Origin of the sequence: Sphingopyxis sp. (genome assembly GCF_035998965.1) — a bacterium.
GTDB lineage: Bacteria > Pseudomonadota > Alphaproteobacteria > Sphingomonadales > Sphingomonadaceae > Sphingopyxis.
In genome coordinates this window covers 56,520-99,523 of sequence record NZ_DASYHE010000042.1, presented here as the reverse complement: position 1 = coordinate 99,523, position 43,004 = coordinate 56,520, and the positions used below count along the sequence as shown (strand labels likewise).

The 43,004-nt window shown below is 64.6% G+C and carries 43 protein-coding genes (1 of these 43 only partly in view); 21 read left to right on the top strand and 22 right to left on the bottom strand.

Translation table 11 applies throughout. The features are described from left to right. From VGN68_RS07835 to VGN68_RS07795, 9 genes are all read right to left on the bottom strand, one after another. Positions 1 to 1,968: 3-hydroxyacyl-CoA dehydrogenase NAD-binding domain-containing protein (locus VGN68_RS07835; protein ID WP_327475467.1), on the bottom strand; the 1,968-nt coding region annotated here is incomplete at its 3' end. A gap of 111 nt (positions 1,969 to 2,079) precedes the next feature. Beyond that, positions 2,080 to 3,282 carry a serine hydrolase domain-containing protein gene (locus tag VGN68_RS07830; RefSeq protein WP_327475465.1) on the bottom strand — a complete coding sequence of 401 codons (1,203 nt, stop codon included), beginning with the start codon at positions 3,280 to 3,282 and terminating at the stop codon, positions 2,080 to 2,082. Between the two features lie 10 nt (positions 3,283 to 3,292). Then, positions 3,293 to 4,096 carry an SDR family NAD(P)-dependent oxidoreductase gene (locus tag VGN68_RS07825; protein ID WP_327475485.1) on the bottom strand — a complete coding sequence of 268 codons (804 nt, stop codon included), beginning with the start codon at positions 4,094 to 4,096 and terminating at the stop codon, positions 3,293 to 3,295. After that, positions 4,096 to 4,872, bottom strand: coding sequence for an SDR family oxidoreductase (locus VGN68_RS07820; RefSeq protein ID WP_327475463.1), 777 nt, complete (start codon positions 4,870 to 4,872; stop codon positions 4,096 to 4,098). The genes VGN68_RS07825 and VGN68_RS07820 overlap by 1 nt, the downstream gene beginning before the upstream one ends. Then, complete coding sequence (locus VGN68_RS07815; RefSeq protein ID WP_327475462.1) at positions 4,869 to 5,936, bottom strand: phosphotransferase family protein; 1,068 nt, start codon at positions 5,934 to 5,936, stop codon at positions 4,869 to 4,871. Before VGN68_RS07815 ends, VGN68_RS07820 begins: the two co-directional genes overlap by 4 nt. Positions 5,937 to 6,084: 148 nt before the next feature. Then, positions 6,085 to 7,176 carry a Zn-dependent alcohol dehydrogenase gene (locus VGN68_RS07810; protein WP_327475461.1) on the bottom strand — a complete coding sequence of 364 codons (1,092 nt, stop codon included), beginning with the start codon at positions 7,174 to 7,176 and terminating at the stop codon, positions 6,085 to 6,087. Positions 7,177 to 7,283: 107 nt separating this feature from the next. Next, the gene (locus VGN68_RS07805) at positions 7,284 to 8,573 is read right to left on the bottom strand and encodes an acyl-CoA dehydrogenase family protein (RefSeq protein WP_327475460.1); all 1,290 of its coding nucleotides are present in this window, start codon (positions 8,571 to 8,573) and stop codon (positions 7,284 to 7,286) included. A gap of 112 nt (positions 8,574 to 8,685) precedes the next feature. Next, positions 8,686 to 10,152 carry an MFS transporter gene (locus VGN68_RS07800; protein WP_327475459.1) on the bottom strand — a complete coding sequence of 489 codons (1,467 nt, stop codon included), beginning with the start codon at positions 10,150 to 10,152 and terminating at the stop codon, positions 8,686 to 8,688. Then, positions 10,149 to 11,006 (bottom strand): SDR family oxidoreductase, encoded by an 858-nt coding sequence (locus VGN68_RS07795; protein WP_327475483.1) that lies wholly within the window; start codon positions 11,004 to 11,006, stop codon positions 10,149 to 10,151. The genes VGN68_RS07800 and VGN68_RS07795 overlap by 4 nt, the downstream gene beginning before the upstream one ends. 171 nt (positions 11,007 to 11,177) lie before the next feature. Between VGN68_RS07795 and VGN68_RS07790 the strand changes: the two genes are divergently transcribed. From VGN68_RS07790 to VGN68_RS07775, 4 genes are all read left to right on the top strand, one after another. Next, on the top strand, positions 11,178 to 12,359 hold the full coding sequence (locus VGN68_RS07790; protein ID WP_327475457.1) for an acyl-CoA dehydrogenase family protein: 1,182 nt from the start codon (positions 11,178 to 11,180) through the stop codon (positions 12,357 to 12,359). Between the two features lie 140 nt (positions 12,360 to 12,499). Then, positions 12,500 to 13,618, top strand: a complete 1,119-nt coding sequence (locus VGN68_RS07785; RefSeq protein WP_327475455.1) for an acyl-CoA dehydrogenase family protein — start codon at positions 12,500 to 12,502, stop codon at positions 13,616 to 13,618. A 154-nt stretch (positions 13,619 to 13,772) separates the two neighbouring features. Further along, positions 13,773 to 14,576, top strand: a complete 804-nt coding sequence (locus VGN68_RS07780) for an SDR family oxidoreductase (RefSeq protein WP_327475453.1) — start codon at positions 13,773 to 13,775, stop codon at positions 14,574 to 14,576. 160 nt (positions 14,577 to 14,736) lie between these two features. After that, positions 14,737 to 15,252, top strand: a complete 516-nt coding sequence (locus VGN68_RS07775; RefSeq protein WP_327475451.1) for a hypothetical protein — start codon at positions 14,737 to 14,739, stop codon at positions 15,250 to 15,252. Positions 15,253 to 15,390: 138 nt separating this feature from the next. Here VGN68_RS07775 and ppc read toward each other — a convergent pair whose 3' ends face one another. From ppc to VGN68_RS07760, 3 genes are all read right to left on the bottom strand, one after another. Further along, positions 15,391 to 18,069, bottom strand: a complete 2,679-nt coding sequence (ppc, locus tag VGN68_RS07770; protein ID WP_327475449.1) for a phosphoenolpyruvate carboxylase — start codon at positions 18,067 to 18,069, stop codon at positions 15,391 to 15,393. 154 nt (positions 18,070 to 18,223) lie between these two features. Continuing rightward, positions 18,224 to 18,637 carry a YbaY family lipoprotein gene (locus VGN68_RS07765; RefSeq protein WP_327475445.1) on the bottom strand — a complete coding sequence of 138 codons (414 nt, stop codon included), beginning with the start codon at positions 18,635 to 18,637 and terminating at the stop codon, positions 18,224 to 18,226. Positions 18,638 to 18,823: 186 nt separating this feature from the next. Beyond that, the gene (locus VGN68_RS07760; protein WP_293701062.1) at positions 18,824 to 19,390 is read right to left on the bottom strand and encodes an HNH endonuclease; all 567 of its coding nucleotides are present in this window, start codon (positions 19,388 to 19,390) and stop codon (positions 18,824 to 18,826) included. Between the two features lie 169 nt (positions 19,391 to 19,559). On the opposite strand from VGN68_RS07760, the gene gluQRS reads away from it, so the two are divergent. The 8 genes from gluQRS to VGN68_RS07720 all read left to right on the top strand — a co-directional run bounded on the left by gluQRS (position 19,560) and on the right by VGN68_RS07720 (position 26,486). Beyond that, complete coding sequence (gene gluQRS, locus VGN68_RS07755) at positions 19,560 to 20,411, top strand: tRNA glutamyl-Q(34) synthetase GluQRS (protein WP_327475442.1); 852 nt, start codon at positions 19,560 to 19,562, stop codon at positions 20,409 to 20,411. 9 nt (positions 20,412 to 20,420) lie between these two features. Next, positions 20,421 to 20,645: an HIG1 domain-containing protein gene (locus tag VGN68_RS07750; protein ID WP_088443329.1), complete on the top strand. Its 225-nt coding sequence runs from the start codon at positions 20,421 to 20,423 to the stop codon at positions 20,643 to 20,645. 26 nt (positions 20,646 to 20,671) lie between these two features. Further along, positions 20,672 to 21,253, top strand: a complete 582-nt coding sequence (locus VGN68_RS07745) for a cob(I)yrinic acid a,c-diamide adenosyltransferase (protein WP_327475438.1) — start codon at positions 20,672 to 20,674, stop codon at positions 21,251 to 21,253. Between the two features lie 240 nt (positions 21,254 to 21,493). After that, positions 21,494 to 22,771 (top strand): ergothioneine biosynthesis protein EgtB, encoded by a 1,278-nt coding sequence (gene egtB, locus VGN68_RS07740; protein ID WP_327475436.1) that lies wholly within the window; start codon positions 21,494 to 21,496, stop codon positions 22,769 to 22,771. Between the two features lies 1 nt (position 22,772). Next, the gene (egtD, locus tag VGN68_RS07735; RefSeq protein ID WP_327475434.1) at positions 22,773 to 23,759 is read left to right on the top strand and encodes an L-histidine N(alpha)-methyltransferase; all 987 of its coding nucleotides are present in this window, start codon (positions 22,773 to 22,775) and stop codon (positions 23,757 to 23,759) included. Between the two features lie 149 nt (positions 23,760 to 23,908). Then, entirely contained in the window at positions 23,909 to 24,775 is an 867-nt protein-coding gene (locus VGN68_RS07730) for a 3-hydroxyacyl-CoA dehydrogenase NAD-binding domain-containing protein (RefSeq protein ID WP_327475432.1), read from the top strand. 38 nt (positions 24,776 to 24,813) lie between these two features. Further along, positions 24,814 to 25,314 carry a hypothetical protein gene (locus VGN68_RS07725; RefSeq protein WP_327475430.1) on the top strand — a complete coding sequence of 167 codons (501 nt, stop codon included), beginning with the start codon at positions 24,814 to 24,816 and terminating at the stop codon, positions 25,312 to 25,314. Between the two features lie 29 nt (positions 25,315 to 25,343). Further along, positions 25,344 to 26,486, top strand: coding sequence for an epoxide hydrolase family protein (locus tag VGN68_RS07720; RefSeq protein ID WP_327475428.1), 1,143 nt, complete (start codon positions 25,344 to 25,346; stop codon positions 26,484 to 26,486). 7 nt (positions 26,487 to 26,493) lie between these two features. Here VGN68_RS07720 and VGN68_RS07715 read toward each other — a convergent pair whose 3' ends face one another. The 3 genes from VGN68_RS07715 to VGN68_RS07705 all read right to left on the bottom strand — a co-directional run bounded on the left by VGN68_RS07715 (position 26,494) and on the right by VGN68_RS07705 (position 28,898). Continuing rightward, positions 26,494 to 26,814 (bottom strand): MliC family protein, encoded by a 321-nt coding sequence (locus tag VGN68_RS07715; RefSeq protein ID WP_327475426.1) that lies wholly within the window; start codon positions 26,812 to 26,814, stop codon positions 26,494 to 26,496. An 11-nt stretch (positions 26,815 to 26,825) separates the two neighbouring features. After that, entirely contained in the window at positions 26,826 to 27,440 is a 615-nt protein-coding gene (locus tag VGN68_RS07710; protein WP_327475424.1) for a beta/gamma crystallin-related protein, read from the bottom strand. Between the two features lie 105 nt (positions 27,441 to 27,545). Next, entirely contained in the window at positions 27,546 to 28,898 is a 1,353-nt protein-coding gene (locus tag VGN68_RS07705; protein ID WP_327475422.1) for a NupC/NupG family nucleoside CNT transporter, read from the bottom strand. Positions 28,899 to 29,013: 115 nt separating this feature from the next. On the opposite strand from VGN68_RS07705, the gene VGN68_RS07700 reads away from it, so the two are divergent. The 6 genes from VGN68_RS07700 to VGN68_RS07675 are packed head-to-tail and all read left to right on the top strand — an operon-like array spanning position 29,014 to position 33,139. Next, positions 29,014 to 29,685 carry a queuosine precursor transporter gene (locus tag VGN68_RS07700; protein ID WP_327475420.1) on the top strand — a complete coding sequence of 224 codons (672 nt, stop codon included), beginning with the start codon at positions 29,014 to 29,016 and terminating at the stop codon, positions 29,683 to 29,685. Between the two features lie 5 nt (positions 29,686 to 29,690). Continuing rightward, the gene (gene argB, locus VGN68_RS07695; protein ID WP_327475481.1) at positions 29,691 to 30,590 is read left to right on the top strand and encodes an acetylglutamate kinase; all 900 of its coding nucleotides are present in this window, start codon (positions 29,691 to 29,693) and stop codon (positions 30,588 to 30,590) included. Between the two features lie 44 nt (positions 30,591 to 30,634). Further along, positions 30,635 to 30,934 (top strand): YggT family protein, encoded by a 300-nt coding sequence (locus tag VGN68_RS07690; protein WP_088443299.1) that lies wholly within the window; start codon positions 30,635 to 30,637, stop codon positions 30,932 to 30,934. Continuing rightward, positions 30,934 to 31,839, top strand: a complete 906-nt coding sequence (folD, locus tag VGN68_RS07685) for a bifunctional methylenetetrahydrofolate dehydrogenase/methenyltetrahydrofolate cyclohydrolase FolD (RefSeq protein WP_327475418.1) — start codon at positions 30,934 to 30,936, stop codon at positions 31,837 to 31,839. The genes VGN68_RS07690 and folD overlap by 1 nt, the downstream gene beginning before the upstream one ends. Then, on the top strand, positions 31,839 to 32,513 hold the full coding sequence (locus tag VGN68_RS07680) for a hypothetical protein (RefSeq protein ID WP_327475416.1): 675 nt from the start codon (positions 31,839 to 31,841) through the stop codon (positions 32,511 to 32,513). The genes folD and VGN68_RS07680 overlap by 1 nt, the downstream gene beginning before the upstream one ends. Next, on the top strand, positions 32,510 to 33,139 hold the full coding sequence (locus VGN68_RS07675; RefSeq protein WP_327475414.1) for a MarC family protein: 630 nt from the start codon (positions 32,510 to 32,512) through the stop codon (positions 33,137 to 33,139). The genes VGN68_RS07680 and VGN68_RS07675 overlap by 4 nt, the downstream gene beginning before the upstream one ends. 52 nt (positions 33,140 to 33,191) lie before the next feature. On the opposite strand, the gene VGN68_RS07670 is transcribed toward VGN68_RS07675, so the two are convergent. Continuing rightward, positions 33,192 to 33,881 (bottom strand): OmpA family protein, encoded by a 690-nt coding sequence (locus tag VGN68_RS07670; RefSeq protein WP_327475412.1) that lies wholly within the window; start codon positions 33,879 to 33,881, stop codon positions 33,192 to 33,194. A gap of 212 nt (positions 33,882 to 34,093) precedes the next feature. Here VGN68_RS07670 and VGN68_RS07665 point away from each other — a divergent pair, with 212 nt between their 5' ends. Continuing rightward, the gene (locus VGN68_RS07665) at positions 34,094 to 35,416 is read left to right on the top strand and encodes a hemolysin family protein (RefSeq protein ID WP_327475410.1); all 1,323 of its coding nucleotides are present in this window, start codon (positions 34,094 to 34,096) and stop codon (positions 35,414 to 35,416) included. A gap of 254 nt (positions 35,417 to 35,670) precedes the next feature. Continuing rightward, entirely contained in the window at positions 35,671 to 36,585 is a 915-nt protein-coding gene (locus tag VGN68_RS07660; RefSeq protein WP_327475408.1) for a beta-1,6-N-acetylglucosaminyltransferase, read from the top strand. Between the two features lie 77 nt (positions 36,586 to 36,662). Here VGN68_RS07660 and VGN68_RS07655 read toward each other — a convergent pair whose 3' ends face one another. The 3 genes from VGN68_RS07655 to VGN68_RS07645 form a co-directional block, all read right to left on the bottom strand. Continuing rightward, complete coding sequence (locus VGN68_RS07655; RefSeq protein ID WP_088440085.1) at positions 36,663 to 36,938, bottom strand: HU family DNA-binding protein; 276 nt, start codon at positions 36,936 to 36,938, stop codon at positions 36,663 to 36,665. 136 nt (positions 36,939 to 37,074) lie between these two features. Beyond that, positions 37,075 to 38,529 (bottom strand): cobyric acid synthase, encoded by a 1,455-nt coding sequence (locus tag VGN68_RS07650; RefSeq protein WP_327475401.1) that lies wholly within the window; start codon positions 38,527 to 38,529, stop codon positions 37,075 to 37,077. A 28-nt stretch (positions 38,530 to 38,557) separates the two neighbouring features. Further along, positions 38,558 to 40,012: a S41 family peptidase gene (locus tag VGN68_RS07645; RefSeq protein WP_327475399.1), complete on the bottom strand. Its 1,455-nt coding sequence runs from the start codon at positions 40,010 to 40,012 to the stop codon at positions 38,558 to 38,560. A gap of 185 nt (positions 40,013 to 40,197) precedes the next feature. On the opposite strand from VGN68_RS07645, the gene VGN68_RS07640 reads away from it, so the two are divergent. Beyond that, entirely contained in the window at positions 40,198 to 40,566 is a 369-nt protein-coding gene (locus tag VGN68_RS07640) for a nuclear transport factor 2 family protein (RefSeq protein ID WP_327475477.1), read from the top strand. Between the two features lie 66 nt (positions 40,567 to 40,632). Here VGN68_RS07640 and VGN68_RS07635 read toward each other — a convergent pair whose 3' ends face one another. From VGN68_RS07635 to VGN68_RS07625, 3 genes are all read right to left on the bottom strand, one after another. After that, positions 40,633 to 41,346, bottom strand: coding sequence for an RlmE family RNA methyltransferase (locus VGN68_RS07635; RefSeq protein WP_327475397.1), 714 nt, complete (start codon positions 41,344 to 41,346; stop codon positions 40,633 to 40,635). Then, on the bottom strand, positions 41,343 to 42,446 hold the full coding sequence (locus tag VGN68_RS07630; RefSeq protein WP_327475395.1) for a Ppx/GppA phosphatase family protein: 1,104 nt from the start codon (positions 42,444 to 42,446) through the stop codon (positions 41,343 to 41,345). The genes VGN68_RS07635 and VGN68_RS07630 overlap by 4 nt, the downstream gene beginning before the upstream one ends. 190 nt (positions 42,447 to 42,636) lie before the next feature. Then, positions 42,637 to 43,004, bottom strand: partial view of a glycine zipper 2TM domain-containing protein gene (locus VGN68_RS07625; RefSeq protein WP_327475393.1) — the 3' portion only. 40 nt of this gene lie beyond the right edge of the window; 368 of the gene's 408 nt are visible here — the last part of the coding sequence; its start codon lies beyond the right edge, outside the window — the gene reads right to left on this strand; it ends in the stop codon at positions 42,637 to 42,639.

Here is a 43,004-nt window from a genome sequence, read left to right as displayed (position 1 = left end):
CAGCGCCGCGACGATCTTGTCGGTGCCTTCCAGCCCGGCCCAGAACATCGGGCCGCCGCGATAGACCGGCCAGCCATAGCCATAGATCCACACGACATCGATGTCCGACGCGCGCTGCGCCTTGCCTTCGGACAGGATCAGCGCGCCTTCGTTGACCATCGGGTACAGGGTGCGTTCGATGATCTCCTGATCGGTGATCTCGCGCTTCTGGGTTCCGGCCTTGGTGCGGAACTCCTCGATCAGCTCGGCGACGCGGGCGCTTTCCGACGGCTGACGCTTTTCGTCATAGTCGTAGAATCCCGCCTGCTTCTTCTGGCCCCAGCGCCCCTCGGCGCACAGCGCATCGCGGATGCTTTCGATCCGGTTGGGGTCGCGGTGCCAGCCGATGTCGACCCCGGCCAGGTCGCTCATCTGGAACGGCCCCATCGGCATGCCGAATTCGACATGCACCTTGTCGACCTGCGCCGGGGTGGCGCCCTCCATCAGCAGGTTCATCGCCTCGATCTGGCGCGGCTTGAGCATGCGGTTGCCGATAAAGCCGTCGCAGACGCCTGCGACCACCGCGACCTTGCCGATCTTCTTGCCGATCGCCATCGCCGTTGCCAGCGCGTCGGGCGCGGTCTTTTCGCCGCGCACGACCTCGAGCAGCTTCATCACATTGGCGGGCGAGAAGAAGTGCATGCCGAGCACGTCGCCGGGACGGCTCGTCGCGGTCGCGATTTCATCGACATCGAGGTAGCTGGTGTTCGACGCCAGGATCGCGCCGGGCTTGGCGATTGTGTCGAGCTTGCCGAAAATGTCCTTCTTGACGTCCATATTCTCATAGACCGCCTCGATGATCAGGTCGCAGTCGGCAAGATCGTCGAGGCTGAGCGTCGGGGTCAGGATGCCCATCATCTGGTCGACCTGCTCGGGCTTGAAGCGCCCCTTGGCGGCCGAGGCGTCGTAATTTTTGCGGATCACGCCGACGCCGCGGTCCAGCGCCTCCTGCTCCATCTCGACGATGGTGACGGGGATGCCTTTCTGCAGGAAGTTCATCGAAATCCCGCCGCCCATCGTACCGGCGCCGATCACGCCGACCTTCTTGATCTCGCGCAGCTGCGTATCCTTGGGCAGGCCGTCGATCTTCGCGGCCTGACGTTCGGCGAAAAAGATGTGGCGCTGCGCCGCGGACTGGCTGCCGAACATCAGCTTCATGAACTGCTCGCGCTCGAAGGCGAGCCCTTCCGCGAACGGCAGCCGCGTGGCCGCTTCGACGCAGGCGAGGTTGGCGTAAGGCGCCTCGAACCCGCGCCAGCGCTTGGCGTTGGCGGTCTTGAGCTGTTCGATCACCGCAACGTCGCCGAACACCGGGCGTTCGCGCGTCGGGCGCGGGCCGTCGGCGATCTTCGCGCGCGCAAAGGCGATTGCGTCGGCGGCAAGGCTGTCTTCGCCCGCGAGTTCGTCGACGAGACCGAGTTCCTTGGCCTTGGTGGCGGGAAGCGGATCGCCGGTCGAGGTCATCGTTGCCGCAGCTTCGACTCCGACAACGCGCGGCAGGCGCTGGGTGCCGCCCGCGCCGGGCAGCAGGCCAAGCTTCACTTCAGGAACGCCCAGCTTCGCCGAAGGCACCGCAATACGATAATGGCAGACGAGCGCGGTTTCCAGACCGCCGCCGAGCGCGGTGCCGTGGATCGCTGCAACCACCGGCTTCGATGCCGCTTCGATGCTGTTCAGCACCGCGTTGAAATCAGGGCCGCGCGGCGGCTTGCCGAATTCGCTGATATCGGCACCCGCGATAAAGGTCGCCCCGGCGCAGCGCAGCACGATCGCCTTGACGCTGTCGTCCGAAAGCGCGGCGCGGAAATGCTCTTCCAGTCCCTGCCGAACGTGCCAGCTCAGCGCGTTGACGGGGGGGTTGTTGACGATGATGACGGCGACGTCGCCATCCTTTTCCATCGTGACGGAAACGGGGGTTTCTTCGGACATTTCAGGCTCCTTAAAAGATTCCGTTCGCTTCGAGCGAAGTCGAGAAGCGTCTAGCGCTGCGCTTCGCGGGTCTCGACGGCGCTCGACACGAACGGTGGGTGGGTTGTTGAATCAGTCATCGATCGCCGCGTGGACCAATGTCTTGACCTCGCGCCGCACGGGATAGGTCGAGGAAGGCATCAATTGGGTCATGAACACCATGCAAATCTGCTCGACCGGATCGACAAAGAAGCCGGTCGAAAACATGCCGCCCCAATAATAGTCGCCGACCGACCCGGGGGTCATCGTCTGCGCCGGACTTTCGTTCACCGCAAAGCCGAGCCCGAAACCAACCCCGGCATTTTCGGCCTCGGAAAAGATGCCGACGCTGTGCTGGACTAGGTCGCCGCCACCGACGAGGTGGTTCGCGGTCATCAGCTCCAGCGTCTTGCGGCTGATGATGCGCGTGCCTTCGAGCGCGCCGCCGCCGAGCAGCATCAGGCAGAAGCGGTGATAGTCGGCGAGCGTCGAAACCAGCCCGCCGCCGCCCGAATGAAAGCTGCGATCCTTCGCCCAGCGGCTCTTGTCGCCGCTGTCGAACGGTTTCATCTTCGCCTGTGGGTCGAAAGTATAGCAGTCGGTCAGCCGGTGCTGCTGGTCGGCGGGCACCTTGAACCCGGTATCGACCATGGCAAGCGGGCCAAAGATGCGCTCCTGCAAAACCTCGGCAAACGGCTTGCCCTCGATCCGCTCGACCACCGCGCCGAGCACGTCGGTCGCCATCGAATAATTCCAGTGCGCGCCGGGGTCGAACTGCAACGGGATTTTCGCCAGCCCCTCGATGAAGCTGTCCATCGTATAATCGGCATCGAAATCGTCGATCCGAGCCTTGCGGTACGCCGCGTCGACCGGGGTGCGCTCCTGAAAGCCGTAGGTTAGCCCCGCTGTGTGGCGCAGCAGGTCGACCATGCGGATCGGCTGCGTCGGCGGCCGGGTCAGGAACGGCACATTGCCGCCGCCCGCGACGAAAACGCCGGTGTCCTTGAACTCCGGGCAGAATTTTACCAGCGGGTCGGACAGCGCAACCTTGCCCTCTTCGACCAGCATCATGAAGGCGATGCTGGTGATCGGCTTGGTCATGCTGGCGATGCGGAAAATCGCGTCCTCGGTCAGCGCCGCGCCGGGCCGCGCCTCGCCGACGCACGACCAATGCGCGATCTCGCCGCGCCGCGACACCAAAGTCGCGGCGTGCGGCAGACGGCCGGTCCCGACATATTTGGCCTCGAGAAAGGCGGGAATGCGGTCCAGCCGCGCCGTATCGAAACCGTGACCCATATCTATCCTATCAATGCGAAGTCTGGCCAAGCAACTGGCGCGTCACCGGATGCGAACTGGTGAGCCCGCCGTCAACCGCGATCGCCTGTCCATTGACATAGCTCGCCTGATCGCTGGCCAGGAACAGCGCGACATTGGCCAGCTCTTCGGGCTGCGCGGCGCGCTTGAGCGGATTGAGCTGGCCCAGCTTGTAGGTGACCTCCTTGGCCTTCGCATAGTCGAAGGTCGGCTTGGTCATCCCCGTCTCGGTCAGCCCGGGGCAGATCGCGTTGACGCGCACGCCGCTGGTGGTCAGCTGCTGCGCCGCGGTCTTGGCGAGGTTGATGACCCCCGCCTTCGACGCCGAATAGGCGCCCGGACCCGCGCCCGAATTCAATCCCGCGACGCTCGCGGTCAGCACGATCGCACCGCCGCGGCCCTGATCGACCATCGCCTTGCCTGCATGTTTCACCATCAGCGCCGGGCCGATCAGGTTGACGCGCAACGTCTCGGCCCAGGCGCTCGGGTCGAAATCGAAGATGCCGCCCATGTCGCCGATGATCCCGGCGTTGGCGAAAGCGATGTCGAGTGCGCCATAGGTGTCCTTGGCGGTCGCGACGAGCGTGGCGACGTCGGCTTCGACCCCCGCGTCGATTTCCAGTCCGACCGCTTCGCCGCCCGCGTCCTTCACCAGCTGCACCGTCTCGTGCACCGCCGCGGTCTTGTCGCCGAGCACCAGCTTCGCGCCCTCGGCGGCAAAGCGCAGCGCGCTCGCGCGGCCGATGCCCGAACCGGCACCCGTAATGATCGCGATCTTGCCGTCCAATGCGCCCATCATGCGCCTCCCGAAATTGTGGCACCGCCATCGCACACGATGGTCTGGCCGGTGGTGAAGGCCCCCGCCTTGCTGGCAAGGAAAACCGCGGCACCCGCAATCTCATGCGGCTCGCCAATGCGCTTCAAGGTCGAGGCGGCGGTCGAGCGTTTGAGGTTCTCCGGATTTTCCCACAAGGCGCGCGCCATGTCGGTGCGGATCAGCCCCGGCGCGATGCAATTGACGCGCACGCCGCGCGGCCCGAATTCGACCGAAAAATTGCGCGCGACCTGCATGTCGGCGGCCTTCGAAATCCCGTAAGCGCCAATGATCGGCGATCCTTTCAGCCCGCCGATCGAGCTGATGATCGTGATCGACCCTTCGCCGCGTTCGAGCATTTCGGGCGCGACCATGGAAATCAGCCAGTGGTTGGACAGGATATTATTGTCCATGATCTTGCGGAACTGGTCATCGCTGATCCCGAGGCCGGGGCCATAATAGGGGTTCGATGCGGCGTTGCAGACCAGCGCGGTGATCTTGCCGAAGGCGGCGCGTGTTTCGTTGACGAGGTTCTGGAGGTCGTCCTTTGACGAAATGTTCGCGGCGACCGCGATCGCGGTGCCGTCGCCGAACTTCGCGTTGATCTCGGCGGCAGTGGCATCGCAGGCGTCCTGCTTGCGGCTCGAAATCACGACCTTGGCGCCTTGCTCGGCCATCGCCTCGGCGGTGGCCTTGCCGATGCCGCGTGACGATCCGGTAATCAGTGCGACTTGGCCACTCATGTCGAACAGGCTCATGCGCCGGCTTTCTTGGCAAAGTCCCACGCCCGTTCGGCCAGCGGGCGAACGCGCTCGGACATATCCTTGGCATGCTGCGACGAGGCGGTGCCCTCGATCACGCGCTTCTTGATGCCCTGGATGATCCCCGCGAGGCGGAAGAAATTATAGGCGAAATACCAGTTCATGTCGGGCACCCCGGTGCGGTCGGTCGCGGCGCAATAGCGTTCGACCATTTCGTCGAGTTCGGGAATGCCCAGCGCCTTGCGGTCGAGGTCCATCACTCCCGATCGCCCGCCATTTTCGGTCACCCACGCCATCGCGACATAGGTGAAATCGGCGAGCGGATCGCCGAGCGTCGACAGCTCCCAGTCGAGCACCGCCAGAACCTCAGGCCGATCATGCGCAAAGATCATATTGTCGATGCGGTAATCACCGTGAACGACACTGGTGCGCGTCTGTTCGGGCAGGCTCGCGGGCAGGAACGCGATCAGCTGCTCCATCTCGTCCATCGTCTCGGTCTCGGCGAGGCGGTACTGCTTGGTCCAGCGATCGACCTGGCGCCCGAAATAATTGCCCGGCTTGCCATAATCGGACAGCCCCGCCGCCTCGACATCGACCTTGTGCAGCGCCGCGAGCGTGTCGATCATCGCTTCATAGGTGGCGCGGCGATTCTCCGGCGTCGATCCGGGCATCGCGCCGTCCCAGATCGTGTGCCCATCGACCATGCCCATGACATAGAACCAGCTGCCCACCACATCGTCGTCGGTGCACAGCCCATATTGGCGCGCGACCGGAAAGCCCATCTTATGCAGGCCGGACTGCACCTTATACTCGCGGTCGACCGCATGGGCGGAAGGGAGCAGCGGACCATAAGGTTTGCGGCGCAGGACATAATTGCCCGACGGCGCGGAGATTTTATAGGTCGGGTTCGACTGGCCGCCGGCAAATTTATGCTGGGTCAGCGGGCCTTCAAAGCCCTCGACATTCGCTTCCATCCACGTGGTCAGCTTGGCTTCATCGAGCACGTCGGCGCCCTCGGGTGCGACGGTACCGCTGAAGGCTTTTTGTGCGTCGAGCGTCATAAGCCCCTCCCCTTCAGGGGAGGGGTTGGGGTGGGGTCTGTCGGCGTGGCGTAAGGCCGGTGGACCCCTCCCGCTTCGACTAGGCAGCAAGCTGCCAAGTCTCGCTGCCCTCCCCTGAAGGGGAGGGAGGACACGATGCTCGCGCCCATCATTGATCGAAAACGATCACCGACCGAGCGGCGTCGCCTTTCTTCATCTTGTCAAAGCCTTCGTTGATCCGCTCCAGCGGGATCGTTTCCGCGACGATGCTGTCGAGGTCGAGCAGCCCGCGCAGGTAGAAATCGACGAGCCGCGGGATGTCGACGGGGAAGCGGTTGCCGCCCATGATCGCGCCCTGCAATTTCTTCCCCGACAGCAGGTCCATCGCCGACAGGCCGACCTTCTCCGACAGCGGCATCATGCCCAGGATCGTCGCGGTGCCGCCGCGGCGCAGCGAGGCGACGGCAAGCGCCGCCGAGGCGGGACGTCCGACGGCTTCGATCGCATGATCGACGCCGCCCTTGCTGAGCTCGAGGATCTGTTTCGCGGCATCGCCGTCCATCGCATCGACGACATCGGTCGCGCCCAGCTTCATCGCCAGCGCGCGTTTTTCGGGCACCGGGTCGGCGGCGATGATCCGCCCCGCGCCCGCGATCTTCGCGGCGTTGATCGTCGCTAGCCCGACCCCGCCGCAGCCGACCACCGCGACGGTCTCGCCCGGCGTCACCTTGCACGCATTGAAGATCGTTCCCGCGCCCGTCGTCACCGCGCAGCCGATCACTGCGGCGCGGTCGAGCGGCATGTCGGGGTTGATCGCGACGCACGCATGTTCGTGGACCAGCATCGTTTCGGCGAACGCCGACAGGTTGAGCATCTGGTTGACCAGGCTGCCGTCGGGGCGCGTGATGCGCGGCGCCGAACCGGCGGCCCGGCGGGTGTCGCCGCCCATGCACAGCGACATCCGGCCCGAAACGCAAAATTCGCAATGCCCGCAGAAGGCCGACAGACAGGTAACGACGGCGTCGCCGACCTTCACCGTGCGCACTTCACTGCCGACCGCCTCGACGATGCCCGCGGCCTCATGGCCGGGGATCGCGGGCAAGGGATGCGGATAGGCGCCGTCGATAAAATGCAGGTCCGAATGGCACAGCCCGCACGCGGCGGTGCGGATGCGCACCTCGTGCGGGCCGCAATCAGCAATCTGCACCGTCTCGATCGACAGCGGCTGGCCGGGTTCGATCAGGATCGCGGCTTTGGTCATTTAAACTACCCTCTTTGACCGTTTGCCCTGAGCCTGTCGAAGGGTCTTTCTTTCTTGTGGTCAAGAAAGACGGTGCTTCGACAAGCTCAGCACGAACGGATTATCCTTTAGCGTGACACCCCGATGTCGCCCGACGAAAAGCCCGGCTCGCTCGCCGCGCTGTGCTTGGCGAATTCGATCCGCGCGATCGCGCGTTCATGCACCTCGTCGGGACCATCGGCGAGGCGCAACGTGCGCTGGTGGGCATAGGCGTTGGCGAGGCCGAAATCTTCGGACACGCCCGCTGCGCCATGCGCCTGGATCGCGTCGTCGATGATCTTCAGCGCCATGTTCGGCGCCTGCACCTTGATCATCGCGATCTCGGCGGCGGCGGCCTTGTTGCCGACCTTGTCCATCATGTCGGCGGCCTTCAGGCACAGTAGGCGGGTCATCTCGATGTCGATGCGCGCGCGCGCCAGACGATGTTCCCAGATGCTGTATTCGGCGATCGTCTTGCCGAAGGCGACGCGCGATTGCAGGCGCTTCGCCATCTTGGCGATCGCTTCCTCGGCGGTGCCGATGGTGCGCATGCAGTGGTGGATGCGGCCCGGCCCGAGGCGCCCCTGCGCGATCTCGAACCCGCGGCCTTCGCCCAGCAGCATCGCTTCCTCGGCGTTGACGCGGACATCCTTCAGCTCGATTTCCATATGGCCATGCGGCGCATCGTCATAACCAAAGACAGGCAGGTGGCGCAGGATGGTCACCCCCGGCGCATCGAGCGGCATCAGCACCATCGACTGCTGCGCGTGGCGCTTGGCGTTGAAATCGGTCTTGCCCATCACGATCGCGATTTTGCAGCGCGGATCGCCCGCGCCCGACGACCACCATTTGGTGCCGTTGATGACATAATCATCGCCGTCGCGTTCGATCCGGCATTCGACGTTGGTCGCATCGGACGACGCCACCGCAGGCTCGGTCATCAGAAACGCCGAGCGGATTTCGCCGTTCATCAGCGGCACCAGATATTTCTCTTTCTGCGCACGCGTCCCGTAACGGTGGAACACCTCCATGTTGCCGGTGTCGGGCGCCGAGCAGTTGAACACTTCGCTGGCGAACCCGATGCGCCCCATTTCCTCGGCGCACAGCGCATATTCCAGGTTGGTGAGGCCCGGGCCTTCGAATTCGATCGTTTCGTCGACATGATGATGCGCCGCCGACTTGGGCGGCATGAACAGGTTCCAGATGCCCGCGGCCTTCGCCTCGGCCTTCAGCTCCTCGACGATCGGAATGACCTTCCAGCGGTCGCCGGCCTTATCCTGTTCCTTGTACGTCGGGACCGCGGGGCGCACCTTGCGCTCGATGAATTCGCGCACCCGATCGCGCCAATGAGTCTGCCGGTCGGTAAGATCGAAATCCATCTGAGCATCCTTTCCGTTTACGTTCGCGTAAGCCTTTGGACCGATTCGTCCCGCTTTGCCAACCCCTGCGGGCCGATTATTACCTCATTCCGTCGTCAACTGACATTTTCCGTCATGGATGCGCGCCGCTGGCGTCGGGATCCGCGCGCGCCGCGTCACCCAAAATGGCGATCCGTGCCTCATGATCGGCGCGCGAGATGGGAAATCGCCGCATCACGATCAGGCCTAGGATGCCGATGACGAGCACCGCTGTCATGTAACCCAAGGCCAGATTGCCAAGGATCGCATTGCTGATCTCGCCGGGCTGGGCTGCCGCGGGAAAGGCCGCGAATGACAGGATCAGCCCGGCGATGAAGATGCCGACACCCGTCGCGCATTTCTGCATGAAGAAATATCCGGCAAAGAACAGTCCTTCGGATCGCCGCCCGGTCTCGCTTTGCGATGCCTCGACAACATCGGCCATCATCGACGACGACAGGATCATCAGCATGATCGAAAAGCTGTTCGAGATGAATACGAGCGCGAACATCACCGCCGCGCTGGGCTTGCCGGGCAGGCCGGGAAATACACCCTGGATCCACGCGAAATACATCCCGCTGTTGACCAGCAGCGCGACCGCCCCGGCCAGGATGGCGCCGTCGCGCTTGCCCAGCCGTGCCGACAGCGGCGCCACGAACAGAAAAGCGGCAATCATCGATCCAAACAGCAGAAAGACATAGGCGATCAGCTCGCCCTGCGTCAGCTGCCAGAAAAAGCCGAGCAGATAATTGGTCATTGAAAAGGTGATGCCCTGATTGATGAAGCCGAACAGCGCGGCAAAGATCAGCCACAGAAAGGCGCGGTTCGACAGCGTATCGCGCATCTCGCCCAGTACCTGGCGCAGCGTCATCACCGGTTTGATGTCGGCCAGGTTCGACACCGCAATCCGCCGATGCTGGCCCGCCGCCGAAATCACTACCGCGCCCAGCATCATCAGCGCGCCGGTCAGCGCATAGGGGCCATAGCCGTCGGGATCGACCAGCCCCTTTTCGCCACCGAAAAACACGCCATAGGCAAGGAGCAGGACCAGCAGCCCGCCGGCCCACCCGAACAGGAAGCGATAGCGCATGACGATCGTGCGCTCGTCATAATCGGCGGTCAGTTCGGGGACGATCGCCACCGACGGCACCTCGCAGCACGACACCAGCGAGCGGACGATGATCGCAAAGCCGATCAGCCAGGCCACGGTCATCGAATCGGACATTTCGGGCGGGTGCCACAGCAGCATCCACGCAATCGCCAGCGGCACCGGCGCGATATAGAGCCACGGCAGACGGCGGCCCCAGCGGCTCCGCGTCCGGTCGGTCAATTCGCCGATCACCGGATCGACAAAGGCATCGGCGATCAGCGCGACCATGATCGCGGTGCCGACGATCCCGGCGTCGAGGCCGACAACCTGATTGTAGAACAGCAGCAGGAAGGTCGAAAAGCCGTTGTCCTTGACGCCATAGGCGATGCTGCCCAGGCCATGCGTTGCTTTCAGCCACACGGGGAGTTTTTCGGGGCGCGGCACCGCGGCGGTTGCCGCCGCTGTGGTCACGCCGACGCTCCCGCCTTGGCGGCCTCCTCCATCGCCGTCAGCGCGTCGAACATGCCGGGCGTTTGCTTGTCCCACGCGTGGCGTTGGCCGATCGTCAGCCCGCCGTCGACCAGCAGGTGGGTGCCGGTCATGAAACTCGACTCCTCGCTCGCCAGATAGGCGACCGCATTGGCGATATCGTCGGGCTGGCCGCCGCGCGCCACCGGCTGGGCCTGCGCGCTCATCCCGGCGATGACGGCGTTGGCCTGCGCCTTCATCGCGTCGGGCACGTCGAGCGACGCGGTGAAGATATTGGTGTTGATGAAACCGGGACAGATCGCGTTCACGCGGATGCCGTACTGCGCGAGGTCGGTCGCCGCGACCTTGCTCAAGTGCAACACCCCCGCTTTTGCGACGGCGTAGGCGATTGGCGAATAGCCGGCCCCGAGCGCCGCGACGCTGGCGGTGTTGACGATGCTCGCGCCCTTGCGGCCCTTCATGTGCGGCGCGGCATAACGGATCCCCATCGCGACCGATTTCAGCACCAGGTCCATCGTCCGGTCCCAGCCGTCGGGGGTGATCTCGTCGATCGGGGCGCGGTCGCCGCCCGCCGCCGCGTTGTTGAAGACGATGTCGATGCCGCCGGCCTTTGCCGCGGCCGCGTCCATCAATGCTTCGATGTCCGACGGCCGGGTCACGTCGCAGCGGACAAAATCGATCTTGCCATTCGATTGCTCGGCGAGCGCGCGGCCACCCGTTTCGTCGATGTCGGCGGCAAAGACATGCGCGCCTTCGCCTGCCAGTTTCAGCACTGTGGCCTTGCCGATACCTGATGCGGCACCGGTGACGACGGCAATCTTGCCTGCGAATCGCATACCCATTCTCCCGTTTTCTTTTGCCACTTAGCTTAGGGACGAAGCAGGACGCGTCAACGGCGGCCTGTCGGACGCTACGGCGCCGTAACGGCAGGTTGGGCCGCCCAAGTTGACGCTTGCGTAAAGCAGGCGACTGCTCCTAGATTTAGGGCAGGAAGAGGAGCCTGAAACATGAGCGATCTGGACGCTTTTCGCGCCGAAGTGCGCGGCTGGCTGGAGGCAAACTGCCCCGCCGAAATGCGCGAGCCCATCCGCGAAGAAGGTGATGTGTGCTGGGGCGGGCGCAATTGGGTGTTCAAGAATGACGCCCAGAAGCAATGGCTCGAAGCCTGTGTTTCCAAAGGCTACACCGTCCCCGACTGGCCCAAGGCCTATGGCGGCGCCGGGCTCACCCCCGAGCAGACCAAGATCCTCAAACAGGAAATGAAGCGCATCCACGCGCGTTCGCCGCTCGACAGCTTCGGGATCTGGATGCTCGGCCCCGCGCTGCTGCAATTCGGGACCGAGGAGCAGAAGGTCCAGTATCTCAATCCGATCGCGCGCGGCGAAATCCGCTGGTGCCAGGGCTATTCGGAACCCGGATCGGGCAGCGACCTCGTTTCGCTCCAGACCTTTGGCGAAGACAAGGGCGATCATTGGGTCGTCAACGGGTCGAAGATCTGGACCAGCTACGCCGACCAGGCCGACTGGATTTTCTGCCTCGTCCGCACCGACAAGACGAACAAATATCAGGGCATCACCTTCATGCTCTTCGACATGGAAAGCCCGGGGGTCACGACCAAGCCGATCCTGCTGATCAGCGGCAACTCGCCTTTCTGCGAAACCTTCTTCGACGATGTGAAGGTGCCCAAGACCCAATTTATCGGCGAGATCAACCGCGGCTGGGACGTCGCCAAATATCTGCTCGGCCACGAACGCGAGATGATCTCGGGCGGCGGCGCCGGCGGCGACATGGTCAGCATTGGTGGCGCGTTCGCGAAATCCTTTGGCAAGAATGCCGCGGGCGAACTCGACGACCCGATCCTGCGCGCCGAAATGGCGGCGTTCGACGTCGATGTCTTCGCCTATCGCGCGATGGGCGAGCGGTTCATGGACATGTGGAAGACCGGCCGCGCGCATCCGGCCAGCTCGAACATGATGAAATATGTCGGCACCGAGCTCAACAAGCGCCGCCACGAACTGGTGATGTCGGGCGGCGGCAGCGAAGCGCTCGAATGGGACAGCGCAGAGACCAAGGGCGGCGCCCGCGCCCGCGGCTGGCTGCGCACCAAAGCCAATTCGATCGAAGGCGGGACGAGCGAAGTCATGCTCAACGTCATCGCCAAGCGGATTTTGGATCTGCCGGGGGCGTAATCCTTCTCCCCTCCCGCTCGCGGGAGGGGCAGCGAGGCTTGCGAACTTGTTCGCTAGCCGCAGCGGGGTGGGCAAATGCGACGTCGCTGGCCCACCCCTAACCCCTCCCGCAAGCGGGAGGGGAACTGGAGAGAAAAGACATGCCACTCTACCACAATGACGACCAGGCGATGCTCAAGGACAGCGTCGCGCCCTTCGTCGCCGAACAGGCGCCGGTGTCGCACCTGCGCAAACTGCGCGACAGTGCCGACGCTACCGGCTTCTCGCGCGACCTCTGGACGCAGTTCACCGAAATGGGCCTGCCGGGAATGCTCGTGCCCGAGGCGCATGGCGGGCTCGGCATGGGCCATATGGAAGCGGGGATCGTGCTCGAGGAAATCGGCCGCAACCTGACCCCCTCGCCCTTCCTGTCGACCAGCGTCGGCGCGGTCGCGGCGCTCGCCAAGGCGGGCGGCACACAGGCGAGCCGCTGGCTCCCCGCGATCGCATCGGGCGAGGCCATCATCGCGCTCGCGATCGATGAAGGCGCCAAGCACCGCCCCGACCGCATCGCCACGACCGCAACCCGCGCCGGGAACGGCTTTCGCCTTGACGGCAAGAAAAGCTTCGTTCTCCATGGCCATGTCGCCGACATGAGCATTGTCGCGGCGAAGACCGACGGCGGCATCACCCTGTTCGCGGTGCCCAAGGATGCCAAAGGCCTGACCGCCGATCCGCGCCGCCTCGTCGATTCCAGCCTCGCCAGCCATGTCACGCTCGATGGCGTCGAGGTCGATGCCGACGCGGTGATCGGCGAGGTCGATGCCGGCGGCGACATCCTCGACGCGCTGCTCGCCGCCACCCGCACCGGTGCCGCCGCCGAAATGGTCGGCGTCGGGCAGGGCGCGATGGACATGACCGTCACTTATCTCAAGGAACGCAAGCAGTTCGGCAAGCTGATCGGCGAATTCCAGGGCCTCCAGCACCGCGCTGCGCATCTCTACGGCGAAATGGAAGTCGCGCGCGCCACCGTGATGAAGGCGCAGCAATTGCTCGATGAAGGCAATGAGGGCGCAAAGCTGATGGTCTCGGTCGCCAAGGCCAAGGCCGGCCGCGCCGCCAACCTCGCGGTGCGCGAGGGCGTGCAGATGCACGGCGGCATCGGCATGACCGACGAATATGACATCGGCCTCTATATGAAACGCGACCGCGCGCTCGCCGAATATATGGGCGACGTGCATTACCACATCGACCAGGTCGCGCGGATGAACGGGTACTGAGTTAATTGAAACCCCTCCCCTTCAGGGGAGGGGCAGCGAGACTTGGCAGCTTGCTGCCTAGTCGCAGCGGGGTGGGCACCGAAGTCTGCGCAACCTCGCAACCCCCACCCCAACCCCTCCCCCGAAGGCGAGGGGCTTTAAGGAGCCCACTAGAATGAACCTGCAAGACATGTTCGGCCTCGACGGCCGCATCGCCCTCGTCACCGGCGGCTCGCGCGGCATCGGCAAGATGATCGTCGAGGGTTACCTCGCCGCAGGCTGCGCGCGCGTTTACATCTCGGCGCGCAAGACCGCGCAGATCGAAGAAGCCGTCGCCGATTTCGAAACCCGCTATCCGGGCAAGGTCATCGGCCTGCCGGTCGATCTCGCTACCGTCGAGGGCTGCCGCACGCTCGCCAAGGAACTCGAAGCGCGCGAAGAACGGCTCGACATCCTCGTCAACAATGCCGGCGCCGCCTGGGGCGAACCGTTCGAGGGCTTCCCCGAAGCGGGCTGGGACAAGGTGATGGACATCAACGTCAAATCACCCTTCTTCCTCACGCAAGCGCTGCACGGCCTGCTCAAGGCTGCGGGGACGCACGAACGCCCGGCCAAGATCATCAACATCGGCTCGATCGACGGCCAGCGGCTGAACCCCTGGGAAACCTACAGCTATCACGCATCGAAGGCCGCGATCCTCTACCTCACCAAGCGGCTCGCCGCGCGGCTGGTCACCGACCATATCCTCGTCACCGCGATCGCCCCCGGCGCCTTCCAGTCGGACATGAACAAGGCGGCGCGCGACCATGGCGACGCGGTCGCGAAGAACATCCCGGTCAAACGCATCGGCGTGCCCGAGGACATGGCGGGCGCCGCGATCTTCCTCGCGTCGAAAGCGGGCGACTATGTCGTCGGCGACACGATCACCGTCGACGGCGGGCTGGTGCACGGCGACGTGCGGACGAGCATCGACGCGTAGGCCATGCCTAACTTTCATCGTCATGCCGGACTTGATCCGGCATCCCGCTTTGCAACGTCGAATAGCGGGACCCCGGATCAAGTCCGGGGTGACGAAAGAGGAATTTGACTCGCCCTTCTCCAAGGTGTATTATTTATATAACTCACCAAGGAGAATCCCCATGCGCCTCGCGTTCCTGATCCCCCCGATGATGCTCCTCGCCGCCTGCGGGTCAGAGAAGAAAGCCGAGGATGCCACCGAAGTCTCGATCAACGCCGGCGACGATCAGGGCGGCGTCCAGATCAAGGCCGGCAAGGACGGCGGCAATATCAAGATCGGCGGCGAGGGCGCGTCGATCGACATCGACATCCCCGATTTCGTCGACCTCGACATCGAAAGCGATTTCGACATCGATGGCGTGAAACTCTATCCGGGCAGCAAGGTGACCACGGTCGACGTCGATGCCAACGACAAGAATGGCGCCGACAAGGCCGTGGTCAAACTTGGCTTCACCTCCCCCGCCGCGCCGACCAAGGCTGCCGACTGGATGGCGGGCGAATTTGCCAAAAAGGGCGTCAAGGTCACCCGCACCGGCGACACGCTGGCGGGCAAGGACAAGGACGGCGCCGATTTCCGCATCAATTTCGCCCCCGATGGCGCGAACGCCAAGGGTCAGGTGGTGATTACAAAGGTTTGAGTAAAAATAGCCGTTCGTCCTGAGGAGCCATTGAGCTTGTCGAAATGGCGTCTCGAAGGAATGCGAGTTGCTGGTCCTTCGAGACGGGCCTTCGACTTCGCTCAGTCCCTCCTCAGGACGAACGGGTAATGATTTTGCCTACCCGCTGTTCCTGAGCGCCGTCGCAATCGCATTGATCGTCAGCTGGATGCCCTCGGCAATCCGCGGGTCGGTTTCCCCCGCCCGGTGCCGCTTCATCAACTCGATCTGGAGCAGGTTCAGCGGTTCGATATAGGGCAGCCGCAACCGGATCGACGCCTCGAGCGCCGGGTTCTTCTCCAGCAACCGCGTCTGCCCGGTAATGTCCAGCAACCCGTCATGCGCGCGGTTCCATCCGTCGCGGATGCGGCCAAAGATCGCGCCATGGCCATCGACATGCGCTGCCAGCTCGGCATAGCGCGCCGCGATCCCCATGTCGGATTTCGCCAGCACCATCTCCATATTGCCGAGCAGCGCGGCGAAGAATGGCCAGCCAGCCGCCATGTCGACGAGCAATGCCTTGTCGCCGAACGCCGCAAACCCCTCGCCCGTCCCGTACCAGCCGGGCAGCATTGCGCGCGCCTGCGCCCAGCTGAACACCCACGGGATCGCGCGCAGATCCTCGATCGCGCTGCTCTTGGTGCGGCTCGACGGCCGCGAGCCGATCTTCAGCGTCGCAATCTCGGCGATCGGGGTCATCGCGCGGAAGAAATCCTTGAACGTCGGGGTGTCGTACACCAGCCCGCGGTACGCGGCGAAAGCGCTGTCCGACAGCGCATCCATCGCCGCGGTAAAGCGCGCCGCGTCCTTCTCGCTCAGCGCCTCGGGCTCCAGGCTCGCGAGCAGGCTCGCCGACACCATCGCCTCCAGGTTCGTCGCCGCGCTCGCCGCGGTGCCATATTTCGCTGCGATCACTTCGCCCTGTTCGGTGATCCGGATGCGTCCCTGCACCGTCCCCGCGGGCTGGGCGCGGATCGCGGCAAAGGCGCTGCCGCCGCCGCGCCCGACCGCGCCGCCGCGGCCGTGGAACAATTGCATTGCGGTGTCGGCCTCCTCGAACACCGGGGTCAGCGCCTGCGACGCCTGATGCAATCCCCAGGTCGAGGTCAGATACCCGCCATCCTTGTTCGAATCCGAATAGCCGATCATCACTTCCTGATGTCCGCGCACCCCGACCTGCGGGCCGATTTCAGGCATCGCGAAATAGCGCGCCATGATGTCGGGCGCCTTGTCGAGATCGGCAATCGTCTCGAACAAGGGGACGACCATCAGGTTCGATCGTCCCGCCGCTTCGCCGCTCCGCCACAATCCGGCTTCGCGCGCCAGCACATGCACCTCGAGCAGGTCGGACAAGGTCTGCGCCATGCTGATGATCCACTGGCAAATCGCATCCTTGCCCAGCCGCGCGCGCACGTCGGCGGCGGCATGGACGATCGCGAGTTCGCCGGCGGTCTCGTCGCTCCACTGGTGCCACGGGGCGGCGAGGGGTCGGTCACTTTGCAGCTCGGCGGTGAGCAGCGCAACGCGCGCCTCTTCGTCCAGCGCCAGATAGTCGGCGCACACGCCAGACACCTTGAGCAATTCGGCGAGCACACGTTCGTGCACCGCGCTGTTCTGCCGCATGTCGAGCGTCGCGAGATGGAATCCGAACACCTCGACCGCGCGGATCAGCCGCCCGAGCGCGCCGATGCCGCCAAACTGGCCCTGGCTGTTCGAAGACAAGCCATTGGCGATGGTGACCAGGTCGCGGCGGAAATCGGCGGGAGTCGCATAAGCGTGACCCTTCAGCGCCGAAGGCCGCGGCGGCGCCTTGCCGACAATCTGCGTATAGGTCGCGCACAGCCGCGCATAAATGCCCGAAAGCGCCCGGCGATAGGGTTCGTCGCGGCGGCTCGGCGCGCCATCGCCGCTTGCCTCGGCCAAAGCTTCTACCGCGTCGGGAACCGCAGCCAGGCTCGCCGACACCGACAGCTCGGCGCCGAGGTGGTGAACCGCGTCGATATAATGGCCCAGCACCGCGGCGGCATTGCGCCCCGTCGCCATGACCATCGTCTCGGCGGTGACGAACGGATTGCCGTCGCGGTCGCCGCCGATCCAGCTGCCGACGCGCAGGAAGCTCGCGGGGCGCTGCCCCAGCTCGGCTTCCCAGCGCGCGTAAAGCTTGGGAACGACCGGCAGGAAGACGTCGCGCAAATAGGTCAGCGCATTGTCGATCTCGTCGGCAACGAACAATTTCTCCATGCGCAGCGGCCGCGTTTGCCAAAGGAGAACGATCTGGCGCCGGATCGCATCCTCGACGACGTCGCCCTCGGGTGTTTCGTCCACCCCGGCGTCGCGCAGCAGCATCAGTTCGGCGATGCGGTTCTTGTGATCGAGCATCGACTTGCGCCGCACCTCGGTCGGATGCGCGGTCAGCACCGGCGCAACCAGCGACGCGCTCAGCAGCGCCGCAATCGCGTCGCCGTCGATCCCGTCGGCCTTCAGCTTCTCGATCGCCGCCGCGACCGTCGCCTCGGGCTCCGCCGCCACCCCCTGCCTGTCCTCGGCCAGATTGGCGAGCATCGAAAACAGCATGAACCCGCGGACGAAGGCGACGGTGTCATCCAGGCTCAGCGCATCGAGCCCCGGATCGATCGCCTCGGCCCCCGCGATGCCGCGATGCCGGTCGACGCTCGACGAGCGGATATATTCGGTCTGGCGGAACAATTTGTCGCCGCCATAGGCGCGGATGACGTCGCCCAGGATCCGCCCCAGATAGCGGATGTCGGGATTTTGCGAGATCTGGATCGGCGGCCCCATGACGCGATTGCTGCACCTGCGAAGGCGCGGGGTCAAGCGGCGCATAGCTATGCGCCGCCCACACCTTCGTCATCCCGGCGAAAGCCGGGATCTCACCGTATCGAAAAAACGCGAGGTCGAGATCCCGGCCTTCGCCGGGATGACGAGGATAAGCCTAACGAACCATCACGAGATTGAGCGTCCCCATATCGATCCGGCTCCGCTCATCGAATGCGACGCTGTTGCGCGTGTCGGTGATGAACATCAGCTTCCCATCGTCGCCGGTGATGCGCGCCGACACCGCGTAGCTGTGCCGCGGATCGAGCTGGGCGCGGTCGACGGTGAGCGTGAAGGGCAGCGGCACCTGCTTGCCATCGGCGGCGAACGCCTGCCGCGCGAGGGTGCGGGCGGGCGCATCGGCCAGGCTGACATCGTCGAGCCGCACCTCGATCTGCGCCGACGGCGGCAGCGCGATACGCTCGCGATAGGCGATGCTGCCGGTGACCGTGATCGATTGCGCGGCGGGCTGGGTCGCGGCGCAAGCGGCGAGCGAAAGACTGAGGGCGGCGATGGCGGCAATACGGAGCATGATCTGACCTTTTCCATAACCCAGCCCCGCCATCCTCGCGGCAGACGCCCGGCTTCATTTTTATCTTCTTCGTGCCTTTGCGCCTTTGCGTGAAATATTTAGAATCTCACGCAAAGGCGCAAAGGCACGAAGAAGAAAGCGGAATCGCCGCTGCGCGTAAAGGACGCAGATGGCAGTGTGAACCGCTCACCCCTCCAACTCGACATCCCAATACAGCCAGTCGATCCAGCTCGTATGCAGATAGCCGGGCGGAAAGGCGCGGCCATTGTCCTGCAACTGCCAGCTCGTCGGGCGCCACGGCTGGCGATAGATCGGCATTCGCGCCTGTTGCGGGGTGCGCCCGCCCTTTTTCAGATTGCACGGCGCGCAGGCCGTCGTGACATTTTCCCATGTCGTGCGTCCGCCCAGTCGCCTTGGCACGACATGGTCAAAGGTCAGATCCTTGCCCGACCCGCAGTACTGGCACGCAAAGCGGTCGCGCAGGAACAGGTTGAAGCGGGTGAACGCCGGATGCTGCGACGGTTTCACATATTGGCGCAGCGCGATGACGCTGGGGATCGGCATCGTCCGCGTCGGCGAGTGAATCTCGCGCTCGTAATTTTCGACAATGGTGACGCGGTCGAGGAAAACCGCCTTGACCGCGGTCTGCCACGGCCACAGGCTCAAGGGATAATAGCTGAGCGGGGTGTAGTCGGCGTTGAGAACGAGCGCCGGGCAACTATCGGGATGCCGGGCAAGATCGGGATGGAACATGGCTGGTTATGCTGCCCCCATTGCTTCACGGGATGGCGCGCCACTGCCTTCCCTGCGTGACACCATCATTACATGCCCGATCAGATTCTGACGTCAAGGGGGCATCTGTCGCAAGATATGGAAGGATTTTGATGACGTCGGCACAGTATATGGAGTTTTTACCACGGCGATGCTGACCCGTTTTGCGCCCAGTCCGACCGGCGACCTGCATCTGGGTCACGCCTATAGCGCGGTGCTGGCGCATGATGCGGCGCGCGCGGCGGGCGGGCAATTCCTCATCCGCATCGACGATATCGACGGCAGCCGCTCGCGCGAGGACTATGTCGCCGCGTCGCTCGCCGATCTCACGTGGCTCGGCCTCGGCTGGGATGGCGAACCGCTACGCCAGTCGGCCCGGCTCGGCAATTATGTGGCGGCGCTCGATACGCTCCGCGCTCGCGATCTCGTCTATCCCTGCTTCTGCACCCGCGCCGATATTGCGGCCAGCCTCTCGGCGCCGCACGGCCCATCGGGGGCGATCTACCCCGGCATTTGCCGCGATCTTTCCGAAGCCGAGCGCGCGCGGCGGATGGCGGCTCAGCCGCATTGCTGGCGCCTCGATACCGCCCGCGCACTGGCAGTTGTCGGTGACCTCGCGTGGGAAGCACAAGGGCAGGGGATGCGCCCCGCCAACCCGCTCGCCCACGGCGACATCGTCCTCGCGCGCAAGGATGCCCCCGCCAGCTATCATCTCGCTAGCACGCTCGACGACGCCGCGATGGGCGTGACGCACGTCATCCGCGGCGCCGACCTGATTGCCGCGACCGACGTCCACCGCCTGCTTCAGGCGCTGCTCGACCTGCCCACCCCGCTGTATCGCCATCATGCGCTGGTTTGCGGCCCCAACGGCAAGCGATTGGCGAAGCGTGACGCCGCGGCCTCGCTCGCTGCGATGCGCGCGACCGGTGTCGACGGCCCCACGCTCGCCGCCAATCTGCTCGCCGGACGCCTTCCCACTGGTTATTCGCTGCAAATGCCCTAAATAGGGGCCATGAACATTCTGCTGATCATCGGCGTCGTCGTGGCGGCCGGCTTCGTCCTCTTCTCGCTCGCGCGGGGGCTCTTCTATTTTTCGCAAGGTCACCAGGCGGTGATCGACGGAAAAGTCGAGGAAAATCAGGTGATGCAGAACAAGATGATGATGTCGCGCGTCAAATGGCAGGCGATCACCATCATCCTCATCGTGCTGATCGGCCTGCTCGCCGCGGGCGGCTGATCTTGCCGCTGCGCCAGTCTCGCTAGATGGTCAAACTCAACAAAATCTACACGCGCACCGGCGACGATGGCACCACCGGGCTGGTGGATGGCTCGCGTATCGCCAAATCGGCGCCGTTGATGGCGGCGATCGGCGACGTCGACGAAGCGAACAGCGCGATCGGGATGGCGGTCGCCGCGCTCCATCCGAACAGCGACGCCACCGCAATGCTGGTGCGGATCCAGAACGAGATGTTCGACCTTGGCGCCGACCTCGCCACCCCCGCCGACATCCAGTTCGGCTTTGGCCCGCACGACATGGCGCTGCGCATCGTCCCCAGCCAGATCGCGCGGCTGGAGGACGAGATCGACCGCATGAACGACGATCTCGACGCGCTCAAAAGCTTCATCCTGCCCGGCGGCACCGACGCCGCGGCGCGGCTCCACCTCGCCCGCGCGGTGACGCGGCGGGCCGAACGGGCAGCGGTCGCGGCAGGAAGCGAGCGCGACCTCAACCCGCTCGCGCTCACCTATCTCAACCGCCTGTCCGACCATCTGTTCGTGCTGACCCGGCACCTGAATGCCGCGGCGGGCGGTGACATTTTGTGGAAACCCGGCGCTACGCGGTAACCGCATAATCCTCCCTGTGCCGTAGGCATGGGGAGGTGGCAGCGCGAAGCGCTGACGGAGGGGCGTTGGAACTACCGTTGCGGCCCCTCCACCCCTTGCTTCGCAAGCGGTCCCCCTCCCCATGGCTTCGCCACAGGGAGGATCGGCACTGTTCCCCAAATGTTCTAGACATTTCGCCACCGCGTAACCATATTCCATCGTCATGCGAAACCGAATCGCACCGCGGGGGATTGTCTCATCATGGCCAGCCGAACCGACGCTTCACCTCTCGCGCAAACCGCCCGCACGCCCGACCTGCTCGCGCAGCGTTTCGCCGCCACCCGCCGTCTGTCGCTCGACCTTGTCGCGACGCTCTCCGATGCCGACGCCAGCGCGCAGTCGATGCCCGACGCCTCCCCCGCCAAATGGCACCTCGCGCACACGACATGGTTTTTCGAAACCTTCATCCTGCGCGATCATGTCCCGGGCTACCGCGCGTTCGACGATCGCTACGCCTATCTGTTCAACAGCTATTATGAGGCCGAAGGCCCGCGCCATGCGCGGCCGCAGCGCGGTCTGCTGACCCGCCCCTCGCTTGATGACATCGGCGTCTGGCGCGCGCATGTCGATACCGCGGTGCAGACCGCGCTCCCCGACCTGCCCCCCGCGGCGCACATGCTGATCGAACTCGGCATCCAGCACGAACAGCAGCATCAGGAACTGCTGCTCACCGACCTCAAACATCTCTTCGCGCAAAACCCGCTCGGCCCGGCGGTGTGGGAAAAAACCGCCATCGCGAGTGAAGTTGCGCCGTTTTCCGCCATGAAATGGATCGAGGGCCATGCGGGCGTGACCCAGGTCGGGCATTGCGGCGACGGCTTCGCCTTCGATTGCGAAGGCCCGCGCCACGATACGCTCCTGCCCCCGCACGCGCTCGCCAGCCGCCCGGTCAGCAATGGCGAATGGCAACAATTCATTGCCGACGGCGGCTATCACACCCCATCGCTCTGGCTCAGCGATGGCTGGGCGTGGGTGCAGGCCGAAAACATCGACGCCCCCGCCTATTGGGACGGCGACCGCCAGTTCACCCTGTCGGGTTGGCAAGACATCGACCCCGCTGCCCCGGTGACCCACATCAGCTTTTTCGAAGCCGACGCCTTCGCCAGCTGGGCGGGCGCGCGGCTGCCGACCGAGTTCGAATGGGAAGCCGCCGCGGCGATGCTCGACGCGGCCTCGGGTCAACAACTCGACAGCGCCGGGCCGGTGCAGCCTGTCGCCGCGGTCGATGACGCCGATCTGCAACAGATGTTCGGCAGCGTGTGGGAATGGACCGGCAGCGCCTATCGCCCCTATCCCGGCTTCCGCGCCGCGCCCGGTGCGGTCGGCGAATATAATGGCAAGTTCATGAGCGGTCAGTTCGTGCTGCGCGGCGGCAGCTGTGCGACCCCGCGCGGTCATCTGCGCGCCTCCTACCGCAATTTCTTTTACCCCCACCAGCGCTGGCAATTCACCGGCGTGCGTTTAGCCAAGGATCTCTGACATGGGCGTTGTTCGCAATCTTCGGCAGGTTGATGCCGATGCGGCGGGGGTCGATATCGCCTTTCGCGCCGACGTCCATGCGGGACTGTCGCAGGCGCAAAAGGCGATTCCGGCGCGCTGGTTCTACGACGCGACCGGATCGGCGCTGTTCGAGGATATCACGGCGCTCCCTGAATATTATCCGACGCGCAGCGAGACCGATCTGCTCACCCGACACGCGACCGACATCGCGGCGGCGGTCGGGCCGGGCCGCGCAGTCGTCGAGCTTGGGTCGGGTAGCTCGACCAAAACCCCGCTTTTGCTCGATGCGATCGCGCCCGCGGCTTATGTGCCGGTCGATATCTCCGGCGATTTCCTGCGCGATAGCGCCCGCACGCTCGCGGCGCGTTTTGAGGGGTTGCCCGTCTATCCGGTGGAGGCCGACTTTACCCAGCGCGTCGAAATGCCGCGCGAAATCGCCGCTATGCCCAAGCTCGGCTTTTTCCCGGGCAGCACGATCGGCAATATGGTTGCGCGCACCGCGGTCGATTTGCTGCGCAACTGGCGCGAAGCACTGGGCGAGGGATCCCTGCTTCTGATCGGCATCGACCGGATCAAGGATGAACGTGTACTGGAACTCGCCTATGATGATCCGGCGGGCGTCACGGCGGCGTTTAACCTCAACCTGCTCGAACGGATCAACCGCGAGCTGAACGGTGACATTCCGGTCGAAAATTTCACGCACCGGGCGATCTGGAACGACGTCCATGCGCGGATCGAAATGCATCTCGTCGCGGCGTGCGACTTGGATTTCACCGTCGATGGGCGTGACTATCATATGGCGGCAGGCGAGACGATCCACAGCGAGAACAGCCATAAGTACGGCCCCCGCGATGCCAACCTGCTGCTGCGCGCCAGCGGCTGGACCCCGGTCGCGACGTGGGACGACACCGACCCCGCCTTCGCGCTGATCCTCGCTGAAGCAACCGAGTTCCGCTCGGCCCCTTGACGCTGACCGCCGATGACGTAGGGCAACCACCAAATCGTCATCCCGGCGAAAGCCGGGATCTCGCCCTTTCGCCAGAACGCAGCGGTGAGATCCCGGCCTTCGCCGGGATGACGGATGAAAGCCTTAAGGTTGTTTTGGAGAATAAGGTCATGATCGTCGGCGTCATCGGGGCAGGGCAAATGGGCGCGGGGATTGCGCAAGTGTCAGCGGGCGCCGGACATGACGTACTGCTGTCGGACATCGACTTGGCGCGCGCCGAAGCGGGCAAGGCGGGGATCGCCAAGGCGCTCGGCCGCCTCGTCGCTAAGGAGAAGATGACACAGGGCGATGCCGATGCTCTGCTCGGCCGTATTGCCCCGGTCGCCGACCACAGCGCCTTCGCCCCCGCCGACCTCGTCATCGAGGCCGCGACCGAGCGCGAAGACATCAAGCGCGCGATCTTCGCTAGCGTCGGTCCGCATCTGTCTGACACCGCGATCCTTGCCAGCAACACCAGCTCGATCCCGATCACGCGGCTCGCCCAAGCATCGCCCGACCCGGCGCGCTTTATCGGGGTGCATTTCTTCAATCCGGTGCCGGTGATGGGGCTGATCGAATTGATCCGCGGCCTCGCCACCAGCGACGCGACGCTGCAAGCCGTCGAAGCCTTTGGCCGTGGCCTCGGCAAGGAAATCGTCCATGCCAACGACGCGCCTGGGTTCATCGTCAACCGCGTGCTGATGCCGCTGATCAACGAAGCGGTGTTCGCACTGGGCGAGGGTGTTGCGACGATGCAGGACATCGACGCCGGCTGCCGCCTGGGGCTCAATCATCCGATGGGGCCAATCACGCTGGCCGACTTCATCGGGCTCGATACCTGCCTCGAAATCATCCGCGTGCTGCACAGCGGCACCGGCGACCCCAAATTCCGCCCGGCGCCGCTGCTGGTGCAATATGTCGAGGCGGGCTGGGTCGGAAAAAAGGCAGGGCGCGGCTTTTACGACTGGACGGGAGCCGAACCGGTTCCGACGCGTTAGCAGCTTATGCGGTCAGGGAACCGCCAAGGAGGCGTCACATGCAAAGCAGATTTTTCGTCACATTGTCGGCCACCGCTGTGGCTGCCGCGCTCGTCATCGCGGCACCGGCCCATGCTCAGGCGGGGTCGCCGGAAGATTCGACGATCAAGGACACCGCCAACAAGGTGACCGAACCGTTTGACGGCAAGGAAGCGCCCGCGAAGCTGATCGCGGTCCAGGGCGATCCCTATTCCTTGGCAGGCCTGCGCAAATGCGCCGCGATCCAGCAGGAAATCGTCGAACTGGACGAAGTGCTCGGCCCCGACGTCAACGAAACCGAAGAGGAAAGCAGGGATAAAAAGCGCGAGCGCACCGCTGGCCGCGTCGCCGGCAGCGTTGCCGGGTCGATCATCCCGTTCCGCAGCCTGATCGGTGAAATCACTGGCGCCAATGCCGAACGTCGCCGCTATGCCGAAGCGGTCTATGCCGGAACAGTACGGCGCGGCTTTCTGAAAGGTGTCGGGCTGGAACGCGGCTGCAAGGCACCCGCGCGGCCCTGATATATGGAGGGCGTGGGGAGGGGTATTCCATGAACGTCGACAATATCCGCAGCTTTACGGTCGATGTTCCGCAGGCGGCGCTCGACGATCTGAAAGACCGGCTGGCGCGGACGCGCTGGCCCGAGAGGGAAACGGTCGACGACTGGGACCAGGGTATCCCGCTTGCCTATGCGCAGGAACTGGCGGCCTATTGGCTTGATCAACATGATTGGCGCGTTGTCGAGGCGCGACTGAATGCCCTGCCCAATTATCTGGCGACGATCGACGGGCTCGACATTCATTTCCTCCATGTCCGGTCGGCCAATCCGGCGGCGCGGCCGCTGGTGTTGACCCACGGCTGGCCGGGGTCGGTGCTGGAGTTTCTCGACGTCATCGAACCGTTATCGGCCGACTATCATCTCGTGATCCCGTCGCTCCCCGGTTACGGCTTTTCGGGCAAGCCGACCGCGGCCAAATGGAGCGTCGAGCATATCGGCGCGGCGTGGGACGCGCTGATGGTGGCGCTCGGTTACGATCGCTATTTCGCGCAGGGCGGCGACTGGGGCAGCGCGGTGACCTGTGCAATCGGGATGAACCACGCCGATCATTGTGCGGGAATTCACATCAACATGGTCGTCGGCGCGCCGCCGCCCGACCTGATGAGCGATCTCACTGACAGCGAAAAACTCTATCTCGCCCGCTTTGCCTGGTATCAGGCAAAGGACAGCGGTTATTCGACGCAGCACGCGACCCGGCCGCAGACGATCGGCTATGCGCTGACCGATTCACCGGTCGGCCAGATGGCGTGGATCGCGGAAAAATTCCACGGTTGGACCGATTGCGGGCATCAGCCGGGCGGCCAGTCGATCGGTGGACACCCCGAGAAAGCGCTGTCGAAGGACGCGATGCTCGACACGATCAGCCTCTATTGGCTGACCGCGAGCGCCGCCTCGTCGGCGCGGCTATATTGGCACAGCTTTCGCAATTTCGCCGCGGGCGAGATTTTGGTTCCGACAGGGTGCAGCCTGTTTCCGAACGAGATCATGCGGCTCTCGCGCCGCTGGGCCGAGCGGCGGTACAAGACTATCGTCCACTGGAACGAGCTGCCCCGCGGCGGTCATTTCGCCGCGTGGGAGCAGCCCGAGTTGTTCGCCAGCGAGGTACGCGCCGCGCTGGCGAAGATGGACCTTTGACCGGCGCTTAGCGCGGCACCACCACCTGACGACAGGTTTCGGGCGCCGAGCGCAATGCGGTGTTCCACATCGCCTCATTGCCCTTGGTATGCAGCCGCCACCCGGCGCGGTTTTCGTATATCGCGCCGCTCGCCGCGGGCGTGGAGCGCATCGCTTCCGGACGTCCGCCATTGACGCTCACCAAAGCGCGGTCGCCCATGAAATCGACTTTCAGCCGGGTACCGCGGTCGCATTCATAATAGGCGCTGACCCCCGGCCCACCGACCGACATGCAAGCCGAAAGCAGCACGGCGGCCCCGCCGACGGCGGCGAACTTCAGCGTCGTCATCGCATCCTCCCTCAATAGCCCGAGCGGACGCACAGCACGTCGGCCAGATAGACGCGGCCCGCCACCGTTTCCATATGTTCGCGCGCCGACCCGTTCCAGCCGATCGAACGGCAATAATTGTCGGCGGTCTGCGCCGCGCAGTTCGCCGTCACCGATCCATATTGGCAAGCAAGGACGCGGCGGTTGCCTTGCGCGGGCTGCGTGTGGAATTCGGCAAAATTGCCGCGCGCGACCTGATCATTGGCGGGCGGCGCCGGATCCCAGCCGCCACCCCCTGATCCAACCGGGCGGATCGACTGGATGGTCAGCCCGCGCAGGACGTTGTTCAGCATCGGCGTATCGCGCTCGACGGTGCGGCAGGTGCCGCGAAAGCGCGTCTTTTCGCACAGCTCCCACCGGCCGCTGGCGACGCGCACCGAATTGACCGGCCAAGCGAGGCCAAGGTTTGGTTTCGCCTCGCCGATGAACACCGCCGGGCCGCGATAGGCGGCGTCGCGATAGATCGTCGCCTCGGGCGGTCGGTACATGCGGTCATCGGGGGTCTGTGCGCTGGAGGTGGCGAGCACGCCCGCCCCAATCGACGCGGCGGCGGCGGCGAGGATCGACAAACGATATGCGATTTTCATGGCAACCTCCCTGTTGGCAAATGCGACCCGGGATTCGATATGTTTGCCGAGTTTACGCCATCGAGGTGCGGCTTGCAATTCTTCCCAAGCGTGGGCCTTGGTAGGTCAGGGGGCTTTGGCGGGAGCGGTTGCCGCGGCATCGGGCTCCGTTACAGGTGCGCTCGCCGGTGCTGTGACAGCCTCGACTGCCGGTGCGGCGGGCGGCGTGGCGACCGGCGGCGCGATGCCCAGCATCAACCCCGCCAAGGCCGCCGACATCAGGTTCGACAGGCTGCCCGCGAGCAGGGCCTTCAGCCCAAGCTTGGCGATCATCGGCCGCTGGTTGGGGGCCAGCCCGCCGGTCACCGCCATCTGGATCGCGATCGAACTGAAATTGGCAAAGCCGCACAGCGCAAAGGTGGCGATCGCGACCGCGGCGAGCGACATATCGCCCTGCACCTTGCCCAGAACGATAAAGGCGACAAATTCGTTGAGCACGATCTTGCTGCCGAACAGCCCGCCGACCACCGCGCTTTCATCCCACGGCACTCCCATCAGCCACATCACTGGGCGGAACAAAGTGCCGATGATCGCCTGAAACGACAGCTCGGGGTAACCCAGCCAGCCGCCGATCCCGCCGAGCAGGCCGTTGGCGAGCGCGACGAGCGCCACGAACGCCAGCACCATCGCGCCGACCGCGACCGCGAGTTTGACCCCGGTCTGCGCGCCTTGCGCCGCCGCCATGATGATATTGGCGGGCTTCTCTTCGTCATGGCTCGCCTCGGGCATGATGACGGGTTCGACGCCGAGATCCTTGGGATCGTCGGGCATCATGATCTTCGCCATCAAAATGCCCCCCGGCGCCGACATGAAGCTGGCAGCGAGCAGATAGGGCAGCAATTGTTCGCCGATCATGCTGGCATAGGCGCCGAGAATGGTCCCCGCGACCCCCGCCATGCCGACGGTCATGATCGTGAACAGCTGCGGCGGGGTCAGGCCCGCCAGATAGGGGCGGATGACGAGCGGCGATTCGGACTGGCCGACAAAGATGTTCGCTGCGGCGCCCAGGCTTTCCACCTTGGTGATGCCGGTGATTTTCTGGATACCGCCGCCGACCCATTTGATCACCAGTTGCATGATGCCAAGATAATAGAGGATCGAGATCAGCGAGGCGAAAAAGACGATGACCGGCAGCGCCGCAATCGCAAAGCTGTTGGCGCCAATTTCGGGCGAAGCAAGCGGGCCAAAGATGAAATCGGTCCCTGCCTTGGCGTAGCCGAGCAGGTTCGACACCCCGTTCGACATCGCCTGAATGATATTGCGGCCCCATGGGGTGCCGATCACGAGTAGCGCAAAACCGGCCTGTAGCAAAAAGGCGGGAATGACGACGCGCAGACGAATCCAGCGGCGGTTCGACGAAAACAGCACGGCAATCGCGAGCAGCGCGACGATGCCAACCAGACCAATCAGGCGTTCCATATATTTGTGCGTCCCCCGCAAATTGTTGCGCCTTGTCTAGCGGGCTTTGGCGGGGGGGCAAGTGTTGCCGCCACCCCCATCTTTCCACCGCCGACAAAAGCGACTATCGGGCGGCATGACCGACACCACATCGACGGCGCTGCCGCGCACGCTTTCGCCCTCCCTGTTCCTTTTCACCATCATCTATGGCGGCATGGTCGTGCTCGCCGGGGTGCTGGGGAACAAGCAGGTGGCGCTGGGTGACTGGTTGGCGGTCGAGGCAGGGATTTTCCCGTTCCTGATCCTCGTCGCGCTGTCGAGCGCCGTGTCCGAATTGCAGGGCCAATCGACCGCGAACAAATTGGTGCTGTGGGGCTTTGTGCCGCTCATATTGTCGATCATGCTGACCGCGCTGGTCCTCGCGCTTCCCGCATCGCCCGAAATGCAGGCCGACCGGCTTACCGCCTTCAACACCGTGCTGGGCCAGAGCCCGCGCCTGATGGCGGCCGGGATCGTGGCTTATGGCACCTCGCAATTCCTCAATGTCACGATCTTCAGCAAGCTACGCGGGCGCGAAGGCGCCGGAACCAGCTGGCTCGCCATCCGCGGTGCGATCGCCAGCGCTCTCAGCCAGATCGTCGATACCTTGCTGTTCGTCACCATCGCCTTTTACGGCGTGTTCCCGATCGCCAATCTGATGGGCGGGCAGATGCTGGCCAAGGTCGCGTTGTCGGTGCTGGTCATTCCATTCGTGATCACCGGGCTGGTCGCGCTCGGTCGCAACCTCGATGCCAAGACCGGCGGGTGATGACGATGACCGACGCGCCCGCAATGCCCGACCTGCTCGCCAAGGCCGAAACGCTCGTCGAAGCGCTGCCCTATCTGCAGCGCTACGCGGGTCAGACGTTCGTGATCAAATATGGCGGGCACGCCATGGGCGATGCCGAGGCGCAGCGCGATTTCGCCGAGGATATCGTGCTGCTCAAGGCCGTCGGGATCAACCCGGTGGTCGTGCATGGCGGCGGGCCGCAGATCGGCGCGATGCTGAAAAAACTGGGGATCGAATCGTCGTTTGTCGGCGGGCTGCGCGTCACCGATGCCGCGACCGCCGAGGTCGCCGAAATGGTGCTTGCCGGAAAGATCAACAAGGAAATCGTCGGTTGGCTCGCAGCGCTCGGTGGCCGCGCGGTCGGCATTTCGGGCAAGGACGCCAATCTGGTGCTCGCCGAGAAGGTCCGCCGGACCGAGCCCGACCCCAATTCGGGGATCGAGCGTCATGTAGACCTAGGTTTTGTCGGCGAACCCGTCGCGGTCGATCCGACGATCCTGATCAACCTGACCAAGGATAATTTCATCCCGATCGTCGCGCCGGTCGCGCTCGGCGCCGACGGTGCGACCTATAATATCAACGCCGACACGATGGCAGGCGCGATCGCCGGCGCGCTGGGTGCCAAGCGGTTTTTCCTGCTCACCGACGTCGCGGGCGTGCTCGACAAGGCAGGAGCACTGCTCACCGACCTCGACCAAACGGCGATCGACGCGCTGAAGGCTGACGGGACGATCACCGGGGGCATGATCCCCAAGGTCGAAACCTGCGTCGCCGCGGTCGATGCGGGGGTCGAGGCGGCGGTCATCCTTGACGGGCGTATTCCGCACGCGATGCTGCTGGAAATTTTCACCGCAAGGGGTGCAGGCACGCTCATTCACCGCTAAGAGACGCGGCAAGACCCTAATTCGGAGAAATCGCCTTGGTTCTCATGCTCCTCCAGATCGTCCACATCATCCTGACGGTCCTGTGGTGGTTCATCATCGCGCAGGCGGTGATGTCGTGGCTGATCGCGTTCAATGTGATCAACACGCACAATGATTTCGTCAACCAGCTGTGGACGGTGCTCGACCGGATTACCGAGCCGCTGTACCGGCCCTTTCGCCGTATCATGCCCGATTTCGGCGGGCTCGATCTGACCCCGATGCTGGTGCTGATCATCATCATCATCCTGGATGGGCCGGTGCTCAATTATCTCGGGCGCCTCGCTTATGCGAACGGCATGGCGTGATGGCGGTTGATGCCGCCGCGCAGGTGATCGACGGCAAGGCGTTTGCCGCTGGTCTGCGCGGCCGGATTGCCGACGCTGTTCCTGCTTTTGTTGCCGCAACCGGGCGCGCGCCGGGGCTTGCCGTCGTGCTGGTCGGGGACGATCCGGCGAGCGCGGTCTATGTCGGGTCGAAAGGCAAGGCCACCGTTGCCGCGGGCATGGCGAGTTTCGAGCATCGCCTGCCCGCCACCGCGAGTCAGGACGAGGTCGAGGCGCTGCTCGCCCGACTGAACGCCGACGATGCGGTCGACGGCATCCTGCTGCAATTGCCGCTTCCCGGCCACCTCGACGAACAGGCGGCGGTGGCGACGATCGACCCGGACAAGGATGTCGACGGGCTGACCCCGGTCAGCGCCGGGCGGCTCGCGCTCGGTATCGCGGGCATGGTGCCGTGCACCCCTTATGGCTGTCTGTTGCTGCTCCAGGACCGGCTTGGCGACCTGTCCGGCAAGGATGCGATCGTCGTTGGGCGCTCGATCCTGGTCGGCAAGCCGATGGCGCAATTGCTGCTCGGCGCCAACGCCACGGTGACGATGGCGCACAGCCGCACCAAAGACCTGCCCGCGCTCGTGCGCCGCGCCGACATCGTCGTGGCGGCGGTCGGGCGCGCCGAGATGGTCAAGGGCGACTGGATCAAACCGGGTGCCATCGTCATCGATGTCGGCATCAACCGCCTGCCGCCCGCCGACGGCGCGGCAAAGGGGCGATTGGTCGGCGACGTCGATTATGCCGAGGTAGCGGCGGTCGCCGATGCGATTACTCCGGTTCCGGGCGGGGTCGGGCCGATGACGATCGCCTGCCTGCTTCGCAACACGCTGGTCGCCGCGCACCGCCGCGCGGGGCTTGCCGATCCGGAAGGATTCTGATGCGCCGTCTGTTCTCCGCCTCGTTCGCGCTTTCGTTGCTCGCCGGATGCGCCGGTGACCCCAACGACGTTCGCAACCGTCCGCTCGGGCCGAACCCCAGCGCCTTTATTGCGGCCGAAATCGGCTTCGCTCGGCTGGCGCAGGAAAAAGGGCAGTGGACCGCGTTTCGCGAAACATCGCATCCCGATGCGGTGATGTTTGTGCCGCAGCGGGTAAAGGCGCGCGACTGGCTCAAGACGCAAAAAGACCCCGCCGAATCTGTGAAGTGGCAGCCGCACGCCGTCTACGTCAGCTGCGACGGCAACAGCGGCGCGACGACGGGCGCGTGGCAAAAGGGGCCAGCGCATGGCTTTTTCAGCACGGTGTGGATGCGCGATCCCAAGAGCGGCAAGATCGACTGGATCCTCGATCATGGCGACGGGTTGACCGTTCCCCGCGAAGCGCCCGAATTTATCGAATCGAAGCAGGCGGTGTGCGGATCGCGTCCGGCGGTGCCGATCGAGGCGGGCGCCGAGGGTGACGATATGGCGGTCGGCCTGTCGCCCGACCAGACGCTCAGCTGGACTTCGACCGTTCGGCCTGACCAGTCGCGCCGTGTGACGATCCGTCTGTGGGACGGCAAGGCCATGGCGACGGTGATCGACGATCAGGTCGCGGCGCCGAAACAGCCATGATCGACCTGTTCATCTCGGCATTCGTGACGCTGTTCGTGGTCATCGACCCGCCGGGCTGCGCGCCGATCTATGCCAGCCTGACCACCGGCGCGAGTGCGCAGCAGCGCCGGTCGATGGCGATCCGCGCGACGATCATCGCCGGGTGTATCCTCGTCTTTTTCGCGATGTTCGGCGAAGCCTTGCTCAGCTTCCTGCACATCGACCTCGACAGTTTTCGCATTGCGGGCGGCATCATGCTGTTCATCATCGCGATCGACATGGTGTTCGAAAAGCGCACCGAACGCCGCGAACAGCGCGCCGAAAAGGTGATGGCGACCCCCGAGATCGAGGATGTGTCGGTGTTCCCGATGGCGATGCCGATGCTCGCCGGGCCGGGATCGATCGCGTCGGTGATGCTGCTGGTGGCGCAGAACAACGGGCTCGACCGTGCGTTCGTGATCTTCGGCGCGCTGCTGCTCGTGCTGTTGATGACGCTCGGCGCGTTGCTCGCGGCGGGGCCGCTGATGCGCTTTATCGGTAACAAGGGCGAGGCGGTGATCACCCGCCTGCTCGGGGTGCTGCTCGCCGCGCTCGCCGCGCAATTTGTCATCGACGGGCTCAAGGCCAGCTTCCCCAGCCTCACATAGAAAAGGGCGCCGCCCGCAGGCGACACCCTTTCCTGTTCCACGGGAATGGAATCTAGCGCGCGGCGTTGACATCCGCTTGCGTCACCGGCGCGATGCGGATTTCGACGCGGCGGTTGCACTGATAATCGGCTTCGCTGCGTTCGGGCGAACATTTCAGCTGCGTTTCGCCATATCCCATCGTCGCCATGCGCGCGCGCTGGATGCCGCGGCCGCCCAGATAATCGGCGACCGACGACGCGCGGCGTTCGGACAGGCCCTGATTATAGCTGTCGCTGCCGGTCGAGTCGGTGTGGCCGTACACGTCGATGTAGGTGCTGGGATATTCAGCCAGCGTCGAGGCAACATTGTCGAGCGCGCTGCGGAACTGCGATTTCACCAGCGCGCTGTTGTAATCGAAGGTCACGTCGCCGGGCATGTTGAGCACCAGCTGGTCGCCCTGACGTTCCACATCGATGCCGGTGCCGGCGGTGCGCTGGCGCAGCTTCTTTTCCTGCTCATCCATATAATAGCCGACGCCCGCACCCGCGACCGCGCCGATGCCCGCACCGACGATTTCCTCGGTGCGGCTGTTCTTGCCGCCGATCAGGTCGCCGAGCAGATAACCGCCCAGCGCGCCGCCGAGGCCGCCGATCGCGGCGTTGGAAATGCGCTTCTGGCCCGTTTCCGGATCGGTAACGCAGCCGGTCAGCGCGACGGCGCTGATAGTGGCCAGCGTGGCGAGTTTGATGGTCTTGATATTCATTGGTCGCTCCCTTTTTTGCGGCCGCATGGGTCGTTTGCGCACCGCCATTCCTGCCGATAACATATGGCTGGCGATCTAGTTCCCGAATCCGGCTGAACACTCGCTGAGGCGCATGTTCAGGCGCCATTGTGCAACTGCGCAACTTTCGCCTATAGACGGCTGATGACCGACGCTGACAGGGGCCGGGCGCCGAAGCGCCAGATCACCGCCCAATGACCCCTTTTCCATGGTCCGATGTGGCCATCATTGCCATCCTGATCCTGCTCAATGGCGTTTTCGCGATGTCCGAACTGGCCATCGTGTCGGCGCGCGCGCCGCGCTTGCAGGCGGCCGAAAAGCGCGGCAGCCGCGGCGCCGCGGTAGCGCGCCAACTCGGCGCCGATCCGGGACGGTTCCTGTCGACGGTGCAGGTCGGTATCACGCTGATCGGCATTCTGGCCGGTGCCTATTCGGGCGCCAGCCTGGGCGGTCCCGTCGGTGACCGGCTACAGATGCTGTTCGGCCTCGACGATGAAACCGCGCTGACGGCAGGCTTCGCCGTGGTCATTGCGGTAACGACCTATTTCTCGCTGATCGTTGGCGAGCTGGTGCCCAAGCAATTTGCGCTGCGCGCGCCTGAACCGATCGCGATCTTCATGGCGCTCCCGATGCTGTGGCTGTCGAAAATCGGCGCGCCGCTGGTGTGGCTGCTCGATCGCAGCTCCGCGCTCGTCTTTCGGGTGCTCGGCCTCAACCGCGAATCCGAGGATCGGGTGACCGCCGAGGAGCTGCACCTGATCGTTGCCGAAGCGTCAAAATCGGGTCTGATCGAGGAAAGCGAACGCGCGATCATTTCGGGCGTCGTCCGGCTTGCTGACCGCCCGGTGCGCGAGGTGATGACGCCGCGCAAGGACGTCGACTGGATCGATATCTCGCTCGATGCGCAGGGGGTGCGCGACAAGCTCGTCGCGTCGCCGCACAGCCGACTGCCGGTCGCACGCGGCTCGGTCGACGATATTGTCGGGGTGGTCCAGGCGCGCGATATCGCCGCCGCACTGTTCCGCGGCGAGGCATTGGATCTGGAGACAGTGACGCGCTCCGCCAAGGTGATCCACGATCAGATCGACGCGATGGACGCGCTCGAAGCATTGCGCGTCGCCGACGTGCCGATGCTGTTCGTCCATGACGAATATGGCCATTTCGAAGGGCTGGTGACCCCCGCCGACCTGCTCGCGGCGATCGCCGGCGAGTTTGCGTCGGACCAAGATATCGGCAGCGAACCGTTTGTCGTCGAGCGCGACGATGGCAGCCTGCTGATCGCCGGGTCGATGCCCGCCGACCAGATGGCCGAACGACTGGGGATCGAGCTTGACGACGACCGCGACTATGCGACCGCCGCGGGCCACGCGCTGGCGATCCTGAAGCATCTGCCAAAGGAGGGCGAGCGCTTCACCGACAAGGGCTGGCGATTCGAGATTATCGACATGGACGGGCGCAAGATCGACAAGCTGCTCGTCACGGAACTGTCCCGGCCAAAGGACGCCGAGGACACCTAGCGTCAGCGTCTATCCGCGGCATCAGCACCGTAACGGATCCCGCCACCAGCCGAGCAACCCTTACAATGCGATCGGTTGCCCCCATATGCAGACGATGCCGCTGGACCGCGCCGCGTCGTAACGTGGCGGGCCAACTGTCGGGCATTGTCTCCTGTCGATCAAAAATGGATTTGGTTGGGTTTTCCGGAGCACGAGAATGATCGCGCACCCGGTGGGCTGACAGCCCGGGTCGGCGATCCGAAAGGCATGACCCCATGATCGGCTATTTCATCCTCCTCCACCGCTTTCCCGAACAGTTCAAACGGATGTTCCGCGCCATCTACGCGCCCGGCAACAGCTATGTGATCCATGTCGACAAAGGGTCGGGGGCGGAGTTTGCCGCCGACATTGCCGAATTCCTCAAGCCGTATCAGGGGGTCGCGATCATCGAATCGAAAAAGGCGCTGTGGGGCGGCTATAGCCTGGTCGACGCCGAGCTGCGCGGCATGGCCAGATTGCTGGCGATGAGCAACAGCTGGACGCATTACATCAACCTCAGCGGCCAGGATTTTCCTCTGAAGTCGCAGGCCTATATCCGCGATTTCCTGCGCGCTAACCCGCGCCGCCAGTATATCCGCGCGCTCGACCAGCGCGCGATCCGGCCCGATACGCTGAACCGCGTCAGCCATATGTTCGTCGAAGCGCTGGGGCGGATGTTCCGGACCCCTGTGTCGCGCCCATTCCTGAAAGGTGCCACGCCGTTCATCGGCACCCAGTGGAAGGCCGTGACGCGCAGCTTCTGCCAGTTTGCGGTCCATCACCCCAGCGCCGATCGCTTCAAGACCTTCTATCGCCGCAGTTTCATCCCCGACGAGGCGTTTTTCCAAACGCTGATGATGAACAGCCCCAATCAGGGTGAAGTGATGAACGACGATCTGCGGACGATCGACTGGGTGCCCGACGGCGAAATCAAGCTGCGTCCGCGCACCTTTGTGACCGCTGACGCGCTGCGCCTGACGCTCAGCCCCGACCTGTTTGCGCGCAAATTCGACATGAACGAGGATGCGATGATTTTTGATCTGATCGAGGCGCATCTGAAAACGCCCGCGGCAATGGACTATGTCGGCGATGTGGTGATCAAGCCGACCAAACCGCGCGCCAAATCCGTCGAAGCCGTTACCCCGACCTGAAAAAGCGGCCGGGCTGAAACAGCAAGGGCTCCGCCGATGGTTCGGCGGAGCCCTGTGCGGCAATGAGCCGGGATGGCTTAACCGTTCAGGCGATCCTTGACGGCCTTGGCCGGACCAAAGGTCAGCTTCTTGGCGGCCTTGATCTGGATCGTCGCGCCGGTCGACGGGTTGCGGCCTTCGCGGGCCGGGGTCGCCTTGACCTTGAACTTGCCAAAGCCGTTGACCGAAACTTCGTCGCCCTTGGCGGCGGCATCGGCAATCGCAGCGAACACGGCATCGACGGCCTTGCGGCCATCGGCTTTGCTCAGGTCCAGCGACGCGGCGACAGCGTCCGACAGTTCGGCATGATTCATAAATTCTCTCCTGGTTTCGGTCGGGCGATTCCCGGCCAATGGGCTGCCATAGACGCAGGATGCACCCTTCGCCAAGCCCGTGATTGCGGGGGATTGGCGATGTCGGCAACCGGCGGGCGCCGCGCCACCCGCACCGTCACCGTCCGGTGGCGATTGCAAGCAGCGCGTCGAGGTTGACGTGGCCCTCCAGTTCGGCCGCGATGTCGTCGAGCGCCGCATCGACGTCGGCGACATAATCGCGCCCGCCGCCCGCCACGCCAATGCCCGCCAGCAGGGCGCGGCGCAGATCGGGTGAGGCGAACAGGCCGTGGAGGTAGGAACCGATCACGCGGCCATTCTGGCTGATTGCGCCGTCGCTGGCGCCGTCAGCGAGCGTTGCAAACGGTCGTGCTGCGCCAGGGCCGCGCGTGTCACCCATATGCATTTCATAGCCGGTCAGCGCCGCGCCCAGCGCCGATCCGGTCACATGGCGCAGCGTCTTGGCGGGCGAAACGGTCGTTTCGACATCGAGCAGCCCCAGTCCGTTGACGTCGTCCGCCGCGCCCTCGATCCCCAGCGGATCGGCGATCCGTTGCCCCAGCATCTGATACCCGCCGCACAGTCCGACGATCATCCCGCCGCGCCGGTGATGCGCCAATATGTCGATGTCCCAGCCCTCGGCGCGCAGCGCGCCCAGATCGGCGATGGTCGCTTTCGACCCGGGCAGGACGATCACCGCTGCCTCGGCGGGGATGGGCCGCCCCGGCGGCACCATCACCACTTCGACCCCAGGTTCGAGCTTGAAGGGATCGAGATCGTCAAAATTGGATATGCGCGGCAGGATCGGGCAGGCGATCATGCGGCGTCCGTCGCGCGGGTCGGCGGCGCGCTCAAGGATCACCGCATCCTCGCTCGGCAACCGCGCTGCGGCGCTGAGCCAGGGGATGACCCCCAACCCCGGCCAGCCGCTGCGCCGTTCGATCTCGCGATAGCCATCGTCGAACAGCGCCGGATCGCCGCGAAACTTGTTGATCAGGAATCCGCGGATCATCGCCGCATCGTCGGGATCGATCACGGCGCGGGTGCCGACGACCGCCGCGATCACCCCGCCGCGGTCGATGTCGCCGATCAGGATGACGGGAACATTGGCGGCACGCGCAAAGCCCATATTGGCGATGTCACCGGCGCGCAGGTTGATCTCGGCGGGCGAGCCCGCACCCTCGATCACCACGATGTCGCACCCAGCGCGCAGCCGGTCATAGCTTTGCATGACGTCGGTCAGCAGCGCGCCGCGCGCCTCGCGAAAATTGCTGCTGCCCAGCGTGCCGCGCACCCGGCCATGGACGATCAGCTGCGACGTGCGGTCGGCCTGCGGCTTCAGCAGCACGGGGTTCATGTCGCTGTGCGGCGGGGTGCGGCACGCGACCGCCTGCAACGCCTGCGCGCGCCCGATCTCGCCGCCGTCGATCGTCACCGCGGCGTTGTTCGACATATTCTGCGGCTTGAACGGGCGGACCACCAGCCCGCGATTGGTAAAGGCGCGGCACAGCCCGGCGACCAGCACCGATTTGCCGACGTCGGAGCCCGTCCCTTGCAGCATCAAAGCGGCCATGCGCGGTGCTCCTGCCGCAGCGCGCGGATCAGAACAGTCCCGGCAGTTCGCGCTGCGCCGCGCTCGGGCGGGCAGGGATCAACATTTCGGGTTCGGCCAGGACGCGCAGATTGCTGCGCTGCGCCGCCGGGCCGACGCTGGCTTCGGCGATCCGCGTGGGGCAAGCGGCACCGGCCAGGAAGTCGATCGCCGCGCGCACCGACGCTTCGCGAGGATCGCCCAGCGGCAGGCTCAGATCGTCGCTCGCGGCGCAGCTGTTGGCGATTTTGGGTGCCAGGCCGTTATAATAATCGCCCGCACCGGTCGAATTGGCGGTCGCAAAGGCGACGACGCGCATCCGGTCGTCGCATTCGGCCTTGTCGAGCGCGATCTGGCCGACCGGCTTGCCGAAGGTATTGCTGCCGACCAGCGTCATGTTGGTGCCGAGGTACGGGAGCATCGAATTGATCACCAGCTCGCTCGCCGATGCGGTCGAACTGGTGCCGATGAAGGCGATACGCGTCGGCGCGATCGATTCGGCGGTCGGGGCAAAGCGATGCTCGTCATTCTGGGCGCTTTTCGACGCGCGAAACACGGTTTGCGAAAACAGCGATCCGCTGCGCCCCTCGCCCATCAAATCGCCCATCAGCTCGGCGGTCGATACCAGCCCGCCGCCATTATAGCGGAAATCGATGATGATGTCGGTGACGCCCTGATTGCGGAAATTCAGAAAGGCGGCGCGCAATTGCGGGTTCGCTGACGAGATGAAGGTGCGCAGGTTCAGGTAGCCGTAATTGCGCCCGCCCTCGCTGATGATCTTGGCGCCATAGCGATCCGAGATCGGGTCGAGCGCATAATCGGCCTTGGCGACGGTCACGTCGCGGGTGCCCCCGGCGTCGGTGATGCGCAGCACGCGGCTGACGCCGGGGTCGTTCGGCCCCAAGGCGTTCGTAATCCCCGCCGTGCCTTCGGCCGCAACAATCGCCGAAATGCTGCGGATGTTGCTGGCATTCGTGCCGATCCCGACGATCGCGGTGCCCCGGTCGATGCCTGCGCCAAAGGCGGGTGCGGTTTCATAAGCTTCGGCGATGATGACCCGCTGATTGACGGCGTCATAGGTCAGGCGAATACCGAACCCCGCGCTCGATCCGCTGGCGAAAAACGCATTCTCCTCGGCGATCGAGGTGATGTAGGTGAAAAACCGGTCCTTGCCGAGCGCGCGCGCCGGGGCGACCAGCGCATCGATATAGGCATCGACATTGGTGAAACTTGCTGGGTTGACCCCGCTCGCGACGTCGCCGGGGAATAGATACCATTCGTCGATCACTGCCTTGGCAAAGCCCTGCCGCGCGGCGAGGCCGCAGCCTGCGGTCGGGGTGGGCGTCGGCGACGGGGTCGGGGTGACGGTCACTGGCCCGGCATTGCTGCCGCTAGTCGAACCCCCGCCGCCGCACGATGCCAACAGCAGGGACAGAACGGTAAGTGACGCAACGGCGCGGCGCATAGATTTCCCCGGTATAATCAACGGCTCGGACGATAGTCATACTGGCCATGAATTGGAAATGAAGAAGCAGCGTCGGCTTGCGACCAGTTGCGGGTGAACCGGAAGGGGAGGGGATTGCCTCAAAACAGCCGTTGCTACAAACGGCAACCGAACCCTTTGCCGGAAGGACGGTCTCTGTGAAAAAAATGATCGAAGTCGAACAAGTTGAGAAGGAATTGAGAATCGCCATGTTGTCGAGCGATCTCGAAACGCTCGATGATCTGCTGAGCGACGAACTCGTTTTTACCAATCACCACGGCCAACGACTATCCAAAGCAGATGATCTGGCAGCGCATAGGTCCGGTCTTCTCCGCATCGATCGGTTGGAACCCAGAGCCGAACCAACCATCCGTGTCATCGGCGACAGCGCAATCGTCAGCGTCACTCTCGATCTCGCGGGCACATATGATGGGCAGCCCTTTGCAGGCGCATTTGCCTATTCCCGCATGTGGTATCGTCAGGGTGGCAAATGGCGAATCGAAGCGGCGCACTGCTCGTCGGTCGCGGGCAGCTGAACGCATTCTGCAATAAGCGACGATCGCGCGATGACTTGATATTGACCCAATGGCGACGCCGACCCGTCAGGCGTCCGCTTCCGTTTCACGCCGCCCCTTGAATCCTTGCGCAACGACGTACAGTTCGGGCGACCCCTTGCGGCTTGCAGGCGGCTTGGCGTGCTTGACCGTCGTGAAATGTTTTTTCAGCAAGGTCAGCAGCGTGTGGTCGGCGCCGCCGGCAAAGACTTTGGCGACAAAGGCGCCGCCGGGTTGCAGCGTTTGCACGGCAAAATCGGCGGCGGTTTCGGCCAGCCCGATCGTACGCAGATGGTCGGTTTGCTGGTGGCCGACGGTGTTCGCCGCCATGTCCGAAATCACCAGGTCGGGGGCGCTGCCCAGCGCGTCGATCAGCGCATCGGGCGCCGCATCGTCCATGAAGTCCATTTCGAGGATTTCGACACCCTCGATCGGCTCGCACGCCAGCAGGTCGATGCCTGCGACGCGCGCGCGCGGATTTGTCTTGCGCACGACCTGCGACCAGCCGCCCGGGGTGATGCCCAAATCGACGACCGCGCGCGCCTTTTTGATGAAGCCGAATTTGTCGTCGAGCTCGATCAGCTTGTACGCGGCGCGCGACCGATATCCCTCCGCCTGCGCGCGGCGCACATAGGGATCGTTAAGCTGGCGTTGCAGCCAGCGCGTCGACGACACGCTGCGCTTTTTCGCAGTCTTGACCCGCACATGCAGCCCGCCCCGCCCGCTGCCGCCGCCACCGCTCTTGCCGCCACCGCCGCTCATTTGCGATACTCGCGGCGCGTCACCGGTACGTCGCGGCCCTGCATTGCCAGCGTCCGCAAAATGCCTTCGCGGATGCCGCGGTCGGCGACGCCGACGCGCGCTGCGGGCCACAGGTCGATGATGCTCTCCAATATCGCACAGCCAGCGACGACCAGATCGGCGCGCTCGCGGCCGATGCACGCGATGTCGGCACGGTCGGCGATGCTGGCATCGGCCAAGCGGCGGCTGATGTCGCGCATCGCATCGGCCGGCACGACCAGCCCGTCGACTGCGCGGCGATCATAGCGCGGCAGGTTCAGAAACACGCTGGCCAGCGTCGTCACCGTGCCGCTGGTACCGAGCAGGCGCAGCTCCTGCCCGGCAAATTGTTCGGCGCGCCCGGCAAAGGCGGCAAAGGCGCTGCGCGTCACTTCGCGCATATGCGCGTAAGCCGCCTGACGGCCCGCCAGGCTGTCATCGGGCAGCGGCGCATGTTCGGTCAGCGACACCACGCCCCACGGCACACTGATCCAGTCGTGGATCTGCACGTCATGCTCCGACACATCGACCTGCATCAATTCGGTCGAACCGCCGCCGATGTCGAAAATCAGCGCCGGCCCCTCACCAGGCTCCATCAGATTGTGGCACCCCAGCACCGCGAGCCGCGCTTCTTCGGCGGGGGAAATGATGTCCAGGACGATACCCGTCTCGCGCCGCACCCGCTCGGCCAGTTCGGCGCCATTGGCGGCGCGGCGGCAGGCCTCGGTCGCCACCGCGCGCGACAGCGAGACATGGCGGCGCCGCAGCTTGTCGGCGCAGATTGCCAGCGCCGCGACGGTGCGGTCCATCGCCGCATCGCTGATCCGGCCGCTGGCGTGCAGGCCTTCGCCGAGCCGGACGATACGCGAAAAGGCGTCGATCACGACCAGTTCGCCGTCTTGCGGGCGGGCGATCAGCAATCGGCAATTGTTGGTGCCCAGGTCGATCGCGGCATAGCTGCGCGGTCGCACGAAATGCGCGGCGCGCGCGGCGGGTTCCGCCTGGTTTCGCCCTTTCGCCGCTGGCCCCGTCCTTGAACCTGGCCGCGGCGGTCGCCCGGATGGCGCTGCCATTTGCCGCATGGCTAGTATTACCTGTCTCTCTCACGCATCCACCAATCGCGGATGTGCACTTGGGAAGGAACCTAGGCTTTGGCGGCCTTTTAGGCAACCCCGTCCCCCGCTGGGACTGTGGCCCAAAGAAAACCCCGCCCGGCGTTGGCCGGACGGGGCAGAAGGGGGGACTGCACGTTATTGGAGGTCGGGACTGCCCTTAACGGCAGCCGTCATTCCCCTTGTCGATGGCGCGGCCAGCGATCGCGCCGACGGCGCCACCGATGATCGTGCCGACGGCGCGGTCGCCGCGGCCGGCGATTTCATGGCCGGCGAGGCCACCGGCGATCGCGCCGATGATCGTGCCGCCGGTGCCATTGTCGCACTGGCGATAATTGCGATTATTGTACCGCTGCTGGTTATAGCGACGGTCCTGACGATAATCGCGGCGGTCGGCGCGGCGATCGTAACGACGGTCATACCGGCGGTCGTCGCGGTCATAGCCGACATTATAGCTCGAATAGCCGCGCTGGTCGTAATAACCGTTCTGCGCCGCAGCGGGAGCCGCCATGCCCAGCGTCGCGGTGG

What these genes read in the sequence shown, in the direction of transcription:
- VGN68_RS07830 (WP_327475465.1), bottom strand. Translation starts at nt 3,282, where the DNA reads ATGGGTCACGGTTTCGATACGGCGCGGCTGGACCGCATTCCCGCCTTT.
- VGN68_RS07825 (WP_327475485.1), bottom strand. Translation starts at nt 4,096, where the DNA reads ATGGGCGCATTGGACGGCAAGATCGCGATCATTACGGGTGCCGGTTCG.
- VGN68_RS07820 (WP_327475463.1), bottom strand. Translation starts at nt 4,872, where the DNA reads ATGAGCCTGTTCGACATGAGTGGCCAAGTCGCACTGATTACCGGATCG.
- VGN68_RS07815 (WP_327475462.1), bottom strand. Translation starts at nt 5,936, where the DNA reads ATGACGCTCGACGCACAAAAAGCCTTCAGCGGTACCGTCGCACCCGAG.
- VGN68_RS07810 (WP_327475461.1), bottom strand. Translation starts at nt 7,176, where the DNA reads ATGACCAAAGCCGCGATCCTGATCGAACCCGGCCAGCCGCTGTCGATC.
- VGN68_RS07805 (WP_327475460.1), bottom strand. Translation starts at nt 8,573, where the DNA reads ATGGATTTCGATCTTACCGACCGGCAGACTCATTGGCGCGATCGGGTG.
- VGN68_RS07795 (WP_327475483.1), bottom strand. Translation starts at nt 11,006, where the DNA reads ATGCGATTCGCAGGCAAGATTGCCGTCGTCACCGGTGCCGCATCAGGT.
- VGN68_RS07790 (WP_327475457.1), top strand. Translation starts at nt 11,178, where the DNA reads ATGAGCGATCTGGACGCTTTTCGCGCCGAAGTGCGCGGCTGGCTGGAG.
- VGN68_RS07785 (WP_327475455.1), top strand. Translation starts at nt 12,500, where the DNA reads ATGCCACTCTACCACAATGACGACCAGGCGATGCTCAAGGACAGCGTC.
- VGN68_RS07780 (WP_327475453.1), top strand. Translation starts at nt 13,773, where the DNA reads ATGAACCTGCAAGACATGTTCGGCCTCGACGGCCGCATCGCCCTCGTC.
- VGN68_RS07775 (WP_327475451.1), top strand. Translation starts at nt 14,737, where the DNA reads ATGCGCCTCGCGTTCCTGATCCCCCCGATGATGCTCCTCGCCGCCTGC.
- ppc (WP_327475449.1), bottom strand. Translation starts at nt 18,069, where the DNA reads ATGGGGCCGCCGATCCAGATCTCGCAAAATCCCGACATCCGCTATCTG.
- VGN68_RS07765 (WP_327475445.1), bottom strand. Translation starts at nt 18,637, where the DNA reads ATGCTCCGTATTGCCGCCATCGCCGCCCTCAGTCTTTCGCTCGCCGCT.
- VGN68_RS07760 (WP_293701062.1), bottom strand. Translation starts at nt 19,390, where the DNA reads ATGTTCCATCCCGATCTTGCCCGGCATCCCGATAGTTGCCCGGCGCTC.
- gluQRS (WP_327475442.1), top strand. Translation starts at nt 19,560, where the DNA reads ATGCTGACCCGTTTTGCGCCCAGTCCGACCGGCGACCTGCATCTGGGT.
- VGN68_RS07750 (WP_088443329.1), top strand. Translation starts at nt 20,421, where the DNA reads ATGAACATTCTGCTGATCATCGGCGTCGTCGTGGCGGCCGGCTTCGTC.
- VGN68_RS07745 (WP_327475438.1), top strand. Translation starts at nt 20,672, where the DNA reads ATGGTCAAACTCAACAAAATCTACACGCGCACCGGCGACGATGGCACC.
- egtB (WP_327475436.1), top strand. Translation starts at nt 21,494, where the DNA reads ATGGCCAGCCGAACCGACGCTTCACCTCTCGCGCAAACCGCCCGCACG.
- egtD (WP_327475434.1), top strand. Translation starts at nt 22,773, where the DNA reads ATGGGCGTTGTTCGCAATCTTCGGCAGGTTGATGCCGATGCGGCGGGG.
- VGN68_RS07730 (WP_327475432.1), top strand. Translation starts at nt 23,909, where the DNA reads ATGATCGTCGGCGTCATCGGGGCAGGGCAAATGGGCGCGGGGATTGCG.
- VGN68_RS07725 (WP_327475430.1), top strand. Translation starts at nt 24,814, where the DNA reads ATGCAAAGCAGATTTTTCGTCACATTGTCGGCCACCGCTGTGGCTGCC.
- VGN68_RS07720 (WP_327475428.1), top strand. Translation starts at nt 25,344, where the DNA reads ATGAACGTCGACAATATCCGCAGCTTTACGGTCGATGTTCCGCAGGCG.
- VGN68_RS07715 (WP_327475426.1), bottom strand. Translation starts at nt 26,814, where the DNA reads ATGACGACGCTGAAGTTCGCCGCCGTCGGCGGGGCCGCCGTGCTGCTT.
- VGN68_RS07710 (WP_327475424.1), bottom strand. Translation starts at nt 27,440, where the DNA reads ATGAAAATCGCATATCGTTTGTCGATCCTCGCCGCCGCCGCCGCGTCG.
- VGN68_RS07705 (WP_327475422.1), bottom strand. Translation starts at nt 28,898, where the DNA reads ATGGAACGCCTGATTGGTCTGGTTGGCATCGTCGCGCTGCTCGCGATT.
- VGN68_RS07700 (WP_327475420.1), top strand. Translation starts at nt 29,014, where the DNA reads ATGACCGACACCACATCGACGGCGCTGCCGCGCACGCTTTCGCCCTCC.
- argB (WP_327475481.1), top strand. Translation starts at nt 29,691, where the DNA reads ATGACCGACGCGCCCGCAATGCCCGACCTGCTCGCCAAGGCCGAAACG.
- VGN68_RS07690 (WP_088443299.1), top strand. Translation starts at nt 30,635, where the DNA reads ATGCTCCTCCAGATCGTCCACATCATCCTGACGGTCCTGTGGTGGTTC.
- folD (WP_327475418.1), top strand. Translation starts at nt 30,934, where the DNA reads ATGGCGGTTGATGCCGCCGCGCAGGTGATCGACGGCAAGGCGTTTGCC.
- VGN68_RS07680 (WP_327475416.1), top strand. Translation starts at nt 31,839, where the DNA reads ATGCGCCGTCTGTTCTCCGCCTCGTTCGCGCTTTCGTTGCTCGCCGGA.
- VGN68_RS07675 (WP_327475414.1), top strand. Translation starts at nt 32,510, where the DNA reads ATGATCGACCTGTTCATCTCGGCATTCGTGACGCTGTTCGTGGTCATC.
- VGN68_RS07670 (WP_327475412.1), bottom strand. Translation starts at nt 33,881, where the DNA reads ATGAATATCAAGACCATCAAACTCGCCACGCTGGCCACTATCAGCGCC.
- VGN68_RS07665 (WP_327475410.1), top strand. Translation starts at nt 34,094, where the DNA reads ATGACCCCTTTTCCATGGTCCGATGTGGCCATCATTGCCATCCTGATC.
- VGN68_RS07660 (WP_327475408.1), top strand. Translation starts at nt 35,671, where the DNA reads ATGATCGGCTATTTCATCCTCCTCCACCGCTTTCCCGAACAGTTCAAA.
- VGN68_RS07655 (WP_088440085.1), bottom strand. Translation starts at nt 36,938, where the DNA reads ATGAATCATGCCGAACTGTCGGACGCTGTCGCCGCGTCGCTGGACCTG.
- VGN68_RS07650 (WP_327475401.1), bottom strand. Translation starts at nt 38,529, where the DNA reads ATGGCCGCTTTGATGCTGCAAGGGACGGGCTCCGACGTCGGCAAATCG.
- VGN68_RS07645 (WP_327475399.1), bottom strand. Translation starts at nt 40,012, where the DNA reads ATGCGCCGCGCCGTTGCGTCACTTACCGTTCTGTCCCTGCTGTTGGCA.
- VGN68_RS07640 (WP_327475477.1), top strand. Translation starts at nt 40,198, where the DNA reads ATGATCGAAGTCGAACAAGTTGAGAAGGAATTGAGAATCGCCATGTTG.
- VGN68_RS07635 (WP_327475397.1), bottom strand. Translation starts at nt 41,346, where the DNA reads ATGAGCGGCGGTGGCGGCAAGAGCGGTGGCGGCGGCAGCGGGCGGGGC.
- VGN68_RS07630 (WP_327475395.1), bottom strand. Translation starts at nt 42,446, where the DNA reads ATGCGGCAAATGGCAGCGCCATCCGGGCGACCGCCGCGGCCAGGTTCA.